Origin of the sequence: Hominisplanchenecus faecis (assembly GCF_020687205.1) — a bacterium.
Classification (GTDB): domain Bacteria; phylum Bacillota; class Clostridia; order Lachnospirales; family Lachnospiraceae; genus Hominisplanchenecus; species Hominisplanchenecus faecis.
This window is the reverse complement of the sequence record NZ_JAJEQE010000016.1, coordinates 1-57,671: the sequence shown is the minus strand read 5'-3', so window position 1 is coordinate 57,671 and position 57,671 is coordinate 1. Positions and strand designations below refer to the sequence as shown.

At 42.3% G+C, this 57,671-nt stretch carries 47 protein-coding genes and 1 pseudogene (1 of these 48 running past the window's edge); 5 read left to right on the top strand and 43 right to left on the bottom strand.

The genetic code is table 11. The features are described 5' to 3' along the window. The 4 genes from LKD42_RS06640 to LKD42_RS06625 all read right to left on the bottom strand — a co-directional run. Nucleotides 1–69, bottom strand: partial view of a TrmH family RNA methyltransferase gene (locus tag LKD42_RS06640; RefSeq protein WP_248835191.1) — the 5' end (the start) only. It extends 759 nt beyond the left edge of the window; only the first 69 of its 828 coding nucleotides appear in the window; the start codon lies at nucleotides 67–69; its stop codon lies off the left edge, out of view. Nucleotides 70–196: 127 nt separating this feature from the next. Continuing rightward, nucleotides 197–1,498, bottom strand: a complete 1,302-nt coding sequence (locus tag LKD42_RS06635; protein ID WP_248835190.1) for an MATE family efflux transporter — start codon at nucleotides 1,496–1,498, stop codon at nucleotides 197–199. A 73-nt stretch (nucleotides 1,499–1,571) separates the two neighbouring features. Then, nucleotides 1,572–4,757: a fibronectin type III domain-containing protein gene (locus LKD42_RS06630; RefSeq protein ID WP_248835189.1), complete on the bottom strand. Its 3,186-nt coding sequence runs from the start codon at nucleotides 4,755–4,757 to the stop codon at nucleotides 1,572–1,574. A gap of 80 nt (nucleotides 4,758–4,837) precedes the next feature. Further along, on the bottom strand, nucleotides 4,838–5,341 hold the full coding sequence (locus tag LKD42_RS06625) for an NUDIX hydrolase (RefSeq protein WP_147632728.1): 504 nt from the start codon (nucleotides 5,339–5,341) through the stop codon (nucleotides 4,838–4,840). Between the two features lie 357 nt (nucleotides 5,342–5,698). Between LKD42_RS06625 and bioB the strand changes: the two genes are divergently transcribed. Together bioB and LKD42_RS06615 are read left to right on the top strand one after the other, a co-directional pair. After that, the gene (gene bioB / locus LKD42_RS06620) at nucleotides 5,699–6,670 is read left to right on the top strand and encodes a biotin synthase BioB (protein WP_022118470.1); all 972 of its coding nucleotides are present in this window, start codon (nucleotides 5,699–5,701) and stop codon (nucleotides 6,668–6,670) included. A gap of 122 nt (nucleotides 6,671–6,792) precedes the next feature. Then, nucleotides 6,793–7,338, top strand: coding sequence for a biotin transporter BioY (locus tag LKD42_RS06615; RefSeq protein WP_022118471.1), 546 nt, complete (start codon nucleotides 6,793–6,795; stop codon nucleotides 7,336–7,338). Between the two features lie 9 nt (nucleotides 7,339–7,347). Here LKD42_RS06615 and LKD42_RS06610 read toward each other — a convergent pair whose 3' ends face one another. The 26 genes and pseudogenes from LKD42_RS06610 to LKD42_RS06485 form a co-directional block, all read right to left on the bottom strand. Further along, nucleotides 7,348–7,932 (bottom strand): sortase family protein, encoded by a 585-nt coding sequence (locus LKD42_RS06610; RefSeq protein WP_173896279.1) that lies wholly within the window; start codon nucleotides 7,930–7,932, stop codon nucleotides 7,348–7,350. Between the two features lie 71 nt (nucleotides 7,933–8,003). After that, nucleotides 8,004–13,613 carry a leucine-rich repeat protein gene (locus LKD42_RS06605; protein ID WP_248835188.1) on the bottom strand — a complete coding sequence of 1,870 codons (5,610 nt, stop codon included), beginning with the start codon at nucleotides 13,611–13,613 and terminating at the stop codon, nucleotides 8,004–8,006. Beyond that, on the bottom strand, nucleotides 13,559–14,473 hold the full coding sequence (locus LKD42_RS06600) for a hypothetical protein (protein ID WP_248835187.1): 915 nt from the start codon (nucleotides 14,471–14,473) through the stop codon (nucleotides 13,559–13,561). Before LKD42_RS06600 ends, LKD42_RS06605 begins: the two co-directional genes overlap by 55 nt. Nucleotides 14,474–14,487: 14 nt before the next feature. Continuing rightward, nucleotides 14,488–22,446 (bottom strand): hypothetical protein, encoded by a 7,959-nt coding sequence (locus tag LKD42_RS06595; RefSeq protein WP_248835186.1) that lies wholly within the window; start codon nucleotides 22,444–22,446, stop codon nucleotides 14,488–14,490. Between the two features lie 253 nt (nucleotides 22,447–22,699). Beyond that, nucleotides 22,700–24,016: a helix-turn-helix domain-containing protein gene (locus LKD42_RS06590; protein WP_248835194.1), complete on the bottom strand. Its 1,317-nt coding sequence runs from the start codon at nucleotides 24,014–24,016 to the stop codon at nucleotides 22,700–22,702. A 95-nt stretch (nucleotides 24,017–24,111) separates the two neighbouring features. Then, nucleotides 24,112–24,525: a DUF3492 domain-containing protein gene (locus LKD42_RS06585; RefSeq protein WP_248835185.1), complete on the bottom strand. Its 414-nt coding sequence runs from the start codon at nucleotides 24,523–24,525 to the stop codon at nucleotides 24,112–24,114. Between the two features lie 17 nt (nucleotides 24,526–24,542). Beyond that, the gene (locus LKD42_RS06580) at nucleotides 24,543–26,378 is read right to left on the bottom strand and encodes a DUF2194 domain-containing protein (RefSeq protein WP_147632710.1); all 1,836 of its coding nucleotides are present in this window, start codon (nucleotides 26,376–26,378) and stop codon (nucleotides 24,543–24,545) included. A gap of 3 nt (nucleotides 26,379–26,381) precedes the next feature. Continuing rightward, nucleotides 26,382–28,853, bottom strand: a complete 2,472-nt coding sequence (locus LKD42_RS06575) for a hypothetical protein (protein ID WP_248835184.1) — start codon at nucleotides 28,851–28,853, stop codon at nucleotides 26,382–26,384. Between the two features lie 19 nt (nucleotides 28,854–28,872). Beyond that, nucleotides 28,873–29,769, bottom strand: coding sequence for a hypothetical protein (locus LKD42_RS06570; protein ID WP_147632709.1), 897 nt, complete (start codon nucleotides 29,767–29,769; stop codon nucleotides 28,873–28,875). A 19-nt stretch (nucleotides 29,770–29,788) separates the two neighbouring features. Further along, entirely contained in the window at nucleotides 29,789–31,951 is a 2,163-nt protein-coding gene (locus LKD42_RS06565; RefSeq protein ID WP_248835183.1) for an NAD-dependent epimerase/dehydratase family protein, read from the bottom strand. 60 nt (nucleotides 31,952–32,011) lie between these two features. Further along, nucleotides 32,012–33,052 (bottom strand): Stealth CR1 domain-containing protein, encoded by a 1,041-nt coding sequence (locus LKD42_RS06560; protein ID WP_248835182.1) that lies wholly within the window; start codon nucleotides 33,050–33,052, stop codon nucleotides 32,012–32,014. A 455-nt stretch (nucleotides 33,053–33,507) separates the two neighbouring features. Beyond that, nucleotides 33,508–34,011 (bottom strand): DNA-deoxyinosine glycosylase, encoded by a 504-nt coding sequence (locus LKD42_RS06555; RefSeq protein ID WP_248835193.1) that lies wholly within the window; start codon nucleotides 34,009–34,011, stop codon nucleotides 33,508–33,510. A gap of 134 nt (nucleotides 34,012–34,145) precedes the next feature. Continuing rightward, nucleotides 34,146–34,418, bottom strand: coding sequence for a sporulation transcriptional regulator SpoIIID (gene spoIIID / locus LKD42_RS06550; RefSeq protein ID WP_248835181.1), 273 nt, complete (start codon nucleotides 34,416–34,418; stop codon nucleotides 34,146–34,148). A gap of 124 nt (nucleotides 34,419–34,542) precedes the next feature. After that, a pseudogene (locus LKD42_RS06545) lies at nucleotides 34,543–34,716 on the bottom strand (transposase); the annotation flags it as partial. Nucleotides 34,717–34,769: 53 nt separating this feature from the next. Continuing rightward, nucleotides 34,770–35,360 carry a hypothetical protein gene (locus LKD42_RS06540; RefSeq protein ID WP_005423172.1) on the bottom strand — a complete coding sequence of 197 codons (591 nt, stop codon included), beginning with the start codon at nucleotides 35,358–35,360 and terminating at the stop codon, nucleotides 34,770–34,772. After that, complete coding sequence (locus tag LKD42_RS06535) at nucleotides 35,357–37,795, bottom strand: glycoside hydrolase family 3 C-terminal domain-containing protein (protein ID WP_248835179.1); 2,439 nt, start codon at nucleotides 37,793–37,795, stop codon at nucleotides 35,357–35,359. The genes LKD42_RS06540 and LKD42_RS06535 overlap by 4 nt, the downstream gene beginning before the upstream one ends. 26 nt (nucleotides 37,796–37,821) lie before the next feature. Beyond that, a complete protein-coding gene (locus LKD42_RS06530; protein ID WP_248835178.1) occupies nucleotides 37,822–40,683 on the bottom strand; it encodes a glycoside hydrolase family 3 C-terminal domain-containing protein in 2,862 nt (953 codons plus the stop codon). Nucleotides 40,684–40,866: 183 nt separating this feature from the next. After that, nucleotides 40,867–41,979, bottom strand: coding sequence for an ATP-binding protein (locus LKD42_RS06525; protein WP_248835177.1), 1,113 nt, complete (start codon nucleotides 41,977–41,979; stop codon nucleotides 40,867–40,869). Nucleotides 41,980–42,197: 218 nt separating this feature from the next. Next, nucleotides 42,198–42,902 (bottom strand): LytR/AlgR family response regulator transcription factor, encoded by a 705-nt coding sequence (locus LKD42_RS06520; protein ID WP_248835176.1) that lies wholly within the window; start codon nucleotides 42,900–42,902, stop codon nucleotides 42,198–42,200. 185 nt (nucleotides 42,903–43,087) lie between these two features. After that, nucleotides 43,088–43,837, bottom strand: a complete 750-nt coding sequence (locus LKD42_RS06515) for an ATP-binding protein (protein ID WP_248835175.1) — start codon at nucleotides 43,835–43,837, stop codon at nucleotides 43,088–43,090. 135 nt (nucleotides 43,838–43,972) lie between these two features. Beyond that, nucleotides 43,973–44,167, bottom strand: coding sequence for a hypothetical protein (locus LKD42_RS06510; protein WP_248835174.1), 195 nt, complete (start codon nucleotides 44,165–44,167; stop codon nucleotides 43,973–43,975). A gap of 16 nt (nucleotides 44,168–44,183) precedes the next feature. Next, nucleotides 44,184–46,001 carry a cobaltochelatase CobT-related protein gene (locus LKD42_RS06505; RefSeq protein ID WP_248835173.1) on the bottom strand — a complete coding sequence of 606 codons (1,818 nt, stop codon included), beginning with the start codon at nucleotides 45,999–46,001 and terminating at the stop codon, nucleotides 44,184–44,186. A gap of 6 nt (nucleotides 46,002–46,007) precedes the next feature. Then, a complete protein-coding gene (locus tag LKD42_RS06500; protein ID WP_118051303.1) occupies nucleotides 46,008–46,940 on the bottom strand; it encodes an AAA family ATPase in 933 nt (310 codons plus the stop codon). 151 nt (nucleotides 46,941–47,091) lie between these two features. Continuing rightward, entirely contained in the window at nucleotides 47,092–47,862 is a 771-nt protein-coding gene (locus LKD42_RS06495) for an ATP-binding protein (protein WP_147632660.1), read from the bottom strand. 569 nt (nucleotides 47,863–48,431) lie between these two features. Next, on the bottom strand, nucleotides 48,432–48,602 hold the full coding sequence (locus LKD42_RS06490; RefSeq protein WP_248835172.1) for a hypothetical protein: 171 nt from the start codon (nucleotides 48,600–48,602) through the stop codon (nucleotides 48,432–48,434). Nucleotides 48,603–48,604: 2 nt separating this feature from the next. After that, nucleotides 48,605–49,231: a DUF3786 domain-containing protein gene (locus LKD42_RS06485; protein ID WP_248835171.1), complete on the bottom strand. Its 627-nt coding sequence runs from the start codon at nucleotides 49,229–49,231 to the stop codon at nucleotides 48,605–48,607. Nucleotides 49,232–49,460: 229 nt separating this feature from the next. On the opposite strand from LKD42_RS06485, the gene LKD42_RS06480 reads away from it, so the two are divergent. Further along, nucleotides 49,461–49,910, top strand: a complete 450-nt coding sequence (locus LKD42_RS06480) for an Rrf2 family transcriptional regulator (RefSeq protein WP_248835170.1) — start codon at nucleotides 49,461–49,463, stop codon at nucleotides 49,908–49,910. A 37-nt stretch (nucleotides 49,911–49,947) separates the two neighbouring features. Beyond that, on the top strand, nucleotides 49,948–50,226 hold the full coding sequence (locus tag LKD42_RS06475; RefSeq protein WP_248835169.1) for a hypothetical protein: 279 nt from the start codon (nucleotides 49,948–49,950) through the stop codon (nucleotides 50,224–50,226). A gap of 159 nt (nucleotides 50,227–50,385) precedes the next feature. On the opposite strand, the gene LKD42_RS06470 is transcribed toward LKD42_RS06475, so the two are convergent. Genes LKD42_RS06470 through LKD42_RS06455 form a run of 4 tightly spaced genes read right to left on the bottom strand, consistent with a single transcriptional unit; the run spans nucleotide 50,386 to nucleotide 53,001 of the window. After that, nucleotides 50,386–51,513 carry an SIR2 family NAD-dependent protein deacylase gene (locus LKD42_RS06470; protein ID WP_248835168.1) on the bottom strand — a complete coding sequence of 376 codons (1,128 nt, stop codon included), beginning with the start codon at nucleotides 51,511–51,513 and terminating at the stop codon, nucleotides 50,386–50,388. A 53-nt stretch (nucleotides 51,514–51,566) separates the two neighbouring features. Then, the gene (locus LKD42_RS06465) at nucleotides 51,567–51,962 is read right to left on the bottom strand and encodes a C-GCAxxG-C-C family protein (protein WP_147611861.1); all 396 of its coding nucleotides are present in this window, start codon (nucleotides 51,960–51,962) and stop codon (nucleotides 51,567–51,569) included. A gap of 5 nt (nucleotides 51,963–51,967) precedes the next feature. Beyond that, complete coding sequence (locus LKD42_RS06460; RefSeq protein ID WP_248835167.1) at nucleotides 51,968–52,810, bottom strand: SIR2 family NAD-dependent protein deacylase; 843 nt, start codon at nucleotides 52,808–52,810, stop codon at nucleotides 51,968–51,970. Continuing rightward, a complete protein-coding gene (locus LKD42_RS06455) occupies nucleotides 52,810–53,001 on the bottom strand; it encodes a hypothetical protein (protein WP_248835166.1) in 192 nt (63 codons plus the stop codon). Before LKD42_RS06455 ends, LKD42_RS06460 begins: the two co-directional genes overlap by 1 nt. A 178-nt stretch (nucleotides 53,002–53,179) precedes the next feature. Between LKD42_RS06455 and LKD42_RS06450 the strand changes: the two genes are divergently transcribed. Beyond that, entirely contained in the window at nucleotides 53,180–53,617 is a 438-nt protein-coding gene (locus tag LKD42_RS06450) for an Rrf2 family transcriptional regulator (RefSeq protein ID WP_028087392.1), read from the top strand. A gap of 121 nt (nucleotides 53,618–53,738) precedes the next feature. Here the strand turns inward: LKD42_RS06450 and LKD42_RS06445 are convergent, their stop codons facing one another. The 9 genes from LKD42_RS06445 to LKD42_RS06405 form a co-directional block, all read right to left on the bottom strand. Next, nucleotides 53,739–53,936: an integrase core domain-containing protein gene (locus LKD42_RS06445; RefSeq protein WP_248835165.1), complete on the bottom strand. Its 198-nt coding sequence runs from the start codon at nucleotides 53,934–53,936 to the stop codon at nucleotides 53,739–53,741. A 12-nt stretch (nucleotides 53,937–53,948) separates the two neighbouring features. Then, nucleotides 53,949–54,284 carry a DDE-type integrase/transposase/recombinase gene (locus tag LKD42_RS06440; protein WP_248835164.1) on the bottom strand — a complete coding sequence of 112 codons (336 nt, stop codon included), beginning with the start codon at nucleotides 54,282–54,284 and terminating at the stop codon, nucleotides 53,949–53,951. A gap of 89 nt (nucleotides 54,285–54,373) precedes the next feature. After that, the gene (locus tag LKD42_RS06435; RefSeq protein ID WP_248835163.1) at nucleotides 54,374–54,514 is read right to left on the bottom strand and encodes a hypothetical protein; all 141 of its coding nucleotides are present in this window, start codon (nucleotides 54,512–54,514) and stop codon (nucleotides 54,374–54,376) included. Nucleotides 54,515–54,806: 292 nt separating this feature from the next. Beyond that, entirely contained in the window at nucleotides 54,807–55,169 is a 363-nt protein-coding gene (gene tnpB / locus LKD42_RS06430) for an IS66 family insertion sequence element accessory protein TnpB (protein WP_248835162.1), read from the bottom strand. Next, complete coding sequence (locus tag LKD42_RS06425; protein ID WP_248835161.1) at nucleotides 55,159–55,524, bottom strand: IS66 family insertion sequence element accessory protein TnpB; 366 nt, start codon at nucleotides 55,522–55,524, stop codon at nucleotides 55,159–55,161. The genes tnpB and LKD42_RS06425 overlap by 11 nt, the downstream gene beginning before the upstream one ends. Nucleotides 55,525–55,646: 122 nt before the next feature. Further along, entirely contained in the window at nucleotides 55,647–56,006 is a 360-nt protein-coding gene (locus LKD42_RS06420; protein ID WP_248835160.1) for a hypothetical protein, read from the bottom strand. Nucleotides 56,007–56,020: 14 nt separating this feature from the next. Further along, entirely contained in the window at nucleotides 56,021–56,698 is a 678-nt protein-coding gene (locus LKD42_RS06415; protein WP_248835159.1) for a hypothetical protein, read from the bottom strand. A 1-nt stretch (nucleotide 56,699) separates the two neighbouring features. Next, nucleotides 56,700–57,101 (bottom strand): ATPase, encoded by a 402-nt coding sequence (locus LKD42_RS06410; RefSeq protein WP_022118430.1) that lies wholly within the window; start codon nucleotides 57,099–57,101, stop codon nucleotides 56,700–56,702. Further along, the gene (locus tag LKD42_RS06405; protein ID WP_022118431.1) at nucleotides 57,091–57,543 is read right to left on the bottom strand and encodes a DUF4869 domain-containing protein; all 453 of its coding nucleotides are present in this window, start codon (nucleotides 57,541–57,543) and stop codon (nucleotides 57,091–57,093) included. Before LKD42_RS06405 ends, LKD42_RS06410 begins: the two co-directional genes overlap by 11 nt. Nucleotides 57,544–57,671: the final 128 nt, after the last annotated feature.

Below are 57,671 nucleotides of genomic sequence, written 5' to 3'. Positions count from 1 at the left end.
TTCTTTTGTTCTTGCATATACGTCCAGTTTCGGATCTTCAAAATCCGTAATTTCTATGATATCTGACAATTTTGCGGTCTCCTTTATCAAGAATGGCTCCGACATTCTTGCTGCGGGGTGCACGTCATGGATCGCATGATATATTCTTCTGTGCACCTCTGCAATCTGCCGGAGGCTATATCAGATGGGAGTTTTCTCACATCTGATGTATCTTTTTCCTTACAAAATAAAAGCAGATCACCTGCATAATGATCGTGAACAGCCAGGAACCCGGATACGAAATAAACAGCACATACAAAGAACGATGATGCGGAAAGATTCCAAAAATCCATACCACTCGCATACCTACGGTACCGATAATCGAAAGGATCATCGGTACGGCAGAATAGCCCATGCCTCTGAGTGCTCCCGGAAACAGATCCATGATACCGCACAAAAAATACGGCACAGTCGTGATCGATAAAATTTCCATTCCGCAGCGGATAACTTTCTCTTCTTCTGTGTAAATCCGAAGAATCTCCGATCCGAGAAGATAAGAACCGCATCCAAGCACTCCGGCAACAACAACCGTCAGGATCAGGCAGTCGATCAACACTTTATCCATACGTTTGTATTTGCCGACACCATAATTCTGGCTTGTGAAACTCATGCATGCCTGCGTGATCGAATTGACTGCCGCATAGAGAAATCCCAGTATATTATTGGCCGCCGTATAACCTGCCATGGCGGTAGAACCAAAGGAATTGACCGATGACTGCAAAAGTACGTTAGAAAAATTGATGATCATGCTCTGGATCCCTGCCGGGATTCCGACCTGAAAAATCTGCTTCAGATAAACGCCTTTGATCTGCAGTTTTGAAAAACGGAGCTGGTAGCTGCCTTCCGATTTATACAGGCACCATAATACCAGGATACAGGAGATCAGCTGTGAGATCACCGTAGCGATCGCCACGCCTTCCACTGCCATATGACAGTAAATAACGAGCAGCATATTCAATGCTGCGTTGATCAGTCCGGAGATGATCAGAAAAAGAAGCGGCCGCTTCGTATCTCCGATCGCTCGAAGGATCGCCGCCCCGTAGTTATAGAGCATAAAAAACGGCATGCCCATAAAATAAATCCGCATATACAGCGTAGACTGATCAATGACATCATCCGGCGTTCCCATCAATTCCAGTGCACCTCTCGCAAATAGAACACCGACAAATGCCATGATCACACCGCTGACCATCGCCAGCGTGATCGAAGTATGTACTGTTTCCGACATTTCTTTTGATTTGCCCATCGCATAAAACCTTGCCGCCAGTACATTTGCCCCAAGCGAAATACCAATAAAAAGATTGGTGAAAACATTGATCAGGGCGGTGGTTGAACCAACCGCCGCCAATGCCTGTTTCCCACTGAATCTTCCCACTACGATGATGTCCACTGCATTGAACATCAGCTGCAGAATACCGGATAACATCAGCGGGAGTGAAAACGAAATTAATTTGTCCATGATACTTCCATTGCACATATCAATTTCATATTTACTGCTTTTCAAAACAAAAACCTTCCTTCTTTACTGCTCACTATTTCTTTTTTACTGCTGACCAGCTTCCTTTTTTCTTTCCGTTCACGCCTCGTACACGGACATAATACTTCTTATTTTTCTTTAAACCTTTGATCGTATATTTCAGTTTTGTGGTCGTTTTGGATTTTGCTTTTTTAAATTTCTTGTTGGTCGCATACTGAATCTGATATTTCTTCGCATTTTTTACTTTTTTAAACTGAACCTGAATCTTCGTTTTAGATCTCTTTAAGGTAATCTTTGGCTTGCCGACTTTTATCGTCTTCTGCGGCTTTGTCTGAGTATTCTCTGTTTTATCTGTGTCTGAATTGTCCGGTTTTGGATCAAATCCCCAATCCCAGTCGATATCACCATCACCCCAGGAAATATTACCTCCGGTGTTTCCGCCGGTATTGCCTCCGGTATTTCCGCCATTGTTTCCGCCGGTATTCTCTTCCAGACTTCCGCCGGTTTCTTTGCTTACCTCTTCAAGGCAGTATGGATTGATCTTGATTATCACCGGTTTGCCGTTGTCTGTGACATACCATACGACGTTTCCGTCTGTATCACAGATCGGCTGACATTCTGACAGGGCAAGCGGTGCGGAATATACCTTACTTGTCCTGCTTCCGTCTGCATTCATCAGCATCATTTTTGTGGTGTAGTTCTGTTTTCCGGATGCTTTTTCTTCCCACATCAGCAGGAACTGATTTTTCGTGATCTTAACCAGTTTTGGCGTGGTAACATCAACGTCTGCACCATTTACATAGTTGGTGATCCAGGTTCTGTTTCCGGAAGGTTCCGCTTTTCTCGAACTGCTTATAAATATATTTTTCTGATCATCATTCAGTTTTTCGACACCAAGACCTGCAACCAGATAATATTCTTCTGACAGTTCCAGACCAGTCAGAGAATATCCAGTATAATTATAGCCTGTATTTCCATCGATTGTGAAAAGACTGCCGTACAGACTCGGATCTTGCAGTTTGTCACCGGTCTTGGTCATGGTAAATGCAATGCCTCTTGGATAAGCATCTCCGAGATCCACACGGTAAATGTATTCTCCGTCCGTTCTGATCAGCTGCATGAAAGAATGGCTGACATAACCTTCTCCCAGATTCATGACTCCTGTATAAGAATCCACAAGTGTCATATCTTCTTCATTGACCACAAAACTGCAGTTTGCCTGATGATGATATCCGTCGTCCGACTGATACATTTCGTGGCAGGTGTGGATATAAAGTTTGCCGTCTGTTTCCGTCATGCTGAGACCGCCAGCATCAAATGGAATGTAGGTGTTGGCTCCTTTAACACTGCACTGTGCAAGGCGATTCCAGTTCTTATCATATTTCACGAAACGGAATACTTCACACTCATCCGATTCTTCTTTGTTCATCTGTCCAAAAACTGCATAATTATAATTTTCGCCAATATAGATCCCACCAAAAATCGGAAGTTCTGCCGCAACATTTTTAGAAGAGACCAGATTCAGTTTGCTGTCGTAAGTCTCAACCACGATCTTATCATTGATATATTCTGCACGCTGATATCCGCCGTCTGCTGTCTGTGCCAGATAAGACTTCGTGGTACTTCCATAATAAGAAGAATAATGCGGCAGATGAATGTTGTCGGATGCTGCTCCCTCCAGGTTTACCTTTGAAAACACTTCTGCATCTTCGTACTGTGAACCATCCACCGTGATCGTGACCTGTTTTGTAACGCCTATCGTTTCTGCTGTGATCGTGATGGTCGCTGTTCCTGCTTTCCAGGCATTGAGACCTCCTGTTTCATCCACACTTACTATGTTCGGATCCGAGGATTCATAAGTGTAATCCATTTTGCAGGAACCTTCTGTTGTACAGATCAGCTTGTCGCTCTCAGATACCTTCATGGACTCTGGTGCCTGCACTTCAAAAGTTGTCGGGATTTTCAGATCCAATGTTTCAAGATAAAACTGATCCTCTTCTTTTTCTACAACACGGCATATATCACCATCCACCCAGAAACTGTAGACCGGATGCTCGGTAACGATGTCCACTTTTTTCTTTCTATCTTCCATGGAATACTGCGTGAGCGTGTTTGTATCTGTCTTGACATAAATGCTCTTTTCATCTTCACTCAAAGCACATCTGGTTCCGTAACTGCTGACATCAAAATTATTTTTGTAGGTTGATTTTCCCGCAAGTGCCACAAATTTGATCGCATCTTTGTTTGCAATATTCAGAGAAGAAACCGAAACACTGCTGTCAATGATATTGATCACCGTACTTTGCTCCGTGTGATCGTTGTAATCATAGCTGTTGGAATCCAGAATCGTAATGGCGTTCGGACTCTGTAAGGTATTGAGCACTGCCAGATATTTATCATTTAACATCTCTGCCGGTTTATTTCTCTCATAGAAATAAGACTGATACAACATCATCAGATTTGCCTCCGGCAGATGAAGTGTATTGTCCTCACCGACATTTCCTGCCATTAAAGACGCCATGTCATGATCGTTTCCCCAGTATCTCCAGTTATAAGTTCCTCTGTAATAAAAATTGCCGCTGACCGTATCAAATCCGTAAAACTGTAAAATGCTTCCTTCATACGGTGCTGTTGCCAGAGATTTTCCGGTGCTGTCGTACAGGCAAAGATCATCGCTGGCATTGGCCACATAGATCCTTCCCTTTTTATCTACGCCAAGTGCATTGATAAACCCTGAGAAATTCGCGGTGCTTTTCATGCTGTCCAGCGTGATTTCTTTTGTTTCCCCTGTTTCAAAAACATATTCATACAGCGTGGCATTGCAGTCATACCTATACGTTTTCCCATTTTGTTCAATGGCATTTGCCAGCCTTTTGTTTTCTGTTTTTATATAATAGATTCCTTCGTCATTCACAAAACTGTCTTCTGCCCGTAAAATGGTCGTTTTCTGCTCATAAGAATTGCTGTCAATATCATAAAAAGAAACTTCAAATTTCTGCTGATTTGAATAAAAAGGATCACCTTTTTTTACCAGATAAAAGCCATGATCTGCTTTGCTGTACACAACCTTCTCATAACGGCTTGCCATATTGAAATATTCACTCTGAAGCTCAACTGCTTTCGTCTCCTGCTCCTGTGCATTTACGACAGCCATCTTTGCTGCACCCGCCAGACTCTGTCCCGGAACCGCCAGTGCCGCTGCCATCAAAAGTACCATAACCTTTTTCATTCGCTTTTTCATTTTTCTCCTTTCTGCATCCATCATTCTGCATTCATTATAAGGATCCAAATCACCCTGTCTGTATTCTGCAAGGTCGGCTGTCAAAATTCAAAAGCCTGCTTAATACTGTCATAATGCAGGAATTTTCCTTCTGCCGCAAATGCTTTGATCTGCTCTTTCGTCGCAAACATATATCCATCCGTCTCTTCTGTCTGAAGTTTCAGATCTTCATCTGAAATATCCATCACAAAACGATAGACATCCACAAAATAATTGTCCCCTTCGCCCGGGTTTTCTCTTTTATAAGTGAACAGATAACCGCCCTGGGCATTGCTTACATCAAGCCCGGTCTCTTCTTTTACTTCACGCAGAACGGCATCGTAAGAAGCTTCTCCGGCCTGTGCTGCACCTCCGGATACTTCCCACCAGCCAGGTGCCCATGCTTTTGTCATCACACGCTTTGTGATCAGAAAAGTGCCGTCTTCTCTTGCCACAACGCCAAGCACTGTCAGATGATATTCTCCGTCTTTTAAGTGCCAGTCGTTTCGTTTCATCGTGCGTCCGGTTGGTTTTTTATTTTTATCGTATATATCCCATAATTCCATTTCTTTTATCTCCTGCTGTTTTATTCAAACATTCTTCCGGTATTCTTCTGTGCACCTCTGCAATCCGCCGGAGGCTATATTAGATGGGAGATTGACTCCCGCCACTGATACAAGCTTGTTGCTCACCGCCTGCAGAGGCGAGAGTCATCTCCCATCTGATATACTCTCCTGTCTCTTTTATGATAGCATTGCATCGTAAGCTTTGCAAACATAAAAAATCTCCGCAGAACATTTTTATTCCACAGAGATTTTCTTTTTTACACTGTTTTTTAATTGTCAACCTTCTTAATTTTCAGGTTGACAATCTTTTTTTCTCATGTTACATTGTTACAAGAATTTTACAAGGAAGGTAACATCATGAACCCAAATTTTTATGATCAGGATGATCCGATCCTCTCCCGTGAGGATGCCATCGCCATCCTGGATACACCGGATGAAAAACTCGATGATCTGATCGCCCGTGCGGAGGGACTTCGCCGGAAATACAAAGGCAACCGCGTCAGCATTCACATTCTGACAAATGCCCGCAGCGGCAACTGTTCCCAGGATTGTGCCTACTGTGCCCAGTCCTGCCGTTCCAAAGCGGATATTGAGAAATACAAGTGGGTAGATGAGGAAAAGCTCTATCACGACAATGATTTTGTAAATGAACATCATTTATCCAGACACTGCATCGGCCTTAGCGGCATGAAATTTACCGATGCCGAGATTGAAGAGCTCGCCCGCCGCATCCGTAAAATGAAAGAACAGGGAACACACCTTTGCTGTTCCATCGGATTTCTGACGGAAAAGCAGGCGAAAATGCTCAAGGATGCCGGTCTTGACCGCATCAACCACAATCTGAACAGCAGCCGTGCGTACTATCACAACATCTGCACAACTCATACGTTTGAGCAGCGTGTGGCAAACATCCGCATGCTTCAGGGGCTGGGATTTGAGATCTGCAGCGGCGGTATCATCGGTATGGGTGAAAGCAAAGAGGACGTCGTGGATATGCTTCTGGAGCTGCGTGAGATCCAGCCGGAGGCTTTGCCAATCAATTTTCTGCTGCCGATCAAGGGCACACCGCTTGGGGATGCAGATATTTCCGGCTTGACAACGGAATATTGCATGAAAGTCCTCTGCCTTGCAAGACTACTCGTACCGAAGTCCGACATCCGCTGTGCTGCCGGCAGAGAAGTCTACTTCAAAGGAGAGGAAAAGAAACTGCTCAGTGTCGTGGATTCTATCTTTGCTTCCGGATATCTTACTGCCGGCGGTCAGGGCATCCAAGATACCATCAAAACGATCACCGATGCCGGATTTACTTATGAAATTGAATCTGCATGATTTTTCGTACTTTACATCCGATATGAAGTGACCTGACTCTGTCTGATACAGCCTCCGGCGAATTGCAGAGATATTCTTAAATCGTGAAATCATGGAAATATATTACAAGGAGAACTTTTCAAATGAACGTTACAAAAACTGCTGCCTCGCAGCACAGTAAAACTTACGAAATGACCGTCACCGCACTGATGACAGCTGTGACCTGTATTTTAGCTCCGCTGTCCATTCCGATCGGTCCGGTTCCGATTTCTTTCACAAACCTTGCTATTTATCTTTCTTTATATCTGCTCGGATGGAAACGCGGCACGATCAGTTATCTGGTCTATCTGTTGATCGGTCTGGTCGGCGTTCCGGTATTCTCCGGGTTCACAGGCGGAATCGGCAAGCTTGCCGGTCCTACCGGTGGCTACATCATCGGTTTTATCGCCATGGCAGTGATCGCCGGACTGGTGATCGACAAATGCCATAATCGCTGGCTCCAGCTGCTCGGCATGATCGTCGGAACGGCTGTATGCTACGCTTTCGGAACTGCCTGGTTCTGTATCAGTGCCAGCTACACCGTTGGTGCCGCACTGACGGTATGTGTGATTCCTTTTATCCCGGCCGACCTGATCAAAATGGTTATTGCCATGCTCCTCGGACCGGAGATTAAAAAAAGAATCCGCTAAAAAAGAATTTCAGGAAAAAAATTTAAACTGAAATGTTGTTTTTTCGTTTTTGTTTTTGTCCGAAGAAATGATCTGGATTCCGTGATCGATCACTTCTTCGGATTTTTCTATATACTGATAATGGTACTGTGTGCCTGCCAGATCTTCAAAGATCAGCTGATCTCCCACCTGAAGTTCTGACAGGTTTTTTGTAAATGCAGCAATTCCATATACGGTCATGCCCTCCGTATCCCACGGCATGGATGTCCCATCTCTGCAAAGTGAGAATGATGCAGTATTTGCATCAAAGGTATTTAATATGGCATACTCTGTATTTTGTGACGGAATCTGCAAAAATCCAACCACCACTTTACCTTCCACACTCAAAAAGGTATCCCGGTCCGGATTTTTGACGTTTTCCAGCAAAATTTCTCTTTCCTGTTTTGCTTCATCCAGCAGTCTGGCTGCCCGTTTCTGATCCTGTATTCCAAAATGAAGGCAGGTGACGGCTGCTGCCCCCAAAAGCAGCAGCACGATCATCAGCCCTGGCAGGAACCAATTTCCGGTACGTATTTTTAATTGTTTCTCCGCACATTTTTTTTGTATTTCTGCCATATAAATCTCCCCCCAAGTCTCTTTGTCTTCGCAGTCATTCAGTTGCAGGCATTTTAACCTTCACCGAATGATTACTTTATTTTCATGGTTTTTTTCTGGAATCCGACTTTGGCTGTCAGTTTTTTCCTTAACTTTTTCTTTGCTTTTTTCGGTACCACAAAGACGGCTTTTTTATGAATACCCTTAAATGCATTTTTACCGATCTTTGCGATCGTCACTGACTTGATATTGATCTTCTTCAGATTTTTATTCTTGTAGAATGCTTTTGCCGCAATGCTCTTTACATTCTTGCCGATCGTTACCGTTGTCAGCTTCTTGTTGCCTTTGCATACATTTGCACCGATTGCCGTCACCTTGAACTGTCTGCCGTTGATGCGGACCGTTGACGGAATATTCATCTTCTTCGCTCCCGGCTTTTTGTAGGATACCAGCATGACAGCCTTTTTGGATGTCACTTTATATCTTGCCTTGCCAACCGGATAAATTTTTCCAATAACTACATCCTTCGGCTTATCCGATGGAGTCGGAGACGGTTTTTCCGTTGACGGTTTTTCGGTCGTCGGATTGGATACTTTTTTCCAGATTGCATACAGTTCTGTCGTTTCTATGATATAGAATTTATCACCCGGCAGATACGTAGTTCCGCTGCCATCTGCCTTTGTATTCCAGCTGACAAATTCCATGCCGTTATACTTAAATCCACAGTTTGCAGCCTGAACGGTATCGTATTTTTTATACGGACTGTTCGGATCTGTCATCGCACCGCTTCCGCCGTTTGCATGGTAGATCACCTGAAGACCTTTTTCCTCTTCGATCTGCCCTAAGACTTCTGCTCCGTAAGTGAAGGAGGCCGTCATTGCCGCACCGTCTGCCAGGTTCCATCTGCCCTGCACAAATCCATGGCCGTCTTTGGAAACAGTCAGTTTGTTGCCTTCGATCGCGGCTGTTCCGGAAACTGCATGCACTTCCAGATCCACCGTATCCAGATCATTGAGGATGATCTTCTGATCATTTTCGGTCACGGCACACAGCTGCAGTGCCACTTCTACGCCGTCTGCATCTTTCAGGAACAGATTTTTATTGGTGTAGGAAATCCACTGTTTCTGTGTGGTTTCGGTTGTATCTGCACTTAATGCAATATCCAGATTTTTAATATTACCCATGCCATCATTGTATACGCTGTTTCTTGCAGTCTCTTTATTTCCGACTGCGTCGCTTACTGTAATCTCTACTTCTTTTTTATAATAACCACTGCCAATGTTCACTTCATAAGCAAATTCATTTCCTTCGCCAAGTGCTGTCCCAAGATCCCCAAGCGTTTTTTCTCTTGCAAGCGGTTTGCCGTCCACCGTAATGGTCAGTTTTGCATCCGGCTCCGTGATTCCGCTGATCGTCAGCGTGCCGTCTTCTGCAAATCCAGATCCATTGGTCGGGGAGGTCAGCATCAGGGTCGGCGGTGTCGTATCGATGTTAAATACAAAACTCTGATCGAAACCGTCACCTTTTTCATTCTTGCCGTAAATCTGAAGGGTATGATCTCCGTCTGCCAGGTCTTTTAATGGAATGGCAATTTCTGATGTATGTTCAAACGTTCCTGTTTTTACTTCTTCGCCGTCCAGCACCCAGGTTCCGGACACTGCCATATCGGCTTTTGCCGTGAAGTTGACAGAAGATGCTGCATACGTGTCGTACATCACAATCTTTTCTGTGACATTTCCATCCTCATCTTTTTCATTTTCGCTTCTTCCAACCTGATAAACCTTCTGATCCGCTGCAAGTGTGATCTTTGCTTTCTGCGGTTCATTTAAGGTAAGGACTTCGCCAAACGTTTCTTTTCCGTAAACGATACCGGTCAGATTGCCGTCACCGTCTAAAAGTTTGTTAAATGGTGTCGCACTGATCACATATTTCGTTCCGGCAGTCAGTCCGATGGTCTCAACGGTTTCTTTTCCGTTTTCATCGACACTTCTGGATTCGCTGCTGCCGCCAAGCACCGCATAGATCTGATTCTCTTCGTCTTTTACGGCAGAAACATTGTAATCTGAAAGTTCTTCTTTTTCGCCATTTGCACCGACTTCATAAACCTTAAACAGTGCACCCTGACATTTGTCATCCGTTACCGTATCAAGGGAAGCACGAATCTGCAGATCGCCTGCATTTTCCGCATGGATCGCTGTGATCGTCTCCGGCTGGCTGCTGTTCGTATAGGCAAATGCATTTGCAGTATCAACGATTCCGGTTGTGACTTCTTCCTGACTGTACACAAGTCTTACATAATATTTTCCGCTTTCCATCGTATCCGGGATTGTGATCGCAGCCTTTCCTTTTGCGATATCCGCTCCTGTCAGAGAAGCGATCGGTGTACCGCCGTTTTCTTCCGAATCCGGATTTTCCAGAATGTAAATATCAAGTTTCTCCAGATCAGACATTTTGTCGTTTCCTGTCCATGTCAGATTTATCTTATTATCTGTGTTGCTGTAGTTCTGTTTATCCATCTGAACTGCGGTGACCTCCGGAAGCGGATCTACGCCATAGAGGATCAGTTCAGAAGAACTTGCTGTTTTTATCGTATAAGTTTTATTTGCCAGTGGCGGATCGGTAAAGGAGACAACAAGGGTTGCTTCTTTCTTCTCTTCGTCATAAGTAAAGTTGGCATTTGCAGTCTCATTCTGTTCATCGGTTTTGTCATTGTCATAATACTGGAGCGGATATGGCGTTCCATTCTCATCGGTAACTTTGAGTCCTTCTTTTCCTGCTTTTGCCTCTTCCAGTGATTCTGCTGAAAATGCAATGCTCAGAACCTGTGCCACGCCGTCCTGGAAATTGCCAAGCGTTACGTTATGCGTGGTTCTTGTAATATCAGAGCGAAGGCTGGAGCTGATTTTTCCGTCTGCATCTGCCAGGGTGCTGTTTTCGCTTGAATCCTTCTGATAAATATTCGGGCCGATGCTCATGTAAAGCATATCCTGTTTTTCTTCATCATAGCCAACGGCGTACCATCTGCCGGAAATACCCTCTGTGCTTCTTGCTTCTTCCAGATACTGCGGATAGGTTGGATTTACTTTTGCCTGTGAGCCAAAGGAGAGGTCACCGCCATAGGCATAAGAAATACCGGTTGAGAATCCGAGAACTTTCAGTGCGCCCCAGATACGCTTTGTGTTCAGTCCAAGTGCCGCACCGCCGATCTGGATACCGCCGATCAGCGGGATCACATCCGGAATGCTGACGATCGCCTGTGCATAAGCTTCAAACGCTTCCTGTGCATCACTGCTGGCATCAATCACAATATAGCCCTTGCCATCGATGATGCCCATATAGTTGATGCTGCACTGCACCAGCGTCTTAAAATAAGGGATCCACTGTGTCTCCAGTTTCGCATATTCCATGATCTTGATGTCCGTGTTTGCCACTTTCAGGTTCGAAACCTTGATGCCGAATCCTGTCAGACCAAGGCTCATATCGGCACGGGCCTCCAGCACCTGGAAGAGATTAAACGATACGCTCAGCAGCAGTTTGATCGGAGGTACTTCGCTGCAGCAGAAGATCGTATCATACAGATTTTCAAATCCGCCGCCACCGCCGATGATCCAGCATACACCGAAGGAATCCAGGTTGATGCCAGGTTTGATACCTTCCACATAGAAATACAGGTTATCCACAACCGGGATCTTATTTTTACTCTTTATCCCCAGTTTGATCTCCAGCGTGATGGATTTCAGGAACGATGCACTTCCTTCCACACCCATCGACCAGTCATTCACTGTGTTGACCTCCAGCGTTCCTTCGATGTTCGGCATGGAATCGGTGTAGCCCGGAATTTTTACTTCGGCTGAGAAATTCACTCCGATAAATCCCTGATTCATGCCGTAGAGTACATTTTTTACCTCTACTTTTGCATCGGTATCGCCATCATCGTCCCCTTCTTTTTTGTTATTCTGGTTGTTTGCGACTTTTGTTTTCTTATTGTTTTTTGTAAGAGAACCGGAAGAGCTGCCGGTCGGTTTGTAAGTTTTTTTATACGCATTGCGGAGCGTATCTGCTTTTGCTCCGTCATTTGCAAATACATTCTGATTTACTTTATCAACCTTTTCCCCGGTGTTTCCTCTTTTGGATGTCGGAATCAGAAAGCTTAAGTCGAGCTGTGCGGAGAATGACATCACAAACCCTTCTGCATCCTCCACCTTCAGTTCTTCCACCCGATCTGCATCGCCGTCATACATCATGCCAAGCCTTGCAAAAGAAAGATTAAATGCCATCCCGGCGATCGTCATCAGACCATTTAATGCCGCCGGATAAATCAGGGTGATCTCCTCATCCTGAAAACCTTCGATCTCTTCTCCGTTCATGTTATAAGGCACAAGTCCGTATTCTGTTCCGTTTTCGATGCTTGTAAACGCAGCATTACCCTTGTAGATCCTAGTGTTCTCTACAGAAGCATTTAATGTAATATCATTAAAATCTGTGTTGATCACGCCGTCCTTCTGGCTGACTTCTACGGTACCGTTCAGGGCATCGATACAGCCGTTGATCACAACTTTGTCTTTTTCGCCGCTGATCGATTTTGCAACGTATTTCACATTTGTTCCGTCCGCACCTTTATCAAAGGTATCATCTTTGATAAAGCTTCCCTGGAAGAACAGCAACGTTTCTTCGTAATTGTTTTTATCTGCTGCGTAAGCTTCTTCGCTTGCATAGGTTTTCAGCTGATATTTTGCCTGATCCCCTGTTTTGCCTTTTTCCTGCACAACTGCGAGAATCCCGTAATAATCATTTCGATAGCGGATGTCATCCGACATGACCACCTTCAGAGCATCGCCGGTTGTGATCTTGTCAACGCCGGTCGGCGGTTCTGTCCAATCAAAACTTAGCTGATATGTGTCCGGTTTCATCTTCTCCGTAAAAAGAATATCCAGTTTGTTTTCCTGCGGATCGATCAAAATGTTTTCTGATGGAATTTCGTACTTTTTGCTGTCGCTTGCTCCCTGTGCATACAGTGTGTAGCGGCTCTTATCCTCCAGCATGGTGAAATTGCTGCCGCTCACATAGAGATGTCTCGTCAGATCATTATAGAGGATCTCCGGTGTCGCACTGTGAAACGTGATCTTCGGCAGTTCGCCGTTTCCGCCCGGGCAAAGAATGTAAGTAGAACCTTCATACAAAAGATTTTCATATAACAGTCTCGCATCCGTAGAATCCGGAAGGTTAAACACACGGAACGTAATCTTTCGATAGCTGGATGCACTGTCCACTTTCGCCCGGAAATAAAACGGGATCTTGATCTCCGTTCCCCTCGTGAAATCCACATAAGTGCTCTGATACGGCACTGCATAGCTGGTCTCGTAGATTGGCTCTTTCTGATCTTCGTCAAGCGGTGTGAGACCTTCTGATGCATAAGCTGCGATGACTACTTTTTTATAATCGTTTTTCTCAGAAATATTTTTTAAAGTTGCCTGAATATCAATGATGCCGTCCTCTTTAAAGGTTCCGTCTGTATTGCGGTTGCAGGTAGAAACATAATTTTTTCCGTCTGCCGACAGATCCAGAACGGACGGTGAAGTCATATTGAAGGTTACCTGATCTGTTTCAAGATCTGTTTTTTCATTGGAAAATACTCCATAGTATGTGTTTACAATTCCTTCTTTTCCCGATTGGATCGTTCCAAGATCATAGTACATTGCCATGGCACTATCTGCTGTCCCGTACTGATCATTGCCATCGCTTGTAAAATCCAGAGTCTCATCCGGGGCAAAATCAAAGCCGGTCGCCGCCAGAGAGTTCCAGTGTGCAAAAGCGACTTTTTTAACATTCCTTTGGAAGAGACTACGGTTGATGCCGTTGCCGTCGGACTGTAAATGTCATCGTATGCATAAAACGCAGTCGGAATATTCGCTGCATCCAGCACACATTCCCGTTTGATAATATCGCTGTCATAAGATGTATTTGGAATTTCATAATATACAAAATCCTGATCTCCGACGGCCGAATCAAGCAGCATTCTCGCCTCAACTTTTACGTCCTCACTGCCATGATTCTGTACATCGTAGTTGATCATGACCATGCCGTGTTCGTTTGATCCGGTATTTGCCAGCTCGAGCCGCTGGGTGAATTCCAGTTCACCCAGGCTCCATTTTGCTGACAGTCCCTTTGCATCCTGCGAAACGGTTACACCGCCGGACTTTATTCCTTCAAAAGAATAATCTCCGCCGAAAATGTAATCTTTTGTCTCTCCGTTTCTGGTTATGCGGAAGGAAGTAAATGAAGTGTCATAATCATCGCTGTGGTACAGCAGATCTTTGTTATTGTCGGATTTTATTGTCTTATCACCTTCCACATTTGAGATATAAAATCCGCCGTTTTTACCTGACATGCGGACAGATATCGAATCGTTCTGCAAAAGCAGCACATCTTCATCCGCCACTTTACTCTCCATACTCTGCGGTGCCGCCAGCATTTCCAGCGGAAGGCCCGTAAAGAGCACAACCGCAGAAAGCATCAGACTGAAAGCCCTCTTTAAAAATATCTTGTTTTTTCTCTTATCCATATACCTGCCCTCCTTTACTGTTCTAAATCAATATAAATATAAGTCAGATACGTTTCTTTATTCTGCGTTACAATATAGAGCGTATAGAATCCTGCCTCCAGATCCGTCAGCTTACCGTCTTTCACAACATCTGCCTTCTTCATCGCTCCGGCTTTCTGAATTCCCTTTTTGTAATATACCTTAAAGGATTCACCGGTTCTTCTGGATTTTTCCAGTACCAGATCTGCCCGATTTTCTTTCAGAATCGTCGTATCACACGGAAGCAGTGATTCGCCGTTTGCCGTGATCTTCAGATTTGCCGAGCTGATGACTTTCACATACCGTTTGACCAGTTTTTCATTTCCCACACGGTCACTCAGTAAATATGTGACTTCATGAATACCCTGCTCGTTCATCTGTTTTTCCGTCAGCATGTCTTTCAGTGAAATCTGCGGATTCGAATCAATGTTATCCCAGAGCCGGAATGTCGTCGCATCCAGAAGCTGTTCTCTTAATTCTTCGGCAGTCGTTCCCTGGAAAACATTTACAACAGAGCGGTCAAACTGAATACTCGGTGCAATATCATCCAGATACTGGATCTCCAGTACACGGTAAGAAACCAGTCCTGCCTGATCGGTTGCTTTGACCTGATAACTTCCGTTTGTCGTGATCGGAAGTGTGATCCAGTCCAGTTCATCTCCTTTTAATTCGCCATCGCCGTTTTTGTCCGTCGGTGCTTTGACCGGATATTCTTTTCCGCGGAACGTGATCGTTCCTGCCTCGGACATCGTAACCTTTACGCTGCAGTCCTCTGAGCGGATGTACGTTTCCGGAATGCCGGATGCGTAGACAACCGGAGGTATTTCATCGATCGAATCCACCGTGATCTGCTGCTGCGTCATATTTCCGGCTGCATCCGCAAATGTGAAATCATATACACCGTTTTCTTTGATTGCCAAAGAAATATTGGTGTTGCCGCCATATTTTCTGTTCAGACCGCCGCCGCTTACAAACACGGTTTCATCGGAGCGGAAGATAACGTTCATCTGGTTGTTTTCCAGTTTCTGTGTCACTGTGATCGTCGGTGCATTTTTATCAATGATGTCAACCAGGTCGATATCGGTCATTTCACCGGAAACACCGTTCGGCGAAGTCGCCACGATCTTAACCATTCCTGGAACCGCTGCGAAAAATTCTACGTTTCCTTTTCTTCCGCCCAGCTCGATTCCTGTCTTTGAGAATGTTCCATTGTCTTCTACCCAGTTATCATTCTGTTTATAGTATACTTTCAGTTTCGATACTGTCTTGTTAAAATCAAGACTCAGCAGAACGGAGCTGTTTGTCGGTTCGATCGGCGGCAGTTTCTCATAAGATTCTCCGTCTTTGACATAACACGGACTCCAGGAAGATACGCTGATCTTCGGTGCATCCTTGTCGATCTCCGTTACTTTTGTGCTGATCTTTGCCCGGTTGCCGCTTCGGTCTTTAAAAACAGTATCGTAGGTTCCGTTATTTTCTACTTCCCGGAAATAGTAATAGCCCTTGTCATCCATGCCCTTCTGCAGTCCCGACGTCACCGGAAGGATGGTTCCTTTTTCGTTGTCTTTATCAGAATTGTCATCTGCATAGAATTTCAGTCTCATGCGAGTAAAGCTGATACCTTCTTTTTCCACGTGGACCGTCGGTACTTCCTGGTCGATCTTCGCAGCCTCAAGACTGTGCCAGAATATGTTTCCTTCCTGATCGATCGCAATCACCGTGATCTGACACGGCTTTGTGATAAGCAGGCTGTTATTGTTCGCATCCAGTTTCACACCATCAATCTGATCTGAGGTACTGTTGAAATTCAGTTTTCCCGTATCTGCCTGCAGTCCGTTTTTCACGATCAGTTTCGTCCGGCTGTCATCAGAAATGGTATAAGAAATCTTATAACCGCCGCTGTATCCGATCTTTTCTGCCAGCTCGGCAAAGGCATCTTCTGACGGTGTCCAGGAACTGAAATAACTTGCCAGTCCGTCATAGACCGCATAGACTTCCGCAACGACTTCCGGAGGTGTTGTGTCTTTTTCATAAGCACCTTCTTCTTCCACCGGTGCTTCATACGGCTTCATGTTCAGCTCATCCGGCAGTGTAACCGTAATCGGTGCACCTTCATTTCCGCACTCATCACTGTATTCAAAGGTATAGCTTCGTTCCATGTTTTCCGAATAGAGGAACGTATGCTTTAATTCCTTTCCATTTGCAGCATACAGATCTTCACTCTCGGAAGCGATCCAGACTTCAATACCGTCTGTGGTACTCTGATCTTCAAGATTTGAAATATCCAGTGTATTTCCTTCCTGTACTTCTCCGTTCTCCAGAAGTCTCCAATAAACCTTTGCATCCTTCGGTGCATCTTTATCCATGTTTTCTACCGTAACATTGTAATCCACCGTTTTCTGCTCGGCTGCTCCCGGAATGGTCAGTTCAAATGTAATATTTGCGTTTTTGTGGAACACGATCGTTGCCTTTGATTTCTGCTTATTCCAGCTGATCGTATAAGCGTCACTGGTATCTTCTTTGTTTTCGCTGTCATCCGTACTACTTTCACCTGTATCATCTGCCTTTTTCAGAGAAATCTGTGCGTTTTCGCTGACACCTTCGATCGTTGCCACTACATCTTCTTTTGTTTTCTCTGTCGTGCTGTACTGGATCTGTGCCGAATAATCTCCGAAAAAGTCCTCCAGTGTAAACTGCTCCGTATATGAATTTCCATAAATATCTTCATACTCGATCTCGTAAGTTCCATCCTTACTGATTCCGCAGTAATCCTTCAGCAAGACGTTTTCGTCGTCCACCGGCACATCAAACTGACGCAGCATATCTCTTGCCCTTCCAAGCATAAAGTACGAGCCATAATAGATGTATCTGTACATGATCTGCGGAAGTTCGATCCCATTTATTTTTTTGATATGGACTTCCATATTGAATTCAAAGTTTACCATGCCGTCCTGCGGATAAACATCCATTCTGCGGATCTTCGGCCGCTGGTTGATTCCGTAGAAGTCCTGGTCTTTGGAAGAAATCGTTTCCATGACATTGCCGGCCTCATCGACAATCCTCAGCTCAATACTGTGCGGCATATGAAGTCCTTTCTCTTTGGAAAGATCAATGTCTGCCTTGAAATCTCCCATAAGACGCAGGGTGTGGCTGCCATCTTTATTCACCAGATAATTTTCACTCAGAAAACCCAGACTCTGGTTGATATCCTTTGTGAACTCCATACCGCAGTAATAAGAGCCATCCCAGTCAGATCCATATCCATCGTCTGTCTGTACCACGTGGATCGGATCTTTTCCATCGATGATCAGCTGAATATTTGCATTTTTCAGATTCCGATCGTCGCGGATCTCAATTTCAAAACTCGGATTTGTGATATATTCATCCGTTTCTCCTTCGTTCTGTGCACTACTGTCTGTGCCAGTTGCAGTAATCTCGCTTGTGGCACTTTTTAACACTGTAAACTCTGCTGTTGGTGCCGTATGATCCACATCTGTGATATAAAACTGCTGATAGCTTAAGTTTCCATATCCATCCAGCAGATAATACAGGTGTCGCTGGTTTTCTGTATAAGCAAAACTTCTCTCTTTTATCAGCGTATCCGCAGTGTCATCAGAAGCAGAAAGATTCACTTCATACATTTCCGGATCTTTTGCAACCATCGTACTGTCTGCTTCTGTTACTGCTGCAGAAATACTCTGCCTGGAAGTCTTACTTTCTTCCACTTCTATTTTGAAATCCGGTGCTTTTGCAGAATAATAAATCTCCACTTCGTGACGCTGTGACTTTACGCCTCCAACGTTCATCAGTTCATAAGAGATCGTGTTGCTGCCTTCAAAGACCGGAACTGCACATACATCTGCATTTGCATATCCGCCTGCATAAAAGGCTGCCGCATCCTCCACCTGGAACATTGCTTTTGCATCCGTCGGCTTTACGTCAAACATCATCACTTTATTTTCTGCATCATAATCCTTAAGCGGGAACCATTTCGCAGAAGCCTCGTTATCACCCGCCCAGACTTTGATCCAGTAATTGCCGACATCGTAATCTTCCATGCCGTTTACCGTAAACTGAATGCTGCGGTTGTAAGTAATCCCTTCCGTTGTCTCAGATGTTGCACAGTTTCCAAGATAGAGAACATCTGTCGTATAGCCATCCGCTCCGGTTGCGGTAAAATCCGGTTTCTGGTCATCCACAACGGTCCGGTTAAATTCATATGTTCCGGTTGCGGCAAATCCATAGTACGGAACTTTATCTGCTCCCTGATATGGATCTTCTGCTGCAAAATGAATACTTCCCGTCACTTTGCTGATACCAAATGCTTCTGTCATATCAGCATCATAATTATAAAGATAAATGTTGTCATACTGCTCCGTCGTAATGACCGGTTCTGCCGAATTACCCTGTTTGTTGCTGACAGAAACTTCCAGTTTATACTGTCCGTTTGGCAGTGTCAGACCTTCCGGAATTTCTACCGTCTGGCTGGATTTTCCCTTTATAATATTCCACCGGTAAACTTCGGTTTCCTTATCACCTTCTGTCTGTTTCAGGCAGATATAGGTATTCGGCGATGCATAATCCATATCATCCATCACAAAATGGCTGGTTCTCTGATTTGCAAAGCTGATGTCAAATGCTGCCCCGGTAAGTGTGGAGAGATATTCTGCTCCGTTTACCTCCGGATTGTATGCATCTCCAAAATCTTCCCGTTTTACCTGCTGCCCATAATTTGCATTATCCTTTGTTTTGATCGTCACGGTATTTGCCGGTGTCCGATCGATCTGATAACTTCCGGTTTTTACATCTTTCTTATCGGAAAATCCATACTCGTCAGGAGTCATGGTAAAGGTCTTTGTGACCAGTTTTCCTTTTGATGCATCAAATGTTTTTTTATTTCCGCTTGTCGCAAAAGCACTGCTCTTAAAACCGGACCCTGCTGCAACGGTTACATTTCCATAGTATTTATTTCCGCTGATCGCCAGGAAACGTTCTCTTACGGTCGCCGCATTTGCATCATTTAAACTGTTGTAAGTTGTCGTGATCTCATATTTCTGATCTCCGGTCATGATAAGCGTTCCGTAGGACCATTTTCCGGTCTCGCTGCTCTGATATCCGGAAGAATACGGAAGTTTTGCCGCATCCAAAAATTCTTCGTTATCGATCAGTATTTCTGATGCCTTTCCTGACACGCTGCGGATAAAATAAGCATCCTGTTCGATCGGATCTTTTACTGCCACAAACAGTTCCGCTTCATTTGCGGAAGAAGTGATCGGTCCGCGGACTTTCAGCGAAGATTCTTTGTTTGCTTCGTTCGTTTTTGTTTCCGGTGTTATAATTTCCACTGCCGGAATATTTCGGTCGATTGTCGCATCTGCAAGTTTTTCGCTTATGGTTTCATTCTTTGCGATATCGGCTGCCGAGACATAAAGTGCTGCCTGATAAGTCTGGTTTGCTTCGACTGTTTTTGTACGGATCGTAACCAGGCACTCGGTCACCTTATCGCCGGACTGGCTCACAACCGTCACATCCCCCACAGCTGCCGCAGTAAATTTGTCACTTCCCGGAAGCGTGCTGCCTTCTTCCAGCCAGAAGTAGCGGATGTTGTCGATATTGATGCCGCCTGCATCTTTAACTCTCACAACGGCTTCCTGATATGCACTGTTGTCATTGTTTTCTTTGAGCTGTATGCTCTCATAAGAAATCACAGGAGCGATCTTGTCTTTTGCCGTGTAGCTGTATTTTGCTGTTACGGTCTTTGTATTATGATTAATATCACTTGCAGATACCTGCACATTGACTCCGTTGTTTACGGAAGAATAATCAATATTTTTGTCGAATTTCAGATACAGATGAAGATCTGTTGTATCATTGGTCAGATCAAGATCGATCTTTGTCTTTCCAGACTGTGCCTCTTGGAATCCTGTCTGGTCGATCTCATCTTCTTTCAGTGCCGTCTGTGATGCATAATACCAGAATTTATTGGCATCTCCCTGTCCCTGAAGGTTCACCGTCATGCTGGCTTTTCCGCCAATCACACCCGATGCCAGAGGCCCGGAAGTATTTCCGCTCACCGTATCATAATCTTTTACGCTGAACGCCAGAGAATACACTTCATCTTCTGACTTCGTCATTCTCGCCATCTCATACGTTTTTGTTTCTGATACAGCCTGACTGTCGATCATGATCGTCGGAGCTTCGTTATCCAGATAGAAATCTTTACTTGTACTGCCTCTCAGATCATTTGCCACAGAAAGTGTATTTCCGGAATAATCTTTGATCTCGCTCAGTCCTGCAATTTCCGTGATCGTCACTTTATAATCCGTTTTCTTTTTGTAGTTCAGTTTATCCTGCTTCTGGAAAACCGTATCCCGATCCACGATAAAATCCTTGAATATGACAACCGTTTTTCCGGTTGACGACTGATCAAAAACATATTTTGCCTCAAGTTTCACCGGACTGCCGTCTTTCTTTTTGATATTTAAAGAAGCGATGATCTTTTTCCGGTTGGCATCACTGATCTTCTGGATGCGTTCATTTAAAACAGCAGATACCGTCACGGTCGTTCCGGTCTTCAGATAATTGGCTTCGTTTGCATTTTGTGTCTGGTTTTTCTGGTTCGTGGTGATCGAAACTGTTTCGACGATCGGATTTACCGTATCCAGGTATGCCCTTGTCACGCTGCATCCTGCGGATCCTTTTTTCACATTGCGAAATCCGTCCAGACTGAGCGGATTGCCGGCAAGGTCTGTGATGGCACTGCTTGTTTTTTTCAGTGTGTTATAATTGGAACTCCCAACAGCTGCTTTCAGTTTTTTCATCGTCCCACTTCCATTAGACAAGGTACCCCCATCATAACCGACAAAATTTCGGTCATAATTTTTGCTGCCGTTCTGATCAATGATCGATGTCTGATAGCCGATATCCGCAAGTCCGGACACATAAAAATCTACCGTTTTGTTATCAATGGTTTTTGGAACTTTATAAGAAAATATTGCAATATCATCTTTCAAAGTATCCAGATTCGCATACGCAGTTGCCACATCTGCCGTATTTTTCTGTCCAAGCGACAACGCCAGTCTGATGTTTTTTGACTGTGTACTGCCTGCATTGTTATCTGCCAGACGCACATACTCGCTGAATTTCACCTTTACATAAATCGTCTGACCTTCCTTAAAATACAAGGCCGGTGTGTCAGAGTTTTTATCACTCGTGATCGTGATCCTCTTAATCTTCGGAGCGGTCTCATCCTTAAATGCAATCGATACATTCTGGATCTTGGCACTTCCGCAGCTGCCGCAGCCCTTCTTCGTAGTCACATAGAGAGCTGCTCTTTTATTTTCTCCCAGCGATGGCCGAAATGCTGCCCAGGTATCACGATCCCCGACCGTCCAGCTTCCATCTGAATTATGATCGCCTGTATTGTAGCTCTGCCCGAGCCAGAAACTGTTATTATTTGCATTGGTCGGATAACCAAAGATAATTTTCCCGTACTGCGTCCGGTTTCCCCAGTGATGTCCGAAATTCTTATGTTTATCATTCGTTATGTATGCCATCAGATTCTGACTGATCTGTCCGGACTGATTGTACAGCACCGGATAGTCCTTCTGCACTTTGACTGAAAATGTCTCCCCGGAGCCGGCTTTCGTCTTGCTGTATTTGTATTTCACCATACCAACATTGTTGTAAATACTGCCGTAAAGCGAATCCTCTTTCTTGGACTTGCACCGTACCAGTGCATTGAAAATTTCCTTTGCCTTGTCTCCGGTCGTCAGATCCCGGCACAGTACGCCCACACCATACTTCTGCGGACTGTAAGACGCCGCCGCACGCACCTGTATGGCATCACCCAAAAAGGTACTCGCCGGAACACTTCCAAGCACAAGCGTTGCCGCCAGCACGGAACTTAAAACTTTTTTGACTTTTTTCGAGATCTTTGGCTTTAATTTCTCCATAAACTACGCCTCCTTCTGTTTTAATTTTCTCCCTGTGCCGTCCCCGGCACATTTTCCTTTTTTATATTTTACTTCAAAAAATTTTTACAGACATCGTCCATTTGACAAAAAAAATGGACATTTCCTCTTCAGAATGTCCATTTACAAAGAAAAATTTTCTTTTTTAACTTCAGGTAGTGTCTGGTTATTTTATAATGATGCTACGAATTGCTCCGTTACAAAGTAAGTCCCGCAATTTTTTAAACATTCGGCATCATCTCAGCATGTAGTCTTTTAATTGTTTTCGGTTGGAGATACTTATTTTGTTGAAAATACAGGTCATATGCTGTTTCACGGTTCTTGACGTGATCTTCATATAATCAGCGATTTCCTGATTTGTCCAGCCGCGGCTCGCAAGCATGGCGATCGTAAACTCTGTGGTTGTTAAATTATCCGCCACATATTCATTCGTGTCCGGGTTGTGGATCCGCCGCCAGCCAAAACTGAACTTATAAGTAATTGCGATGATCCGCTCATAATCTTCCGGATAATCTTTCTTAAGACAAGTCTCGATCAGCCCCTGCAGAAGTCCGTGGTGTTCGCCGATGCCTTCGATCAGACCATCCGGTCTTGCGATCTCCCACGCCTGCATAAAATATTTCTTTGCAAACTCTGTCTGCATCAGATTCATGGCATCCATTGCCGCCACCAGATTCAGGTAGATCATCGAGATCGGATACATCTCTTTTGTCGTCATCAGACATGCCTCCACGATGCCAAGAGAACGCTGATATTCCCGATCCAGATATGCCTTATGTGCAAGCACGTAAACACCCCACAGCTGTTTTCCTTTTTCGAATTCTCCGACATAATCTGACAGCGGCGGAATATCGCCAACCGGAAGATGCAGAAGTGTGTGTGCCGCGACAGCTGCAAAGACACCAAATGCCTTTGCCTTCCGATCCGTATTTCCTTTCATCACCTGATCGAGATTCTCCGTCAGCCTGTTCAGCCCCATCCGTGCCGAATGGATATGGTTCAGCGACAGATTTGCAAATGTATAGATCAGGCAGGCCGACATCTTCAGCATGATATCCGGATGATCCAGATACATTTCCGCATATTCTACCGCCTTCTCGTGATGGCCGCTGAAATAATAATATTCTGCGTACGCCATCATCTTTTCGTCCTGATCTGCAAGTGACTCAATAAAATCTATGCAGCCGCCAAGCGGAAAAGCAGAACTCATCAGAAGCATCGGCGTGTGAAACGGCTGTTCCCTGCGTTCCTCCATGTCCTTTGATTCTGCTGCCAGGTTTTCTGTATTTTCCACACTTTGCGTATTTTCCGGATTGTTCACAATTCCAAGAATATAATCCGTGGATACGCCAAACTCCTGTGCCAGAGCCATCAACATATCACTGTTGATCGTTTTTGTCTCCCCTTTTAAAATACGGCTGATCTGTGAAGATGTCACACCGATCCTCCTTGCCAGCTCCCTCTGGGAGATCTGCTGCTTTTCACACAGTTTTACGATACGTTCCCCCGGAGTCTTGAATGACTCCTCCTCTGATTTTGCATTTTCCTCCATCTCTTTCACCTCTGTAATGATTTTCCATCTTTCCCTGTATTCCCGTTTTTCGCCCCTCTATTTTAACACAGAATACCATCTGCTGCAAATCTGCATCACACCGGCCAGCACTCCCGGACAATCTGAAAGAAATCCGGTCCCATCAGAAGATTATCCACCGACACGCCTTTTCGCTGGAACAGATCAAAGATCACACCCCATTCGATTTTCCGGTTCATAACCAGATTCGTCAGCTCGGTGCGTTCCTTCTTCGAGAGATGGAAACGCTTTCGTACTTTTCGCTCTCTCTCTCCTTCTTCCCACTCGCAGTCCTCCAGATACAGTTCATAGACCTGCGTCAGATTCTCCGGCAGTTCATACACAAACTTGCCTCGCACGGATCTGTTTGCCACGATCGTCAGCAGAATAAATTCAATATTTGGAAATGACTTGATCATGCTGTTGATCCAGCCGGAAACGCCTCCGACCACATAAGGATAACAGCCCTCTGCTACAATACAAACCTTCATGTTCTTCCTCTTCTTTATCACTGATGCCGGGAATCATAGGAAAGCCCCGGTTCGTCAACCTGTATCCTTACGGTATGATCTTCCGCATGGATCAGATAAGCATCTTTTTCAATCTTTGTCTGACTTCCGCCTTCGATGTCCTCGATCTTTTCTCCGTGCGTCCGCAAAATAAACCAGCTGTCCGCTTTTGTCGTATTTAAAGTGATCACATTTTCTTCCCGCGATTCCGTATAATCCACATTCAGGAAGGTACGCACCCTCCGGTCGCTCTCGGAAAGTGTCGTCGCCGTAAAACAGTTAAATTTATTCCAGTAGGTCAGAAGATTGCTCGCAAATCGCCTCTCCATGATCTCCCAGCGGTCTTTTTCGTTCTGCGGCCAGAAAATATCCTGCAGATTCAGCATGATATTCGTATACCCCAGTGCACTTTGAATGCTTCGCATGCGAAGATCCGCACTGTATGTATAATGCATGCCGTCACCGACTACCGACTGCAGTGTGATCGAGTCCGAAGCATAGGACACGACCGGATGCTTCTCGGTATACTCACAGATCAGCGTACTGACATTTTTCAGCAGCTTTATCTCCGATAAATTCAGCACATCGGTAAGATCCCGTTCTTCCGCAAATGCTGCACCATAGCGATAATCACTGTCTGCATCTGCAAAAAATTCGCCGTCACGATCCACTTTTTCCTCCAGCGAATCTGCACTTTTATACTCCATGGAAAGACCTGCTTCGGCACTTTGCTCCTTGAACTGTTTCAGATAAAACTCCAGGAACTCACTGTCCGGCTCAATCCCGTCTTTATAATCTGCCTGGGGCTGGATAAAGCAAGTCATCTTCAGGTCGCTGTGTTCCACAATGGAGATCAGGGTCGGCCAGATAACATCACGTCCGACTCCGGTCACCGACTGACTGTACAGCTCCATCATTTCCGCATTATTTTCATCCGCAAATCCCGGGAAATTGACCATCGACAGATTCTGTGCATTTACGATCGGATAAATGCTGTACTCTGATGCCTCTGTCAGCATTCCATCCAGAATCCCGCTGGCCGTGCCATCTTTTAAATAATCGCCGACCACTGCAAAAATACTGCCCCGGTACATACCATTTCTCCAGATCAGCGTCGGCAGATCTTCATTTTTGATATCCCTGCTGGTTTCTTCCTTAAACATTCCGACCATATAGGTCTTGGTGCCGCTTCCAACCTGATACCACGGCACATCGAGCGTCAGATCCTGCCTGTCTTTCTCGTCATCTTTGACCGGTGTTTCATAAATCTGCTCTCCGCCAAGAAGCAGTCCTTCAAATAACTTTACACCATTAAGCTTTACTTTTTCTGAAACAACCTTACTGATTCCGAGAAACTGCATCAGTTCTTCATTATTTTCGATCAGAGTCGGATCTTCCAGACATCCGAAGACAATGATCGCTCCCCGTTTCTGAAAACGCTCCAGGCAGTCCAGATCTTCTCCCTGTGCATACTTTTCTGATTCCAGAATGATCATTTCCGGAAGATGAGCCTTGCTTTGAATGTATTCGTCTATGGATTTAACGGAAAACATATCCCACTTCACATAGTCCGCCCATCTCTTTACCTCCGTTCCCATAGCACCGGAAACATCGCCGATAAAAAGCACGCTTTTTTCCGAAATGAGTAAAGACAGATCCTTTCTTTCTGCTTCCGACTGTTCGATGACCTCTTTTCCGTCTGCTTTTCGCTCAGACAGACTGGCATTGGCATCATACTGGTTTGCCTGATCTCGCAGTACCATGGAAAACTGAGTCAGGAATAACAGTACAACCATCATAATCACAATACTGAAAAATTTTCTTTTTGAAACCATACTCTATTTTCCTGCCTCCTGTTTTCCGGATGCATCGCTCTGTTGCTGCGTTTCATTCGTTGCTTCACTCTGTTGCTGCGTCTCATCCTGTGTATCTTCGGCTGTCTCATCCTGCATCTTGTTCTGATTGTATCTGTAGTCTATCGCAAAATCATACTGATGATACATATTCTGCTCGATCTTATAGCAGATGAACTTATTGTCCTCATAATAGACCTTCATTTCATTCGGATAAAGCTCCATAAACGCCTGTGCCCAATAATACATTCTGGACATCACGATCCATCTTCCTTCTCCCTGATACATACCGATGCCGCCCACATTCGGCAGGGAACGGCTGGCTCCCTTTCTGGAGATCGACTGACCGCTCTTATCATAAGTAACGCTGTAATCCAAAGGTATTTTTTCAATAAAGAAATAAACCGTTTTCGTCGGAATGATGACTTTCGTATTTTTTTCCAGAGTTTCCATTCCACGCAGAAACGTAATCGTCTCATAATGCCATCCGTGATCCACTCCCATCTGCGTCTCATCGTTCGCCGATACGATCGTCCAGGTCTTATCTTCATTTTCATGGATAATATTGCTCAGGCAGGTGATCGCTCCATTCATCACAAAACCGCTGGAGAAATCGGACTGTTTGATCATATGATTCTGGAACATTCCCATCAGAACCGCTGCCGCAACAGCCAGCGACACAGCATTCCTTACCAGCCGCAGTTTCCGCAACGGCAGCACCATATACAGCAGTCCGTCTGCCAGTGCCGTAAGAGCCGCACTGAGCAGATAAACATAATAAATACTGCATCTTGCTCCATCCATCAACGGCGGCAGTCCAAACACGCCTGCACACAGCAAAATGGTCACGATCCACATACAGAATCCCATGGACATCAGCATTGCTCCATATCCTGGCTGCCGGAAAATACAGAAGACCAGTCCGAGCAAAAGCAACAGTGCAAAAGACGCCAGGATCATATAACCAATGTTTTTCACATCCAGTTTAATAATGAATTCCAGGATTCGACTGCTCATTTCCGATAAAGCATTTTTTGCTTTCCCCGGAATTTTTCGAATTTTTTCGCCAAAAGATACTTTTGGCACGGCCGGTGCCGTGGTTTCTGTCTGCGTCTGTCCGCCGCTTTCGTTCTCCTGTGCAGACGGCAGATCACTGACATCAATCTCCATAACCGTACCATCCGGCTTCACAACCCGCACCGTATTTTTGTCATCTCCGGTGGAGACTTCCAATGTTTCTGCTTCGTCTGCCTCTGTCTCTGTCGAAGAAGAACTTTTGCCTCCATTGATGACACTTAAGCCCCATCCGAGGGAACCCTGAAGCGGCGTTCCGGTCGCAAAAGCAATCCCCATCGGCAGCACCGCCAGAAAAACGCTGCAGATTCCCGTAAACATGATACGGCGAAAATATTCTTTACGCAAAAAGCGAAAACAAAATCCGCACGCGATCCCGATACAGCAAAGTCCGGCGATCATCGTGCCGTAAAAATGGATCGCCAGTGTCAGAGAAAACGTCATCGCAAAGCACTGCAGCGTAAGCCTCGTCTCTTTATTCGCCAGTTTCTGCTTCGGTATCTGAAAAAACCGGATCAGGAAATAAATGGAAGGGATCACAAAAATCATACCAAATTCCTGCGGCAGAGTCGCATAAAATCGTGAGTAAGTCTGGCCGGACCAGAAATTTCCAAGCAGAAATACAAAAGTTCCGATGTATGGAATGTATTTTGTTTTGCAGAGCTGCTTCATCATCGCCAGCAATACCAGATGCATAAAGATTACCTGAGCAAAAAAGAACTGGCATAAGATCACATACGTATCAAAGCGAAAGACTGCATGCAGATAATAGATTATGCAGTGAAAACCAAACGGATAGACACCTTTCGCAAAAATCTTTCCTCTGCTCATCTCATTGATCCAGCTCATATGCACCGGGATATCCGATGCACGATAACCATAGACTAAGATAATCTGTCTTCCGTAGATCCAGCACAGACACACTCCGATTCCCAGCAGAAGCATACTCTGGATCGGATTTTTCACAATATGACGATAGAAAAATTTCGCCAGTCTCTTTATTCCCTCTGCACATTTTCCAAGGAAAAGAAAAATTGCTGATTTTAATTTCATTCTTCCTCTCAGAAGTTTGCCAAACAAATGCCAGGTATTTCCCGCCTGCTGCTTTAAAGGAATCCGATTGACTCTGCCTCCGATTACAATACTCAATACCGCAGTCAGCCCGGCAAGCGTAAGGAAATTTGAAATATGCAACAGCTGCAGTAAGAACACAATATTGATAATATAAAAATTACCGAAGGTGTAACACATCAGAAACTGTTCTGCCAGACTTCTGCCCCGCAGGATCCTGCGGAACATCAGTGCCGGAAGTGCCAGTGTCACACCCATATAGGCTGCAAAAATGCCCAGAAATCTTAAAATTACCAGTGTTGTCATTGACATATCATTTCATCCTTCTGCATTACATAAATATTCGGATCAGTTCCAGTGTTTCTTTATCAATCGTGATGTCCGAAGCCTTCAGCTCGTTCATGACACGGAAAAAATTCTCCTTATCCCCGTTGGAAAAGAACAGTTTCAGCTGGCAGGTATAGCTCGAGAGCACTCCTGGATACTGCTCCATGGAACGCTGTGCCCACTTGCCGCATTTTTCATAATCTGGAATCTCCATCAACCTTGCACACAGTTTTTCGTAGACCACACTGCTGATCTTTTCCGGTTCCAGACTCCAGGCCTTCTCAAGTACCTCATCCATTCGCTCAATCATGGAATTTTGTTCCAGATTTGTCAGAATTTTCTGTTCCAAGATCGGATTCATATACTCGATCAGCTCAATGCAGTGCTGCACCTGCTGTTCATCCTCCACCTGGCTTAACTGATACTTCTCCTGTACGTTTTCTCGAAATTCTCCAAGTACATCCTGAAGGATCGAAGCTGCATAATGTGCTGTCTCCGTATCCTCATTATTCAAAGCCAGTGAGATCGAAGACAAATATTTTCGGTAATCTCCCCGGATCACATTCATCATAAATGTACGAAGGCTCTTTTTATCCGTAACCTCCAGAGCTTCTTCGATGGAAACCATATTTCTTCCCCGCTCTTCATCCGGAGGAATAAAGGTTTTGACTCTCTCTTTGCTGAAAACAACATCTGAAAGATCCATCGCCTGTGCCATAAACAGCTTGTACAGCAAAAAGGCCGCACAGAGAAACGTCGGTCCGACCACCGGGCATAAAAGCATCACGATCGCCTTCATCCATGTACTGAGATTTTTTTCTTTTCCTCTCAAATGGTTCCAGATCACATAGATCACAACCACAATAAAGTTTATCACAAGTAAAAATATAAAAAATTTCATTCTCCGGGACATACTTTATCTACTCCACAATTTCTGTACGATATCCATTCTCCTCAAATCGCTTCTGAACGATCACGGCATTTTCCTGACCGGTATTAGCAAGCAGCACATAAAGCTGAGCATCTTCCATAACACCGATGTAATCACTGTCTCGCATCTTTTCAACCATTTTCTGGCCAACCTCCTGATACTGTTCCGGCTGTACACAGACTTTCAGCAGCGTACATTCTACCAGGTTCTTTTCTTCTGCTTTCACATAGGCCTGAACCAGAGACTCAAACGCATCTTTTTCCAGAATACGGGAGCCATAGCTGTAACGCTTTTCTTCTAGGGCCTGTATATATCTTTGTGCCCGCAGCACGGCATTCTGGATCAGGTAGCTGACAACCGTCAGGAAGTTTGCCCGTCCAAGTGTCATCTTCTCCCAGTTTAAGCCCCAGAGCATAATGACCATCTGCAGTTTTCCATCCTCATAAATGCCCCGTACCATAAGCGGATAACGTTCATCCATCGTTTTATTGATATACACCTTTTCTTCCAGAAGTTCATCATAGATTTCCGTCATTTCACGGTAGCGGATGGAGTTTCCAAGACTTCTCGCCTTTTCCGAAGATGCCGAAAAGAGACGTGCATAATCATCATTCACCACACTGTAAAATGCCACATCTTTTGTTTCCATCAGTTTTGTGAGCATTTCAACCGCATGGAAGACAACCTCATCCGGCATACTCTGATCCAGCTGTCTTGTGATACTGTAAATCTTTCCAAGACTGTCTTTCTGGCCGACCAGCTGCTGTTCCATGACCTCACGCACACGCACGTTGCTCTCGTTGATATCACGGATATCCACGATCTGCCTTGATAAATGCTCCTCCAGCTCCGCACTCTCCGCCCGCATCGTACGGATCTGATCTCTCATATAGCCCACAACCAGTCCCAGAATAAACAGCTGTGCGATCCAGACATAAGTATTATAATCTAAAAGTACCTCAAAACCGGTCCTCGTATACATCTGCCGGAACATATATCCGGCTACCGCACAGATTGCCGAGAACGTTGCCTGCTGCTGCCCGTACACGATTGCAAACAGCAGCACATAGAGCAGAAACGGGTCCAGATTTGCAAAATATTGACTGCCGACCGTTCGGTTATTGAGCATGAAAAACGGAATAAAACAGATCAGGTTCTCAATAAACGGTACCAGTGCCCGCACCAGCCATTTCCATTTCTCCCAGAGGTTTTTCAGGATGGATCCCTCTTTATCTTCATTTACAAATACATCCTTGTGCTTCTGCATATAAAGAGCCATCTTTTCAATGATCTTTTTGCAGTCGCAGAATGTGTAAACATCAAATTCTTCTTCAAATTTTCTTCCGGAAAGCACACATCTTCCGTTTTTCCCCGGTGTCGTCACGATGTTTGCTTCACTTTGCATCACCTGCAAGATCCAGGATGCCAGCTCTACCTCATTTACCACATCATTGGATGACAGATGATAGATCGAATGTGCCCTTTTCTTACTTTTTACTACCTTGTAAATATATTCCACGGCATCTTTCTCGTACAACATCGAAAAGGTGTGGTTCTCATCCGCTTTGATATATCCGTCACGCAGATACTCCAGACACATGCCCGCACAGATATTGTTGATATCATTTTTATCCTTCGGAATGCTGTACAGATGATCCAGCCGCAGAACCGTGATATCCAGTCCCCGGTTCACCCGGAAATTCTCACACAGCTCCTCTGCCTGTGACAACGCTGCCGGGCGTATTCCATATCCGGAAAATTTCTCTCCTTCTGTGATATCATCCGGATAATCGCCACTGAAAACCTCATCCGAAGACAGATAAATCAGTTTGCCTCGGTTCACCACCGAATAGGCCACCAGGATATTCACCATATGCGAAATAAAATGAACCGTCTCTCGCTCCTCGCCATTCCAGAGATAGTTCGTATCAAAAGCTCCCAGCAGGATCGTTACATCCGGATTGACACTCTCGATGATCTCATTAAGATTCTCACTGTCATACGGAAAATCGTACCGTTCAAATACTTTTTCATATTTGTTGTGTTTATATTTATCTCCCGTCAGCAGAAAAACTCTGTGCCCTTCTTTTCGAAGCTTGAGAATGATATTATTCATCAGGCTGCAAGTGCCGCCTACCAACAGAATATTCATACATTTCCCCTTTTTCAGTTAGTTGTAAATCAAAGATTTGCGTTCCGCTTTCGCCTTTTTCTATTCACACTCAAATGCAGACCTCTCCGGAAATCCCTCCGCAAATGCTGCATTGATCTCCGCTTTCGCCTTTTCAAAATCAATGCCGTGATTGCTGTCATTGACACAGGCAATTTTTCCTGTGTGCTTTCTGATCATTCTGAGCAGCTTTTCATTGTGATCTGACACATCAAAATATTTACAGAGCCAGTAGCTGTTTTTATTCACAAAATCACCGCTGAGCTTCTGCCATTCCCGGATCACATACTGGCTGACATCCTCCTTGTGACGAAACGGATGGCTGCACACCTTCCTCAGAAGCTCCGGCTCCGCCTGCCACAGCATCTCATACGTGCTCTTTTTAAGCGGCGACGGACCATGTACCGTATAAAAGCCCGTAAACCTCGGAAAAGCCATCTCCATCACATTATAGCAGTAATACTTCAGTGGGTATCCCACATGGAAATAAGCTCCCGGCTGCTTTTTCATATTTTCATACTTATCAAAATGCTTTGCCAGCAGTATCGCATTATTTAAATAAATGTAGGACATCACTTCATTATCCTTATTCGCCACCACCGGCTGCAGAGCCAGCATATCCACCGGTTTCCCGTGTTTGAAAAAATGCGTCGGTTTCACTTTATTTAACAAAAACATATCATCATTAAAATACAGAAAATGCTCCGACAGTCCCTCGATCCTGTGAAAATTCCACTCGATCGTATGCGAATTAAACGTCGGCAGAAACTCCTTTGGAATAAAATCCTCATGCTTTACGATATGCAGCTTCGGGTGATCCACGTTCAACCATTCCGGCATATGTCCCCAGGTAACAAAATGGATCTTCCGCACCCACGGTGCATACTTCTCAACACCCCGGAACCAGTACTGCAGATTGTCCCAGTCCCGGTAACGCTCCTTCCTGCCATCTATATGAACACCCAGTCCCTGAGCAATCAGCGTCTTATCCTTTTCTTCCTGCCATTTTGGGTCATTTCCATCTACCCAGGTAATTACAAAATCTATTGGTTCTTTTTCTCTCCTGTTCACTTTTTTTCTCACCTTCAGTTAAAAAATGCCTCCGCCATTCCCCTGTCATATATTACATTTTTTTGCTTCCGGCATTTCGTTTCTTTTTCTCTGGTATCACACTCTTTTTCATTTATATTCCATCTTATTTGCTAATTAGTATAACATAAATTTGCTTTCTGTTTTCACAAAATTTAATACAATTTTGCAAGAAATTTTTTCATATTCTTTTAAAAAATTATCTTTTTTTTCACATTATCCGGATCTATACTTTTTATTGTTTTACAGTCAAGCGGATATTCGCAATCCGCTTTGCTACTTGCTCATAACCAAATAACTGCTCCGCAGTTTATCAGAAGGTGCTTGCACTCCTCCTGATACAAGCAAGTCCCCACCCACTGCTTATTGCTTTTCTCAATTGAAGCAGGGGACTTACTTGATTTGGTTAAAAAACAATCAGATTCATGAAACAAAAAAAGAGAATCCGTTTATCCCAGATTCTCTTTCACTGCCGCCCATGCTTCCAGAAGACGTTCCATCTGCCATGCCGCATTCGCCGGACTTGTCGATGGCAGTTTTACGATCTCCCTTCCCGTGATCGGATATGCATATTTCTGATACAATTCATAAGCCTTCCCGCCATTTGCATAAATCTGCCGGATCGGTGCATGATCTAAAATCCTTGACAGATCTGCCGGAACTACATTTCGGATCGAACTGTCACTCGAACCGATGATATCACACTTCGCGATCACATCCCACACCGCGATATGTTCTCTTAACAAAAAACCGTTCTTTTCCTCCACCGTCCCCGGAACCTCACATCCCGTCAGATTCGCAAGCACCTTCCAGAATCGGTTCTGCGGATGTCCGTAATAAAAATTCTGCTCCCTGGACTTCACTGACGGAAATGTCCCCAGGATCAGTACCTTCGAATGCTCATCAAAAACCGGTTCAAATTGATGAGTAACTGTCTGATATTCCTGCAAAATTATGTCCTCTTTCTTCTTTTGTTTTTCAACTGCATTTATCTTCCATTATATCGCACTTTTTCATTTTTTATATAATGATCTGCAAAGAATTCTCATATTTCCATTCGAAATTTTGCTTTTTGCATTTTTTATTTTCATACATGACGTTCCTGCAGCTCATGCAAATGCCTGTACTTTTCCCTGGTTGCTACACCACCGCGGATATGACGCTCTGATTTGTTCACATCAAGAACCTCGCGTGCCTGAGCCGCCAGCCCCGCATCAATCTGCCGCAAACGTTCCGTGCAGTCCTTATGTACCGTACTCTTGCTGATCCCAAATTTCTTTGCTGCCTGACGCACCGTAGCCTTCGTTTCAATTATATAATACGCAACTTCCACTGCCCGCTCTTCAATATAATCCTTCAAAAAAATCCCTCTGCATGCATCTTTTTACAATGTATGCAGAGGGATTTTGGAGTATGTCTGATTAAACTTTCGCCAGAAACATCTCATTCCGTTTTGCCAGCTTCGCTTTTCTACTTCCTTTCTCCTTCCATAGCTGGTTTCTTATTTCCGGAAAACGTTCGAACAGTTTTCTGCCAGTAATCCCCTTCAGATACTTGACGATTGCTGTTATGGACAGCTTTGGTGGAGCTGTTACAAAGCAGTGGACATGGTCTCCTTCACCACAATAAAGCGGACATGCACACTCCTGTGCTTTCATCTCGGTAATTGAATTGCCGAGGATTAGATTTCAGGCATACTTGCTAATTTCTTCTATTCAGCCTTCCCCTCTGGGAAAATAATTTTAAACACAAAGAAAAAAATCACCATGGAAACTCCACCTGTAATAATTGTCACAAGCATGTTATAGACTGCCGGGGCCACATATGCAGATGCAACTGGCATCCACAGATTATTAAATCCATTACAAATCAGTGAAATTACCACCCATGCAACAAAATACCAGATTGCCTGATATACGGGATTTCCATGGCTTTTAAAAGTAATATTTCTCTGAAGCGGAAAATTGATACACTGTGCAAGAAATGACCCTAATTCATAACTGATAAAATAGCCAAGTCCACCACCGATCAATATATTTCCCGTTGCATCACGCAATACATTATACCCAAGCAAACTCCATGTAAATTTTACTCCAAACAGATTCATGGAAACCTTTGGCCACATAAATTCTGTACCAGCCAGACCAATTCCCAAAATCCCTGGTAAAAATGTAAATACAAGATACTGGAATACTGTCACGCCCATACTGAATATAACAAAATAGAATATCTGATAAAGCCATTTTGCAATAGCAGAATGTTTCTCTTCAAAACATTTCCATATATTTTTTATATGATTCATCTGCACTTTCCTCCGGCTCCTTTTAATAATTTTTCATATTTCTTATTATTTCTTCTGTTTCTGAAATATCCGCCAATTATTTTTTTTACCCCAAGCATAAAGTGGCCATTCACAGCATCGACAATTCCATATACCATTTCCATACTGACTGCCCCACCGGTCATCTTGGCAATCCCTCGAAACGGCATATTGTAAATAAAAAGAATATTCAGATCCGGCTTTCCCTGTGCCTCACTCTTCTTTTTCATTTTTGTGAGACATCTATATATCAGTCTTGCAAGTTGGCTTTTTGCATAATACATCTGACAAATTGCATCATTGATTTCCAGATTTCCACTCCATCTTCTGTTCGGTATCTCATGGCCAAGAAGTTCACGAAATTCCTTATCTGATATTTTCTGCACGATTCCTGTATAATAGTAAGGCATTTTTGCCGGATTATAAGGATACCCTTTACTGTTTCCTGTTCTTTCGGTCATACCTGTTAAACGAATATCTACAACACTGGCTCCTACCATAATCTGATAAGTTCCTGTTTCTATTTCCCACTGTCCCGTTTTTATATTCCAATAACGGAATGTCTTATCATCAAAGGGAATTCTGATCTGTCTGCGTTCTCCCGCCTTCAGATAAACTTTTGCAAAACCTTTCAGTTCTTTTTCCGGTCGGAACACGATTGCATTAGGAAGTCCTACATACATCTGAACAACCTCTGCTCCATCTTTGTCACCTGTATTGGTAACCGAAACTTTGATTCCATCCTCTTCTATGATAAGATCAGAATATGTAAATTCCGTATAGGAAAGCCCAAAGCCAAATGGATATTGCACCCGGACTTTTGAAGTATCATAATAGCGATATCCTACATAAACACTTTCGCGGTATTCTGATGTCTTCTCATTACTCGGATAATATCGGAATGCCGGTGTCTGTTCATAAGTTATGGGATATGTTTCTGCCAGTCTTCCTGATGGATTCACTTTTCCGGTCAGAATATCCAATGTTGCAGAAGCACCTGCCTGTCCATTCAGATAACCATGCAAAATCGCTTTGCAGCAGGTGTGCCATGGCATTTCTATCGCAGATCCTGCACTCAGTATTCCAATAATATTTTCATTCACTTTACTGATATCCTGCAGAAGATCGATCTGATTCTGTGGAATACGCATATGTGTTCTGTCCAGTCCTTCTGATTCGCTGATCTCATCAAGACCAAAGCAGAAAATCACAATATCCGCATTCATAGACAAATTTAATGCAAACTTTCTGTCATTCTCATCTACATCCCCATTTCTCTGATAGCCTCTTGTCATTCCCAGAATATTCAAATCATATTGTTGCAAAATCGATGATATGTTTTCTACTTTTGTTGGATTGACCATAGAAGATCCTGCCCCCTGATATCTGGGTGAAAAAGCAAAATCTCCAATAACAGCGATGGATTTTTTAGTATTCAGCGGAAGAATCTGTTTTTCATTTTTCAGAAGAATCATGCTTTCTGCTGCTGCTTTCCTTGCCAGTTGATGATGTGCATCTCTGTCAAAGTTTTTATCTGAAAGCTTCTTCCCTGATGTCAATTCCATCACTGCATCCACCAGTTCTCCAACTCTTTCATCCAAATCCGCTTCCTTCAGCTTTCCATTTCGGACAGCATCAATCACTTCTCTTGCAGAATCATACCCACAGGACGGCATCTCCAGATTTGAGCCGGCAGCAACACCTTTCACATGGTCATTGCTTCCGCCCCAGTCCGTTACTACAATTCCATCAAATCCCCATTCTTTGCGCAGGATATCTGTCAAAAGATGTTTGTCCTCATTAGCATAAATCCCATTAATCTGGTTGTAACTGCTCATGATTGCTTTTGCGTGTCCTTCTTTAACAGCTATCTCAAAACCGGTCAGATAAATTTCTCTTAATGTCCGTTCGTCAACAACTGCGTCCATTGCCATTCTCCGGAGTTCCTGACTGTTAACCGCCAGATGCTTCGGGCAGGCATAAACGCCTTTACTCTGTATTCCACGAATATATGACGCTGCCATCTTCCCGGAAAGATATGGATCTTCCGAAAAATATTCAAAATTTCTTCCACATAATGGGCTTCTTTTAATATTCAATCCCGGGCCAAGCAGAATATTTACATCCATACTTGCTGCTTCTTCTCCAAGAGCCTGTCCAATCTCTTCTCCCAGATCCTGATTCCAGCTGTTTGCGATTGTTGCTGCTGTGGGAAAACAAGTTGCATTCAAGGATGCATTCAGTCCCAGATGGTCTCCTGCTCCTGCCTGTTTTCTAATTCCATGCGGTCCATCTGAAAGAAAGATGGACGGGATGGAAAGCCTGTCAATTTCTCTGGTCTGCCAGACAGTTTTTCCACTAAGGATCGCTGCCTTTTCTTCTATTGTCATCTTTTCAACTAATTTTTGCTGTTTCATAACTGTTTTCCATCCCACTTTCATCCTTATTCAGCATTCTTTCTTTTCTTATATCCTCTGATTACCAGTACTTCCATTCCTGCCATGAAAAATGCTATTACAATGTCGATACCAATTCCTGCTTTTTTCCAGTTTTCCATGCCTGTTTTTTCGTGTTCTCCATCATAAGCCCAGCTGCTTACAACTGTATACATGACATTTTTGCATGCATTCCTCATCTGAAGTACAGATGTTGGATGTTCCGAATTGGCTACATTGTTCTCTTCTCCATTGAATGTGGACAACATTGCATCTACTCCATTCGCCAAAGCTGCATCTGCATTCATAAATCCATGACCATTGTTTCGGAAGAAGTCTGTAAGTGCCATTCCCCTGAACCCCCATTCATCTCTGAGAACTGTATTCATAAGGTTACTGCTTTCTCCAGTCCATTTATCTCCAAGGAAACTCCAGGAAACCATAACCGCATTTGCGCCACCCTGTTTTACAGAAATTTCAAATGGTTTCAGATAGATTTCCCGGATTGCCTGCTCATTTGACCAGACACTTACCATCTTTGCATTTCCCTCATACATAGCAAAATGTTTGATATAAGAATAAACTCCATATTTTCTTGCTCCTTCTACTGCTTTTGCTCCCATATTTCCTGCAAGAATTCCATCTTCTGAAAAGTATTCATAGTTTCTTGCTCCAAATGCGGTTCTATGAGTATTCATACCTGGCGCATACCAGCCCTCTGCACCCATTTCCTGACTGATTTTGCCCATGCATTCACCCCAGGCCTGTGCAAGTTCCTTATTCCATGTGGAAGCAACCACAACTTCAATTGGAAATCCAATAGAACCAACTCCTGTAAAGTTGTTATTAATTGCTGCCGGTCCATCGAAATCAAGTGTAGCCACTTTTCCCACAGAATCCATGGCTGCTGTCTGATAACCAGCCATTGCAATCATATTTGCCATTTCATCAACAGTAAGCTGATCCAGAAGTTTTTCCCAACGAGGATCGTTATAATCAGCATCACGCATATCAGCTAATGTAAGTCCATTATCTGCTCCCGTTGTCGGCATTACATCCTCATCATTGAGGTATGTAGTCTTATCAAAGTTGCTGTTCAGATGATATTCAGAAACATATGGCTCACCCAGCTCTGCAGATTCCGGTGCTGCTGTAGCCTCTTCATAATTTGCAAAATGATCTGCACGTGACAGATATGTTATATCTCCTTTTGCATCTTCAAATACATTTATTGCAGCAGTATCATCGGATGCTCTTTTATTTTCTCCCTTATATACTACATCAGCATCTGCGGTATAAGTTTTCTGATCCAGCACAGTGTGTGAATCGCTGTTAATAGAGATTACATAGTCACCTTTTTCAAGAACATATGCTTTTGCATTATTCTCATCATAAGAGGCCATATCTTCTATACTAAATGTAACTGTAACCATCTGAGATTCTCCCGGCTGAAGCAGATCTGTTTTTGCAAACTCGATTAGATTTGCAGAAGATTTTTCAATTCCGCCATTTGTATATGGCGGTTGATAATACACTTCTACTACATCTTTTCCGGCAACATCTCCGGTGTTAGTTACTTCTACATCTACAGAAATTTGTCCGTCTTTTTCCTCCAGTTCACCCATTTTCTGTTCAAATTCTGTGTAACTCAGACCATATCCAAATGGATACTGTACAGTCTTATCGTAATCAATCGCACCTTCCTGTGCAGCTGTTTCATAGTACTTGTATCCTACATAAATGCCTTCCACATAATTGGTAAATGCCGGAGCATACATCTGTGCAGTTCCTGCGTTCATTCCTTCAACGGCCATATCTGCCAGATTTGTATACTCCGTTTTTTCTGCATTATTCCACCACGGAGCAGTCGTCATATCATAAATAAAGGTATCCGGTGTTTTTCCGGAAGGATTGACTTCACCTGAAAATACTTTACCAAGTGCATTAAATCCCACATTTCCTGTTCCAGGGCACCATACAACAGATTTAATCTGAGGATATTCATCTGCGAAACCAAGCTCAAACTGATTTGCTCCATTATAAATCACAATCACATTATCAAAGTTTGAGCAAACCATATCCACCATATCTCTCTCAGTTTGTGAAAGCTGTAAATAATGCTCTCCCTCAGGAAAATCATCATATTCATCTGAATTATTATCATATGCTGCTTTTCTTACATCCATAGGAATATCATTATGACCTTCACCTGCTTTTCTGGAAAGAACCACAACTGCCACATCAGAATACTCTTTCGCACTTTTAATAAGTTCATCACTGTAAGTATCTACAGGTGGCTCCGGTAATGTCCAGCTCTGTTTCTGGATAGACATTTCCGGATTATCTGCACCATAATTGTTATAAAAATCAACCAGTTCCTGGTTAATAGAAAATCCGGCATTTTCAAGTCCCTGATTCAGGCTGACAATATCATACAGATCATTAATTCCACCGGAACCAGCTCCTCCGTAAGCCGGATTAATAGATTCCCAGCCAAAAATATTCAGTTTTTTTGTTTCATTTAAAGGAAGCAGGCTTTCATTCTTCAGAAGAACAATTCCGTCTTCCATAATTTCTTCTGCTACTTTCGCAGCTTCTTCATTTGTTTCATCGCTTAAAGTTCCATTTCCCGTTGCCAGTCCAATCAACGTAGCCATTGGCCCAAAGCAGATCATATTCACGCAGACAACAACTGCAAGAACCATTGCGATCGCAGCTTCTCCTCTTATCAGAAATTTTTTGCCCCTGGACATCCTGCGGCATGCGATCATAATTACGATTCCAATTACAAGTGCAGCAATAATACCGATAATATACGGTTTGCATAATTGTAATACCGCCAGAACATCTTCCATTTCAACACTGATCATTCTCTTTTTTCCTCCTTTGACTCTCTCGTCTTTTTCAGGTATCATTTCCTGTTGGCATTACTATAACATGGTTATTATTTCGTGCCGTTTTTGGCACAAGATGCAGCAAATATGGCACAAAATACTAAAAAAGGTCCACCGGACCTTTTTATCGTATGCTTGGCAACAAAAATACCCAGAGCATTACAATACTCTGGGTAAAAGAATTTTTAATTCAAACCAGTTCTGCTGTACTCCAAATACTACAGAACCATCATATTTTTCTACAGCTTTACGAATACTCTTCAATCCAAAACCATGGTTTTTACTATCCTTTTTTGTTGTTGTAATCAGATCTTCTTCATTTTTGGAAATTTCTGCTTCACAATAATTCTCTATCTTGATAAACACAAATCCTTTTTGAGCGGATACTGTCAGATGGATCAGTCTTTTTTTCGGATCTGGAATCAAAATTACATGTTCAATTGCATTATCCAAAGCATTTCCAAATATAGAACATATATCTGTTACATGCATATGATCCAATAATTTTCCATCTGCCACACAAGTAATCTGTATATGATTTTTTCGACAATGGAAAATCTTAGCTGCCAAAATCGTATCAAGTACCTGATTCCCCGTTTTGCTTATATTTTCAAAAGCAGCGATTTCCTTTTCCATGGAATCAATCCATTTTTTTCGTTTCTCTTCATCTGATTCCGCACGAAGTCCCATTATCTGATGCTTCAGATCATGGTATTTCATTTGTATGAGATCCAGGCTGTCCTGATAATTTCGATATTGATCATACTGGCTTTTCAGCATCACGTTCATTACTGAAAGTTCTTTCTCTGCAACATATTCACTGATCCTGCTCTGATAAGCATGCAGGATTGCAATTCCTCCAAAATCGATCAGTGTTCTGATAGAAAAAATATCTGCACGTTCTCTGCTCGCAAATGGTACATTTTCATTTAAAAAGCTCAGATTACTAAAAGCAAAGGTTGCAACAGCCATGATTGCCGCCGCTGCTACTTCCTTTACTGTCATCTGTTCAAGATAATTCTGCTTCAGAAGATCTTTTTCTAAATAAATATCAATCGTAAAGCAGCCTCCAAAAATAACCATCGTGATCAGAATTTCAACCCAAATGCTCTGATTCCCCCATGTCTGTACACTAGATACCATCTGCCACTGCAGCGAAGCTGCAAACTCAGCAAGAACAAATGCACGGGCACAGCAATAAGCCGCTCCCAGAGGCTTCATATTTCCTCCGACCATAAGAAATCCATACATCATACCTGCAGCGATTATCATACAGGGAATCCACAAAATTTCAGTTACGCTACCTGTCAAAGTCAGAAAGATACTCTGCATTGCCAACATGAAAAGACTGCCTGTAAGAAAATGTACAGATTTCATGTTTTCTTTTTTTAAGATATAAAGATAAACCAGACATGATCCCCACTCTGCTATTGCTGTATAGATTCTTGGAATATCCTGATATAACATAGTATCCTCCATTTCGCATGAAATCATTCCATATTGAGGTTTTGCAGAAGCAGATTCATGAATTCTTTTTTTCTGGTTCTGCTGACAGGTATATGTACATTATGGATCACACAATCAGAACCAACAAATCCCTCTACATGATTCATATTTACCAGATATCCCTTTGCACATCGAAAAAAATTATGTACCGCAAGTTTTTCTTCGAGTTCTTTCATCGTAATTCTTGAACAGTAATCTCCTCTCGAAGTATAATAAATTACATTATGTCTCTGCCCCTCAATAAAATAGATATCTGCTATATCTATTTTTACAACTCCTTCCCCAATCGGAATCGTAAGAAATTCTTTGACCTCAGAGCGCATACGTCCAACTGCTTTGTCCAGTTTCTGCGAAAAAGAAAAGTACTCAACTGGTTTTACTACATAATCCATTGCATCAACTTCATATCCACGTACTGCATATTGAATCATATTTGTAATAAACATAATAATTACTTTTTGATCCATCTGACGGATTTTTTCTGCTGTTGTCATACCGTCCATGAACCGCATCTGAATATCCATCAGAATAATATCAAAACCGCCTCTGTAATTCTCAGTGATATCTTCTCCATCACCAAATACTGTAACCTTTATTGATCTTCCCCTTTCCGTTTGATATTTTCGGATATACTCTGTTAATTGTTTTACGTAAATTTCTTCATCTTCCACAATTGCAATCTGTATCATCCTATACCCTCCACAAGAATTGCATTCTTTGTAACTGTTCAATCACACAATATAGTCCCAGATTTTATTGTTATTTTATAAATAACTTTTGTTCCAGTATATCACTGCTTATTTCTTGCGTCAAGTGGATGTAATATTACAAATTATAGCTGTATAATCTGGTTTTCTTTTATCATATATCCACATTAAATAGAAAGTAGAAATTCTGTTAAGTTTTCAATAGCATCTGGTTTTTCTGATAGTTCTTTCCCAATCAGTCCCTCTCCCATAATACCAGGATCCGCACTAAGAGATACAGCGACTCGACTTGAATTCCATACAGCTTCATACATCATTTCCTGATTCTCTTTTGTTACTTTATTGAGAACGTAATAAAATGGTTTTCGAATACTTTCCGATAATTCCCCGATTTTTTTGGAAAGCTGTAGGGATTCATAAGATGGATCTATGATTATCAATATCAAATCTACACCGTTATCAATTCCACGTCCAAAGTGTTCAATACCAGCCTCCATATCCATTAGCGCAAATTGGTCTTCTGTAAGCCTGAGATTTTGGATAAATTGAGTCATAACAGTTCCCATAGCACAAGAACACCCTTCATTTGCCTGATGAATTTTTCCACTGCTCATCAGTTTTACACCGTCCTTCAGACTATAATAATCTTCCGGTATATCATCTATAGTCCAGGTTTCCTCAAAAAACTGATGAGTAAATTTTGATAACATCATATCATTCAAAACATTTTGCTTACCACCGAAATAGTCTGTAAAATCTCTGGGAAGCTTCATACCTAGCTGTCGGTGTAGACCATAATTAGATTCATCGGAATCAATTACCAAAATTTCTTTTCCTCGTCTGGCTAAAGCCTTAGCCAAAAGACTGGTTACTGTACTTTTTCCACATCCACCTTTTCCGCAAACTGCTATTTTCATCTCTATATTTACTCCTTTTCTTTTTTCTAAATAATAAGCATTACATATGACCATACTTCAAACTGTTTTCGAAAAATAATTAAATTAATATAATGTCTATTTTGCCATTACATCAAATATCTCCTTAAATGCTTCTTACTCCACTTCCTCCAGTTCTGTTCCTTTCGGAAGAATATATCCGCAGTTATCACATACTCCGTCCTCTGCAAGTATTCCGTCTTTCACAAAGGCTTCAATGCCTCCCGGTTCATGACAGCGTGGACAATCTAATTCCCGTATCTTTTTCTGATTTCTTACATCCTGGCAATTGGCAAATTCAATTTTACCCATAGTGATTCCTCCATTTTCATTCCATATCAATTTGTCTTCGCAAAAAAGTTCCTACCATACGGGAAAAATTGCTGATATTACGAATATAAGCAAAGTCTTTTCCATAGATTCTCTTTTCCACGGAGAGTTCTTCTTCATTCCCTACAAAAATACCAATTACGAAAATTCCCTGATTTCTGGCCCGACGCACCTCATATGCAGTATCTTTCACAGCTCCTTCTCCGTCATAGATCCTGGGCTGGCGGGTTCCTGGTCGTTGTATGCTCATATCACAGGGTTTTCCATCACTTAATACGATTAAAATCTTATTTTTTTCCGGTCGCTCCACGAGAGAGGAACAGACAGTTTTCAATGCAAGCCCGTCTCTGTTATTGGCATATGCCCGAAATTGAAAGATTCTTTCATTTGTTTCCCTTGGATCTTCATAATCCCGAAATCTCTGAAGTACTGTATATCCCCAGAAAGCACAGTATCCTGTCACCCGATGAGGAATTCCTGCCTGGCTTAATGCTTCACTGATAATATATCCCTGTGCCGCTACCTGAGGCTGTCTGCCAGCCTGGGAACCACTGGAATCAATCAGGACGTCTATTACAAACTCAGAATCTTCTGATCTCTTTTTTCTATTAAATAACTTGTCATCGTCTGTTCTTCCAATTTTCCATAACCGTTCTGGAACAAGCTGCCCTGCATCAGATCTGCTGACAAAATCATCCTTTCGGATTATAAATGCCCGTTTCAGTGACTCTGCCAACACAGAAATATTTCTTTTGATGATCCAGTGATTATTTCCATAATAGGCTTTATTTTTTTCAAACTGCAGCTGAGCAAAACGGTATTGATTATTTTTTATCACAGGGCTCTGTAAAATTCCATCTGTAAGATACAGGTTACAGTTTTTGTGGATTCCTGTACAGATTTTCCGGTTGACTCTGGCCTGCTCCGATTCACTTAGATACGATTTTCCGTAATTCAGTTCCACATATTCCCGTATCCGTCGCACTGCCTGTGGATTTATATTCTCCGGGCTTTCCGGAACTTCTTCATTTTCCGGCGAGAAATAAGATCTTTTTTTCTTTTTGTTTCTGATATCCAGACTCATCATCTTTTTTTTGAGATTAGAAAGATATTTTTGAATGATGTCTTCCATCTGTTCATCTGTCATGCATTCTTGCCACGCGTCATTGGCCAATGCCATATCCGGTAAATTCAGAATCTTCTCCAGATTTCCATTTCTTTTTTCAAAAAAGGGATCCAGAACATGATTATAAATCTCATCTATCACGTTTATGACATCTTCCGTATTTTCCGCATCCTTCAGAGAAAGAATCTTGTACAATGCAATCTCTGTCTGTGGATTCACTCCCTTATCGTCTGTGTTTTCCAGAACATGCCTTATATACAGAAGCCTAATCCTGTGAATCAGGTCTGTTCCAGCTTTGTCTGATACCTGCTCTTCCTCTGCCTTTTCCAATTCTCTGAACGCCTGTTCTCTGATTTCCTTTGTTCCCAAACGTTCTCGAATGATAAAACGATTCACTGCAGCATCCATACATAATCCAGCAAGAGGCAAAAGCATATCTTCTCCAGCAGAAAAATGTAATTTTTTCATCAAATACATGCCAAGTTTCTTCTGATCAAAATATCGTGCAAAGGCACCCTGCTTCACTGCCTCATACAGAACCGTTTGTTTTGAATAAACATATTTTTCTGTGTCCGGTTCAAATTCCGTATCATAATCACCACTGACTGTCCAAAAAAGATTTCTGATACGATTGCTGATTTCCAGACGATGTTCTTCCAGTTGTTCCGCCGGCCATCTGACATCCTCCATACAAGTTTACCCCCATATGTCTTTTCCGGTCCAGGAAGATGGGATTCTTGTAGAAACCACATCTTCTACGATTTCTTTTTCAAATACATCAAAACTTTTATTTATGATCCCCATCCGAATTGCATCAATTGGAGAAAGTCCGCTTCTTGTTGCTTTTACAGCAGAAACCAATCCTCTCAGGTCAAGAGATTTTGTTGAGATTTCTCCATGATAAGCTTTGATCTGCAAATCCAGAAACAGTCCTGCAAAAGCTTTCAGTGCACTTTTTTCCCCATCTGGAAAATGTTGTCTTAATACAAAAAGGACACTGTCCTCATCCATTTCAGGCATATCAATTACCATAAACCTTGAAACCAATGCTTCATTTAGCTCTCTGGTACCTGCATAACCATAATTCATCGTGCCGATAAATCGTGTTGCCGGATGAAGTAAAATCCTGTTATATCCTGGAATATCGATTCTTCGCCGATGATCCAGTGTGGCATGCAGTACAGAAACCGCATCATTTTTTGCCATATTGATTTCGTCCAGAATTCCAAATCCTCCAAATTCCGCACATTGGTAGATGGGGCCTTTCCGAAGGCGAACCTCATTATTTATAAAGGTATCCGTTCCAATCAGATCGGCACTGTCCGTATTTACATGAAAAGAAATGTCGTATTCCGGTCTTCCGAATATCCATGCCAGTGTCTCACATAGTACATTTTTTCCTGTAGCTTTCGCACCGGAAAGTAACAGGTTATCTCCCTGAAGAAGTGCTGCTATTGACATTTCCAGAATCTTTTTCCCATAAAATAGGATATCCGGTTTTTCTACCCGTTCTTTTACCTGATTCTCTACCTCATAACGCATGTGAAAATCTCTCAGTTCTCCAATCAGTTCCTGCGCTATCTTCTGGTCTTCTAAATATTTTTCTATTTCTGTCCAATGATTTCTCATGAAGATTTTCCTTTCTTTGCAATTGGTTATACCAAATCAGATAATATTTCTGCTTACTCAAAATCATATCCAGTAAGCAGCACTGATACTGTACTTTTTCCACAGCCACCTTTGCCACATACTGTAATCTTCATACTTTCAATCTTCCAACTCACAATCCTAACTTCTTTACAATTTCTCCCAGTGCACTTCTTACAGGAGAATCTTTCGGAAGCCGTATGATCGGCTTTCCATCACAGTCATACTGATATACCTGGTCATCATGTGGTACAACGCCTAACAGTTCCAGTCCCTGATTTCGGATTTCTTCCAGAGTTCCGGCATCCAATTTTCCATCTGGAACACGATTCACGATTAATCCCGTTTTCTGTGGTTTAAAGTTTAATTCATTCATCAGCTTTGCAATACGTCCGGCTGCCTGAACACCTCTTCTGGAACAGTCACTCACAAGAATCGCAACTTCCATCATTGGCAGGATTCCTCTGCTGATGTGTTCCATACCCGCTTCGTTATCAACCACAATATATGGATAATGGCTTTGCAGTTTCTGAACCTGGGTCTGTACAAGACCATTTACAAAGCAATAGCAGCCCTGTCCCTGGGTTCGCCCCATTACCATCAGATCATAATCATCTTCTTCCACAATCGCATCAGAAAGACGCATTTCCAGATATGCCTGCTTCGTCATACCGGATGGGATCTGATATCGTGGGTCAACTCCTGCACGTTCAATCTCTTCTCTCAGTTCTCCGAGTGTAATCTCCGGTTCAACGCCGAGCACTTCATTCAAATTCGCATTTGCATCTGCATCTACAGCTAAAACCGGATGTTTTCCATTTTCACATAAGTATTGAATCAACAACCCACAAAGGGTTGTTTTCCCTACACCGCCTTTTCCTGATACAGCAATTACATGTCCCATATTTTTCCTCCTAAAATTCTGAACAATCTGTTGACTTTTTACTTAAGCCTCATTATAGTTGTCATTATATAAATTACAATAATCAATCTATAAAATCTGTTCTGTTCCTCAACACATCCCAAAAACTGTTGAGAAATGATACATTGTAAAGCATACATTCAATGGAGGCCATTATGTCGGAAAAAACAAGCAAGCAAGACCGCCGTACTAGATATACCAGGCAAAGCATAAAGGAAACTTTTTTAGAATTATTAAAGCAAAAAAATTTCACAAAAATCACGGTCACTGAAATCTGTAAAATTTCTGAAATAAACAGAGGTACTTTTTATCTGCATTATTACGATATCCATGACGTGTTGGAAGATATTTTAAATGATATAACACAGGATATGAAAACAACGGTAGAACATTTATTTTGCCCAAACCAGAAAAACTGTTCCTATCCCTTCTGCCAAAAGATTCAGATGGAAACAAAATACAGATCTCTGTTTCTGGATGATACAATTGCTCCCATTCTTCTGGAAAAAATAGCAGAAAATACAAAAGAAGGCTATGTGACCTGGCTTATGTCACACAGCCTCCTGACCTTTGAGCAGGCAGAATCGGTTTTTTATTTTCAAATGAATGGCTGTCTTTCCATCAACAGACTGATGCTCCGCAATCACTGTAATGACTGGAAACAGATTCAGACAACAATTGACAAATTTATCAAAGCCGGACTGGAAAGTTTTCTGATTCATGATCAAAGGGAAGAAAATGCTTCCGATAATTTTTGCAACAAAATTTCTCCAACTGTTACTGCATCTTCTACACTTAGATAATGATCGGCATGATCCTGAAGAAATATTTTTCCAGATACAGGAAATTCTTCATCTGCAAACCATATCTTTAAAGTTACCGGATATCTTGGCAGAACTGGAAAAACAGCACACAGATCCGCCGTTGTCTCTGTGAATTCTGCACCCAGACTTGTACATGCTTTCTGAATTTTCTCAGGATCTTTATCCCGCAAAAGCTTTTCCAGTTTCTGCTCTGCTGTCCGGTCAAACTTGGTTCCCCGGATCAATCCATCTTTCAGGTTACCAAAAGTAATGAGCTTCTGTGAGCCTTCTGTGCCATCGGCCATATCCAGATAATGCAGCAATGTCAGATAATGCCATTCATCTATGTCTGAGTTAATATAGAATTCAGGAAGTTGAATTTTAATCGTTTCATAAAAACTCATTATCTCAAGGACATTTCGGCTGCTATAAAAAACAGCCCCGCTTTTTGCAGCAATCTCCTCTCCGGAACGATTTTGTAACCGTTTTACTGCTGCCTGCAACATTTCCTGAAATGCACGATTTTCTGTTTGATTTTTGTATTCCATAAGCTCTCCTTTGCCGTAAGTTTCATTACTGTATTGACTTTTCCTTTGATCCCCATTATAGTTGTAATTATATTATTTACAATCATCAAAACATTAAAAAATGTATAGTTTCTCAACACATTAAAAAGAACTGTTGAGAACTTAGGATGTTTTAAACAAACCAGAAATATTTTCACCCCAAAAACGTGAAAACAAGATCATTATATCATACTACAAGGAGTTTCTTATCATGAAATACTCAACGAAATTAAGTGATACTGTTCATGTGATGGTTCTGATTGCTATCAACCAGGAAAAATCCCTCTCCAGTGCCTCAATTGCAGAAAGTGTCCATACAAATCCCGGCTTTGTACGCCAGCTTATGTTAAAACTAAAAAAAGCGGGACTTATGACCAGTGTAGCCGGACATGCCCGTCCTTCTCTTTCAAAAACAGCAGATCAGATTACATTGCTGGATATTTATAAAGCAGTTGAAGGTGATAAACCATTGCTTCATTTAGATACTCATACCAATCCAGATTGTGGCGTCGGCATTAACATTCAGTTATCTTTGAAGGGATTTTACAATGAAATTCAAAAGACTGCAGAAGAAAAAATGAATACGATTACTTTACAGGATATCATAGATACCTACTATCAGCGGATATCTTCAGAAAATAACTTACAAAATATTATTTAACAGGAGAACACTTTCATGTACCTTCAGCAAATACGAAATGTCACCATTTTTTATATTATGGCAGAAAAAATTTTTAATTGATCCTGTATTAGCTCCAAAAGGAAGTTGGCCTCCTTTTCCTAATTCGATTCGCCAGGCTCAAAATAATCCTCTGGTGAAGCTTCCTGTTCCCGTTGATGAACTGTTAAAAGCCGGAACTAACCGTATGCTAAATTCCGAATTACTCATCATGGGAAAAGAAGATGTATATGAATTATGGAAAGTTGCTCCAAATGCAACTTTAATTGCCAGCCATATGGAGGCTGTAAATCACTGAACCTTATCCAGAAGAGAACTGGCTGTTTTTTCGAGACTGTGAGAAAAAGTCTCAAACGGGCGGAAAACCGCCTGCTCTTGACCTGCCATTCAACAACTGTTATATATAAAACAAGGGTAAGAAGCCTGATTTATTTGCAATTAGGATTATTTTTTCAACTTATATATTTTTCCCAAGTTCATATTCTTTCTTCATTATATTCACATGATCTGCAGCTGTATTTGCCGCATCAATTCTACCGCCACCGACCATGCTTTTTAAAGAAGCCTTTTCAAAACGATCTCCCCAGCCTTGCAACCCCTTATAGGCTTTCTCAAATGCACTTTTCTCTTTTGCTTTCTGCAAATCTTTTAACACTGTTCCTATATCTCCCAAAATAGCAATCCCCTTATCTTCAATGAATTCCGGCAAAAACTGATATTCTGAATTTACGGAGATATAATATGCATCTTTCAAGCTGTTTGTCAGTTCCCAAAACGGTTCCTGTATAAACATCGGTGTCATGCGCCCTACTCCAAGTTCTATAAAGAGAATTTTTCTATCTTTGTTCTTTTGAATGTATTTTGAGATTTTCTCATATTCTTCTTCGTATTTTTTCCCTTGCAGAAAATTCCCATATCCTCTTACCCACGGAAACATTTCCGCACCACAATGAGGGCAGCGAGGAATCAGTTCATCCGGCACCATTGTCCCCTCTCCCATAGCCGCAATCATATCTGCCACAGGTTGTACGGCATCCCATGTTTCATCCTGACAGCACTGAGAACACTGGAAGAAACGATGATCTCCCTGAATCTCACTGACCTTTTCTTCCGGATAAATCTTTACAAACTGTGTATCCTGATTAGTCGTTAAGATATGAAAATCCTTTCCCTGCAAGATTCTATCCAAATCCAGATATGGTTCTCTGATAGGGGCATTTTGTGTAGTATTTAAAAAGGTTGCCACATATCCCCAGTGTTCATTTCTTGTAGAAAACCGATGCATCATGCCGCTAAAAGCACCTTTGAATCCATACTTATCTGCAAATTTTCCAAAATGCTCACGAAAAGAAGGGGTATCACTATAATAAAAGTCACCACCTCCAGCCGCTGATAAACCGGATGCTCCGCCTACTACGATACACTCTGCCTCCTGCACTCTGCGAACAAATTCCTGAATCTGTTCCTCATAAGAAAGTGGTTTTTGTTTACTCAACACTACAGCAGTACCACCGGATGCATAGGTACTATAGTGTCTGGAATAGTTCATTTGTGTTTTCATTACCAAATTTTCATAACAGCTCATTTTTTTCATTCTCCTATCTCACAACTGTAATATCTTTAACCGCTTTACTTAGCCTATCCTTCCCTTTCTGATTCCATCGGCAACACCTCAGCAAAAGCCCGTATTGCATTGCGAATGCAATCATCGCATTCACAGAGTACAACACCTGTATCCTTTCCCTTTAGGTCTTTACATATGGTTGCACCTGAATATTCCTGAAATTTGTTTAATATCTCCCGTGCCGTTATCGCACTTTTCTTCCCCGGCTTTACAATTCCCGCCATCATGGTTGCTCCAATCAATGCACCACAAGTTGCTTCCATACCTCCCATACCTACCGCAAATCCGGATGCAGCATTCGTCAGTATTTCCTTATCAGAATCTGATAAATCGATCATTGCCTTGATAACCGACTGACAGCAATTGAATCCATTATGTTTGTAATATACTGCTTTTTCTTCTCTTGTCATTTTCCTTAGATTTCCTTTCTGATTTCCTTTAACGCTGCCGTAAGATTACCATCCACACCGATGGATTTTTCTTTGATTTCCTCTGGAATGTAAATTTCGCCCTTGTTAAATGTGATATATCTTGCCTGTGGTTCTACTGCTGCAAGCTGCATCAAAGGAGCTTTAATCATCTGATTTCTCCAACCAATGCCAAATTCCAGAATTACCAGCTTCTTTCCATGTAAATTCTGAATAAATTCTTGATAGCGGGCAGCCTTTTCCTTCCAATTTTTCGTTTCTGTAAATGAAGACATCTCACCCCAATTTACTTCCATATCTCCACCGCATTTTGGACATTTCGGCAGTAACTCTTTGGGTACTCTTCCGTTTACTTCCTCTTCTGTCATGGCGAGAACTGCTTTTTGATTAGGATAGACCTCGTCATGACACCTGTTCTTGCACCTCATCTGGGTTAATTTCCCTTCCATTTCAAAAACACGGTCTGCCTCAAAACCTGCCGGCACAAAATGATCCTCCGCATTGGAAGTTACTACGAAATATTCTTTATTCTTTACTAGTGCATAGATGTTTTTCATAATCTCACTCGGCTCATCCTGCATAGCTTTTGCCTTAACAAGTCTGCTTACAAACGCCCACTTTTCTTCTACCTTCATTGGCACTGAAAATCCGTGTAAAACACAGTGCAGTCCGTATTTTTCTCTGAAATCTCCCATATTTTCCTGAAACCATGCGTCATCTGCAAAAATATTATATCCCTCTGCGATAGACAAACCATTACTGGCTCCAATCAAAATACCATCTGCTTCTTTGATGATTTGACTTATCTCTTGATATACATTCATCTTCATCACATTTCCTTTCCCACTATGTTTTCTTTTAAATCCCGCAGGGTTTCTGCCAAATCTCCTGCTATATAAATGCCTTTGTCTTTTATATGCTCTGGAGCTGAGGATTTCTTCTGATTCAGACAGGCATAAAACACCTTTTCATTTTTGTATGTCATTTCCCAAAAAGGAAGTTTAATAATACTGGGTGTCATCTCACCAACCCCCTCCTTTTGCATACACCACTTTATCTCCTTTTTTATATCAGATTCCACACTTTTTATTTCGCTTGACTTTTATTTTTTTACTTGTTAAAATTAAATTTACATCAAGCATTAAAATCATATTATCATGTAAATTTAAAAATTGCAAGAAGAAAATTCGAGGTGACAAATGAAATATTCCACAAAGCTTAGTGACACCATTCATATTCTTATATTTATTGCTCTTGGAGATGACGAACAACTCTCCAGCACAAAAATTGCAGAAAGTATCAAGACAAACCCGGCTTATGTCAGACAGCTTATGGCAACCCTGAAAAATGCAGGCATTGTTGTTAACACACAAGGTCATGCGAATGCCGCTCTTGCAAAATCGGCAGATAAAATCAATATGTATGACATCTACCGAGCCGTAGAGGGCGATAAGCCGCTGCTTCACCTGGACACAGATACCAATCCGGATTGTGGAATCGGTATTAACATTCAATTCGCTATTGGGGACTTCTATCATGAAATTCAAAATATGGTAGATGAAAAAATGAAATCCATTACATTGCAGGATATTATTGATCGGTATTATTTTAAAATCAGGAAAGTTAAAAACCTTTAACTAGAGCGTGTTTGAAAATTAAATATTGCACAAAGGTATAGTGGTTCAGTTGTCAAGACAAAAATCTAAGCTTTTTATAATGAACTGATATATGTAACTAGGTAGGGGAGAAAATCCCCCCTTAGGCTGCATAATCATCCAGTAACAGAATCGGATAATAGCAGGATGCCGGTGTCTGATTATCGAGTGCAGAATGACAACGTTCAAAGTTGTAAGTGTGCACATATTTACCGATTGCCTTCCGTGCTTCTCTGATATTGTTATATTGGGTCAGATAGGCTTCCTCGTACTTGAAGCTCCGGAACCATCGTTCGATCATGCTATTGTCAGCTCACCGGCTTTTACCATCCATGCTTTGACGGATCTGGTTTTCTTTGAGAAAGTTTATGTACTCATTGCTTGTAAACTGACAGCCCTGATCTGAATTCAGGATAACAGGTTTTGCCACCATAAACGCCTTTTTTAACGCAGTTATGACCATTCTGGTATCCAGAGTATCATCGACTTCCCAGCCAACGATACAGCGGCTGTACCAGTCAATCACAGCAGTCAGATACAGGAATCCACGCTTGATGGGGATGTATGTAATGTCGATTGACCATGCCTGATTTGGACGGTCGATAACGGCGTTACGTAGCAGATACGGGCAGACTTTAGCCTGTTGCATATGTTTAGAAAGGTTCATTTTTGGATAAAAGCTTGACGCTCTCAATAAGATTGTCACCGCCTACCTTGATATTGCTGAGCTACACGCCCTTAACAAAGAACCATTTTTTCATTTGATGCGTGAAGCTCTTTTGTTATGGCTTCCAATTGCTCCTGCTGTTGTAAAAGAAGCTGGATAAGAAACGATTTATCAGCACTGTTTAATTGTTCCTCCGTATACTTAACTGCCATAACCTAACCTCACTTTCCTGAGTGCTATTATAGCAGAGCCAACGGTTGTTGACTATTTTTGAATTCTGTCACCTTCGTCATTTTGACGGTGGATAACAGTCATGAATACCTGAAAATAAAAGCCTGGATTTCAGATATTTATGACTGTTATCCACAATCTGAAAAGTTTTGGAATCAGGAGTATATAGAAACTCACAGAAAACTTTCAGGATGTGAATAACTTTAAATTTTATATCGCACAGGATAACCTAACATGGACGAAAATGATTTTATTTTCTGCATTTTGCACAAATCACAAGGAAAATCCAGGATCTGTAATCTCTTCTATTGGGTGTCGGGCAGCAATTTCCAGACCCTGCATCAGCATCTGATACTGGTCTATGGTGATCTCCCGTGCTTCCTCTTTTGTACGGGGCCATCGGAAGTTCCCATTTTCAATCCGCTTGTACAGAAGGAGAAATCCGTCTCCTTCCCAGATAAGTCCTTTTATGCGATCTGTGCGTTTGCCACAAAATAAGAAGAATGTATTCTTATCGTAAGGATCCAACTGGAACTGAAAACGTATAATCCTGGCTAAGCCATCAATTCCTCTGTGCAGATCTGTAAATCCGGTCGCCAGATACACTTTTTTGAACCCAGAGCCATCATTGAACATTGCTGATCACTCCCAAAAGTGTTTTTAGAAATGAGGCAGATGCCTGTTCCGTGATTTCCAAAGTAAGGTGGTTTCTACCTCTGATCACGGCAGCAATTTTATGCTCCGATGTCATATTTACCGGATGGATTGTAGGAGACGGAACTTCTACAAATATTTGTGTCTGCCCCGCAGTTTCCAGGTAAGCCTCACGGACTTTTCGGAGCCTCCAGTAATAACTCGCTTTTGTAATGTTATGCAGCTGACACCATTCATCGATCTTCATTCCTTGCGGACGGTTTTGACAGTCTCTGATCTGATCAGCCCATTCACTCAGACGGGTTTGCTGTGCAACTAAACTTGTGTGATATTTCATGACTCACCTCCTATGGTAAAGTCTAAAAAGTTGAGTACTAAACTATTTGGACTTTGTAGTGATGAGTCTATTATCTCACATTGGATGATTTTGAACAGGTACTTGCTATTTTGCGTTTACCTTTAATCTTCATAACTCTTCAGTTTCCACAGTTCTCCCTTTGATCGGATCAATGCGATATCTTTTTCCAGAAGCTCCCGCTCTTCCGGCGTGATGTCGTTGTATTTTCCCATCTCATAGCGTGGAATATGATACGACAGCTGCTCCAGTACTCTCTCCTCCAGAATGTCATGCTCCACTTCATAAGCTCCGATAGAAATGATCCAGAGTGCTTCCGACGTGCCGATGAGCAGCTCATTATCTTCATCCGTCATTCTGTCGGTAACCTGCCTCACTGTCCAACCAGAATGTTCCATAAAACGCATAGCATCCTCAACGCCTTCTTTATATTCCTGATATGTAAGATCATCTTCTGCTCTCATACTACCTCTTTCTTTTATCCTATAATAATCGATATAATTTTATGTACTTCCTCCGACTGCATCAGCATCCGCATCTTCTCACTTCCATCCTCAACTTCCGGCTTACCACACCTCAGATTATCCGGATGTTCCGACACACAGCAATCCTTATACCAACATTCCCCCATATGCACTCCTTTAACAGACCACTTTTCGTTTTGTGTAAATTCACCTACTAACGACTTCATCACACGTTCTGTAGAATATCTCTTAAAACCTGCTATATACTGCAAAGTCTTCTCGTCATCAATCTTTGACAAATTAATTCTGTGGTCCTCAACTGCAGCCAATACCTCTTCACGAATCTTGATTTTATCTATCTTTCCGGTACCCGTCCATGCCACCAGCTTATCAAAAACAAGAATCAGGTATTCAAAACAAATCATATCCAGAATTATGATCTTTCCTTCTGCCTTATCTGCTATTGATTTCAACATACGATACTTGTTACGAATATCCTGATTATCAACTACATAATCAAATGCGATATAATACTTATCGTCCTCTTTCATGTCTATGTCCGCCAACGCATCCAATAAGCCCTGATTACTTTCTTTACTTTCGACCACAAGGGCATCATCAAAGAAAAGCTGATTGACCAACTTCCAGAAATGGAGTCCAGCACCAGTGTCTTCTGTCCATAAATATTTCATATCATAGCTCCTCTTCCAGTGTTATCCTATTATTGTCAAACTTCAGCACCTTAAAACTCCTATTAGAAACATTGAGACCATCGCAATTTCGTAGGAAAAGCATATATTGATTCGACGGCTCAAAATTAATAAACCTTCTGACCTCATCATTCATCAAATTATCAGCATTATCGACCACAATAAAACTATCTCTGCACTTTTCAATCGACTCTGAGAAATGATCTGATTTGTAATTAAACAATTTTATAGCTTTATATTCATCAGTTAATCGTAAATCTTCTAACATTTCATAAAGCACAGTTTTACCGGTACCACTATCTCCACCAACAAGAGTTATTCTGTCATCAAATTCCAGATTGTATGAAAATGGATCAGCTTTAAATGTAATATTTTTATAAATCATCTGCTTCTCTCCTTTCATACTCCTTGCCCCACCAGGCATTATATCCTCTCCCTCCGGTCACTATATCAGAATCATTGAATCTGATTTGCACATCATCCGGGATATCAAAAAGCGTTGGTCTGGACATATAAATCTTTATATTATCCAGAGTAAAAATAATTTCAAGCACATTCGGACCACATTCTTCTACATTCACCACCTTATCAGGATGCTTTACAATATTAAGTAATGTCTTGCATCCGGATGACAAATTACGGATTGTACCTAGTCCATATTTTGTTTCAATGTGCTTATCTGGTGTCAACCTTGCCTCATCCACTTGCTGAATGAGATTTATTTCATTTTGAGACATTTCTTCATTACCTGTATTCAAATTGAAATACAAGTCGTTTTGAAGAATCCAGTCCTTTGATTCTTTTTTATCTGTATATATATCTATCATTTGATGTCACTCCTTTTCCACGCAAAGATATCTCTAAAAGATATTTTTGAAGTGAACTACCCATTGTCTAAAGCCAATGGGCTTCCTGCTTCGCAGACCTCGTAACCTACTATCTCCACAGGCGTTCA

What these genes read in the sequence shown, in the direction of transcription:
- LKD42_RS06635 (WP_248835190.1), bottom strand. Translation starts at nt 1,498, where the DNA reads ATGGACAAATTAATTTCGTTTTCACTCCCGCTGATGTTATCCGGTATT.
- LKD42_RS06630 (WP_248835189.1), bottom strand. Translation starts at nt 4,757, where the DNA reads ATGAAAAAGCGAATGAAAAAGGTTATGGTACTTTTGATGGCAGCGGCA.
- LKD42_RS06625 (WP_147632728.1), bottom strand. Translation starts at nt 5,341, where the DNA reads ATGGAATTATGGGATATATACGATAAAAATAAAAAACCAACCGGACGC.
- bioB (WP_022118470.1), top strand. Translation starts at nt 5,699, where the DNA reads ATGAACCCAAATTTTTATGATCAGGATGATCCGATCCTCTCCCGTGAG.
- LKD42_RS06615 (WP_022118471.1), top strand. Translation starts at nt 6,793, where the DNA reads ATGAACGTTACAAAAACTGCTGCCTCGCAGCACAGTAAAACTTACGAA.
- LKD42_RS06610 (WP_173896279.1), bottom strand. Translation starts at nt 7,932, where the DNA reads ATGGCAGAAATACAAAAAAAATGTGCGGAGAAACAATTAAAAATACGT.
- LKD42_RS06605 (WP_248835188.1), bottom strand. Translation starts at nt 13,613, where the DNA reads ATGGCAATGTACTATGATCTTGGAACGATCCAATCGGGAAAAGAAGGA.
- LKD42_RS06600 (WP_248835187.1), bottom strand. Translation starts at nt 14,473, where the DNA reads ATGGATAAGAGAAAAAACAAGATATTTTTAAAGAGGGCTTTCAGTCTG.
- LKD42_RS06595 (WP_248835186.1), bottom strand. Translation starts at nt 22,446, where the DNA reads ATGGAGAAATTAAAGCCAAAGATCTCGAAAAAAGTCAAAAAAGTTTTA.
- LKD42_RS06590 (WP_248835194.1), bottom strand. Translation starts at nt 24,016, where the DNA reads ATGGAGGAAAATGCAAAATCAGAGGAGGAGTCATTCAAGACTCCGGGG.
- LKD42_RS06585 (WP_248835185.1), bottom strand. Translation starts at nt 24,525, where the DNA reads ATGAAGGTTTGTATTGTAGCAGAGGGCTGTTATCCTTATGTGGTCGGA.
- LKD42_RS06580 (WP_147632710.1), bottom strand. Translation starts at nt 26,378, where the DNA reads ATGGTTTCAAAAAGAAAATTTTTCAGTATTGTGATTATGATGGTTGTA.
- LKD42_RS06575 (WP_248835184.1), bottom strand. Translation starts at nt 28,853, where the DNA reads ATGTCAATGACAACACTGGTAATTTTAAGATTTCTGGGCATTTTTGCA.
- LKD42_RS06570 (WP_147632709.1), bottom strand. Translation starts at nt 29,769, where the DNA reads ATGAAATTTTTTATATTTTTACTTGTGATAAACTTTATTGTGGTTGTG.
- LKD42_RS06565 (WP_248835183.1), bottom strand. Translation starts at nt 31,951, where the DNA reads ATGAATATTCTGTTGGTAGGCGGCACTTGCAGCCTGATGAATAATATC.
- LKD42_RS06540 (WP_005423172.1), bottom strand. Translation starts at nt 35,360, where the DNA reads ATGAATCATATAAAAAATATATGGAAATGTTTTGAAGAGAAACATTCT.
- LKD42_RS06535 (WP_248835179.1), bottom strand. Translation starts at nt 37,795, where the DNA reads ATGAAACAGCAAAAATTAGTTGAAAAGATGACAATAGAAGAAAAGGCA.
- LKD42_RS06530 (WP_248835178.1), bottom strand. Translation starts at nt 40,683, where the DNA reads ATGATCAGTGTTGAAATGGAAGATGTTCTGGCGGTATTACAATTATGC.
- LKD42_RS06525 (WP_248835177.1), bottom strand. Translation starts at nt 41,979, where the DNA reads ATGATAATCGCTGCAGGTATGATGTATGGATTTCTTATGGTCGGAGGA.
- LKD42_RS06520 (WP_248835176.1), bottom strand. Translation starts at nt 42,902, where the DNA reads ATGATACAGATTGCAATTGTGGAAGATGAAGAAATTTACGTAAAACAA.
- LKD42_RS06515 (WP_248835175.1), bottom strand. Translation starts at nt 43,837, where the DNA reads ATGAAAATAGCAGTTTGCGGAAAAGGTGGATGTGGAAAAAGTACAGTA.
- LKD42_RS06510 (WP_248835174.1), bottom strand. Translation starts at nt 44,167, where the DNA reads ATGGGTAAAATTGAATTTGCCAATTGCCAGGATGTAAGAAATCAGAAA.
- LKD42_RS06505 (WP_248835173.1), bottom strand. Translation starts at nt 46,001, where the DNA reads ATGGAGGATGTCAGATGGCCGGCGGAACAACTGGAAGAACATCGTCTG.
- LKD42_RS06500 (WP_118051303.1), bottom strand. Translation starts at nt 46,940, where the DNA reads ATGAGAAATCATTGGACAGAAATAGAAAAATATTTAGAAGACCAGAAG.
- LKD42_RS06495 (WP_147632660.1), bottom strand. Translation starts at nt 47,862, where the DNA reads ATGGGACATGTAATTGCTGTATCAGGAAAAGGCGGTGTAGGGAAAACA.
- LKD42_RS06490 (WP_248835172.1), bottom strand. Translation starts at nt 48,602, where the DNA reads ATGAATCAGAAAACTTTCCAGTCCGGCTTTGATAAATTTGTCAATTGT.
- LKD42_RS06485 (WP_248835171.1), bottom strand. Translation starts at nt 49,231, where the DNA reads ATGGAATACAAAAATCAAACAGAAAATCGTGCATTTCAGGAAATGTTG.
- LKD42_RS06480 (WP_248835170.1), top strand. Translation starts at nt 49,461, where the DNA reads ATGAAATACTCAACGAAATTAAGTGATACTGTTCATGTGATGGTTCTG.
- LKD42_RS06475 (WP_248835169.1), top strand. Translation starts at nt 49,948, where the DNA reads ATGTCACCATTTTTTATATTATGGCAGAAAAAATTTTTAATTGATCCT.
- LKD42_RS06470 (WP_248835168.1), bottom strand. Translation starts at nt 51,513, where the DNA reads ATGAGCTGTTATGAAAATTTGGTAATGAAAACACAAATGAACTATTCC.
- LKD42_RS06465 (WP_147611861.1), bottom strand. Translation starts at nt 51,962, where the DNA reads ATGACAAGAGAAGAAAAAGCAGTATATTACAAACATAATGGATTCAAT.
- LKD42_RS06460 (WP_248835167.1), bottom strand. Translation starts at nt 52,810, where the DNA reads ATGAAGATGAATGTATATCAAGAGATAAGTCAAATCATCAAAGAAGCA.
- LKD42_RS06455 (WP_248835166.1), bottom strand. Translation starts at nt 53,001, where the DNA reads ATGACACCCAGTATTATTAAACTTCCTTTTTGGGAAATGACATACAAA.
- LKD42_RS06450 (WP_028087392.1), top strand. Translation starts at nt 53,180, where the DNA reads ATGAAATATTCCACAAAGCTTAGTGACACCATTCATATTCTTATATTT.
- LKD42_RS06445 (WP_248835165.1), bottom strand. Translation starts at nt 53,936, where the DNA reads ATGATCGAACGATGGTTCCGGAGCTTCAAGTACGAGGAAGCCTATCTG.
- LKD42_RS06440 (WP_248835164.1), bottom strand. Translation starts at nt 54,284, where the DNA reads ATGCAACAGGCTAAAGTCTGCCCGTATCTGCTACGTAACGCCGTTATC.
- LKD42_RS06435 (WP_248835163.1), bottom strand. Translation starts at nt 54,514, where the DNA reads ATGGCAGTTAAGTATACGGAGGAACAATTAAACAGTGCTGATAAATCG.
- tnpB (WP_248835162.1), bottom strand. Translation starts at nt 55,169, where the DNA reads ATGTTCAATGATGGCTCTGGGTTCAAAAAAGTGTATCTGGCGACCGGA.
- LKD42_RS06425 (WP_248835161.1), bottom strand. Translation starts at nt 55,524, where the DNA reads ATGAAATATCACACAAGTTTAGTTGCACAGCAAACCCGTCTGAGTGAA.
- LKD42_RS06420 (WP_248835160.1), bottom strand. Translation starts at nt 56,006, where the DNA reads ATGAGAGCAGAAGATGATCTTACATATCAGGAATATAAAGAAGGCGTT.
- LKD42_RS06415 (WP_248835159.1), bottom strand. Translation starts at nt 56,698, where the DNA reads ATGAAATATTTATGGACAGAAGACACTGGTGCTGGACTCCATTTCTGG.
- LKD42_RS06410 (WP_022118430.1), bottom strand. Translation starts at nt 57,101, where the DNA reads ATGATTTATAAAAATATTACATTTAAAGCTGATCCATTTTCATACAAT.
- LKD42_RS06405 (WP_022118431.1), bottom strand. Translation starts at nt 57,543, where the DNA reads ATGATAGATATATATACAGATAAAAAAGAATCAAAGGACTGGATTCTT.